The sequence below is a fragment of the uncultured Tenacibaculum sp. genome, assembly GCF_947498805.1.
Taxonomy (GTDB): Bacteria; Bacteroidota; Bacteroidia; order Flavobacteriales; family Flavobacteriaceae; genus Polaribacter.
Genome location: NZ_CANMLT010000001.1, coordinates 519,044 through 576,714, shown reverse-complemented (window position 1 = coordinate 576,714; position 57,671 = coordinate 519,044). Strand labels below are relative to the sequence as shown.

Sequence of the window (57,671 nt, the reverse complement as noted above, 5' to 3'; positions counted from 1 at the left end):
ACCAAATACATGAAAACCTGTATCGAATCTATCATTTGTTAATTCGTAACTTTTAGTAATCGCATTTCCTGCTGAATATCCTGGTCCATGAACACTTCCGTGTATTTTTGTAGGTTCTTGCCCTCTGAATTCCATGATGTCAATTTCTCCGCAATTAGGCCATGTAAAACCAGGTTCATTGCAATTGTTTCCTAATAGCCAAAATGCTGGCCACATACCTTGTCCGTAAGGCACTCTAATTCTTGCCTCGAACCTTCCATAGGCTTGTTCAAACAATCCTTCGGTTTTTATTCTTGCTGAGGTATAACCAGCCCCGTTAAATGATTCTTTTCTTGCCGTTATGATAAGTACTCCATTTTGTACCGTTACATTTTCTGGTCTATCTGTATAATATTGTAATTCATTATTTCCCCATCCATTTTGACCAATACCTATATCATAGGTCCAAAGAGAATTATTTAAAGCTCCATCTGTATCAAACTCATCACTCCAAACCAAATTAGAAAAAGTGGCTACTGTTTGTTCTTCACTTTTATTACATGCAAAACACACTAGTGTAATTGCTAACAATACATACTTAGACAAAACTTTCTTAACTACTAAATGATTTATATGACTCATATACTTAGTTTTTATTTGTTATTTAAAGAAGTAAATATTATCAACTGTAATATTCGAAATCGTACTCGAAACGAAAGTAACTTGTGCCAAATTGGTGGTACCAGTTAATCCAGTAAAACCAGCTCCTGTTCCTCCTGTAAAGCTATTTATAGGTATGTCTACGCTTAACCATTGTCCTTCAGTAAAACCTGTAATTGGTGTTGCTGATCCTGCTGAATCATCTGAACCTACTCCTCCAAAAACTCCATCTCCTCCAAAATCTCCAAGTTCTATTGTAATGGCATCTCCTCCTGCAACAGATTCGTCTACCTTGATGTCTAAATGAAGTGTTGTCATTTGAGATACATCTACTGTAGGATTGCTAAATTGTACCGTAACAAAATTTAAGTTGGTATATCTAATTACATTTTCTGCTCCTAAATCAACAGCTCCTCCTTCTGTAGTTTGCCCTCCAAAAAATCCATTATAGAAATCAATGTTTATGTTGTTGTAAGCATTGCTAAATACAGAGACAACATCTGCTGAATTTCTTGTTGGTGGTGTTGGTGCTGGAGTAAAATTCCCAGAAGAGTTGAGCGTTAAAGATCCTTTTGCAGCTACTCCTCCAAGTTTTGCAGTAATTAATGATGTTCCTTGGGTTAGTATGGTAACTTTACCTAACTCGTTTACTATGGCTACATCTGGATTTGATGATTCAAAACTAAAATATGACGGTGCTACATTTGTAGTTATATTTTCTCCTGAACCGGTATTAAAGGTTTGGGTTCCATTGATCTGAACTGTAGAGCCATTAAAGGTGTTCTGTACAACATCTACCCCATTTAAAATCTTTGGTTGCGGTTGTGCTACAGTACCCAATTTTTCAAACTGTAATTCGTCGATCCAAAATGTATATCCGCCTTCATCAAATTGATTCTCTGCTCCTTCAGCATACCAAAACATACCTCTTTCTTGATTCAATTTTGATGGATCTGGTATCGGAATAACATACTTCTTCCAAGCCGTTGATATTTGTAGATTTTGCAAAGTAACTTGGTATTTATTTCCTGTATCTCCATCTATACCAAACCCTATTTCGTTTATATCTGCTCCTTGAGATGCTTTTGCCCAGAAAGTTAAAGCGTCATAACCCGATAAATCTCGAGGACCTAAGCTTTGAAACGTGGCTCCTCCAAAACCAACTCCAAAAACAGGAATATCAAAACGCATTGAGGCAGTACCTAAATATTTTTCATTGGTATCTACTGAAAAAGCTTCCGCGAAAGATCCTCCGAAAGGAAAATAATCTAAACCTCCTACAAAGGCATCTAAAAAGATCCCTCCATTGGTTGGATAGGTTGCAAACTCAGCTTCTTCTGACAAACCTCTTTCACAACTTGTTATTGTTAATAAAATTACCCCTAAAACACAGGCAATCTTTGAATAAATATATTTCTTAGTCTTCATTATTTAGTTCTTTATTTTCCTATGTTGATATGTATATATGTTCTTATTTCCCACTCGGAACCATTACCAAATCCTACTGGACTAATAATTGGTGAATTTGCAAAAGGCAATGCCTCATTTGGTGAATATCTAGGAGAAAACTCGTCTAACGAACGCCATGTTCCTCTAATACCAATTTTTGTACTTGGTAGAATAAACCAATCTTGTTTTCCTACGGAAGTTGAAAAATCTAACATTAATTGAAGTGGGAACGTTAAGTTAAAGTCTCTGTGATAATCAAAAGGTCCCCAATCATTTACCTTCACGGCTCCAGTAATTTTCATCTTTTTATAGATTACTCTTACATCCGTTCCAAAGCGGTCTATGGTACGTTGACTATCTCCATTTGCTTGTCCGTTTCCTGCATAAATGTTGGCTACTAATCCAAAATCTGGACTAATTTTAGAAACCACTCTTGAATGTACTTCCCATAAATCTTCGGCTGGTGCCGAATTATTGAAAGCAAAAAACGATCGATCAGCTAAAAAGCCAATATGTGCATCTTGCGTAGTTGGTAAATGTCTGTATACAAAACCTAAGTTCATTGCAAACTTTGCATCTTCCTTTCTATCATTATCCCATTGATACATCCAGGTTCCTGGTGTTGGATCATAGGTAAATAATATTTCTCCTGCTGTAGTTTCTCTATTTGCTCTTACAACAAAAGGATCATCAATAACATTTCTTAATCTTCCTGGACCTGTTACATCATTCGGCATTGCATCTACAATTGGTTTTTGCCATAAAAAGTTGGGTGCAACTTGAAAGTCTCCAAAACTATAGGTAAACCCAGATAAAAAGTTGGTTTGATTTCCGCTTCCGTTATCTCTTAATTTCCAACCTGTAAACGTTTGTGTTTGATCTGCACCTCCATTAGCTACCAATCCCATAATACTTCCTTGAGCATACCAATTAAGGCGTCCTTTTTGATAAGTTACTTTTGCTTTACCTCCCCAATTATCATCTGAATTGATTTTATCGGTATAAACTATGTAGTTTCCTGAAGTTCCTCTAACATCTTGAAATGAGCTTCCATTTAAAGGACTACCTGCCCAAATTCCTCCTAAGGTTACTCCTATATTTCCAAACTTCTTTTCTACTACTAAAGTGGCTCTTTCTGTTGGCCAAGGTGGTATAACACCACTTCGAACCTGATTATTATTTAATACTCGTCTTCCCGTTTGATCAAATTCTAAATCGGTATTTACATCTCTATGATATATTCCCGTTACGTCAACGCCTGCTATATTCTTTGTGTATTTGAATAGCATTGTTGGATTTGCTCCCCACCATAATTGAGGACCAGCTGCTACCTTTAAACCTTTAAGTGCTCTTTTTCCATCAATTTCAACTCCTAAAATCTCTCCTCCATAAATATCTAAATTCGGTCCGTAGTTTGCTTCTGGGTATAATCCGAAAAAATCTCCTTCGTACCCCCAATGATAATGCCCTGTTCTATAAAATCCTCTTAAATTAAAATCTTGAGCATTCCATTCAAAAGATGCGTTGTATACATTTACTTTGTTTACATCACCCAAAGTGACGTTTCCATTTGCTGTATTAACATTTTCAACTGGTCTCGCTCTATTTTCATAGAAAATTTCATCTATAGGATTCTCTGCAACTTCTCCTATAACATTAAAGTTTACTTCTGCTCTCATATTATCTGAAGGCTTACCTTCAACACCTATAAAGTATGAGTGCATAAAATCAAATCCTGTTTGATTTGGATATCTATTCTGTGTTGGATCTGGAGTATCTGGTGTTGTTAACAAACTTCCACCAGTATAAAAAGTAGTAAACTCTGCCCTTAATTGGCTTATTTTTATTTTTCCTCCTTCTTGTGCTTTTAAAGCTGCTTGATCTCCTCTTGCTTTCAAAACAGCATTCATTACATTAATTCCTTCAAAATAATTGTTGAGGAAATCTAAAGTCATTCCTTTATCATACGGATTCAGTTTATGAACTTGTTGTAATGCATAGTAAGCAGCTCTCGGATATAATTGATATAATCCACGAGCATCGGTTGGTCCTTTTGCACAGATACCAAACCATTCTTCATTCATATTGTTATCTCCTGGTTTTGCCATATCTCTGGCATATCCTCCATTACTCCATGATGCATTATTATCATGAACATCTAAATTCTTAGTTTGACCAAATTTCCACCAACCATCACTAAATTGAAAGGTAAATCCTCCAAGGGAGTTCCCAGCTTTTCCTAAACCAGCAGCATTGGCATAAATATCTTTCCAATTTTCTACATCATAATAAGCTTGCATTGCCTGATCTTCTTTGCCATCTCTTGCGTTATATGCATCCGATCCGAATTCAGTCAGTAATACGGGAAGACCTAATTCTTTTTTAACTCTCTCAAAAGCATCTGTAAAAGTCTTACCTCTATACATGTTAGTTCCATAGATGTCAATATCAGTACATTCTTCTTTTACTATATCTAAAAATCCTAAATCTCCATTACAAATAGCAACTGGATGTGATTGATCTATTTTCTTTACTTCTTTAACCGCATTATTAAACGCTCTATATAGTGCTCTTGCAGCTACTCTAGTTTCTTCTCCTTTACTTTTTGGAATAGGAATATCTTCTGTCTCCGTTCCCTTCCATACTAAGTGATAGTTGTTCTCATTTCCAATCATATAAAGTAATAAACCGCGAGTGTTTTTATATTTATTTGCCATATCTACAGCCTCCTTCATTAACACCTTTTTAGTTGCTGAGTCTGCGTAATCTGTTTCTGGCACCCAAGCACCATTTATGGTTAAACCATATGCTCCAAAAGTGATGTTTAACATGGTGTAAATACCATACTTATCATAGATGTATGTAATCCACTTTGGCTGTAAATTATAGGTTCTAATTGCGTTGACTCCCATATTTTTTAGAAGTGACATTTCAGAGTCTAATGCAGCTTTAATAATGTCATCGGATTGATTCCAAATTCCAGGATCTGTAATGGTATTACCTATTGGCACATAATCCCAATTGACACCATTAACAATAAATGGCTTTCCATTTACTGTTAACATAATTCCTTCGTTGTTTTTTACAACAGTTACTTTTTGCGCCTGACTATAAAAGTTTAGTGTAAAAAGAAGTAATGTTAATTTTAAAATTACTTTCATTATATGTTGAGTTTTAATCTTTTCTGCGATCGTTACTAATGATACTGTGATAGCAATTGCGAAACAGAATGTTACACAATAAAAGTACAGTTATAATTTACAGAATTGATAAAAAATACCTCAACAAAAAATATACACACCAAAAAAAATATGCGTTTTTTAAATTTTCAACAACAAAACCCACATAAAAACAAGAAATAACCAAAAATCAAATCCCCTCTAAAAAACAAGAAAAAATGGCTTTGTATAGGTAATGTATAGGTAAAAACCGTGTTAAAAACGAATGTGTAAAGTTTCTATAGATTTAAAATATAATCAACTAAGTTGTTTTCGTGTTGAAGATTCATTTTTTTACGTAGTCTATAGCGTTTAATTTCAACACTTCTTACAGATATATTAAAAAGCGGAGCTATTTCTTTAGAAGATAAATTTAGACGTAAATAAGCACAGAGTTTTAAATCATTAGGAGATAAATTAGAATGTAATTTCTTTAGGCGCTGTAAAAACTCGCTATCTGCATTATTAAAGGCCTCTTGAAAGAACTCCCAATCATCATTGTCTTTTAAATTTTGGTCTATCAATTTAATTACAGGCTTTAGTTGCCCATTATCAACACTAACAATTTGATTCTTTATAGATGTTAATAGTTCGTTCTTTTTTACAACACTCATAATAGATGATGCCAATTCCTTACTCTTATCTTTAAAGTCTTTTCTTAATTTTTCATTTCTAATTTTAATGATTTCTTTTTCATTTTCTATTTGTGCTATTTTCAATTCTTTTTGATTTTCTTGTATAATTCTTCTTTGTTGCTTTTTATAATATCTCCTATACATCATATGCATTGCTATGGAAAATAACACAAAGGATATGACATAAATTACTAGCATAAAATTACTTGCATACCAAGGTTTTTTTATTTCAAATGAATAACTAGCTTCATTCTTAGATAACATACTACCTACTCTACCCCGTACTAAAAAAGTATAGTTTCCGTTTGGTAGACTTTCAAAAGTTTTTGAATAACTAGTAGACCATTTACTCCATTCTTTTTCCAATCCTTCTAAGCGATATTGATACTCCGGTAAAAAGAACTTATCAAATTCTGCAACATTATAGGTAAAGGTTAAGTTGTTTTGATGATTCTTAAAAACACCATTGACTTCATGGTCTATTTTGTTCCCTTTCAACGAAACTTTATTAAGCGTTACTTCAAATTCCTTCTGAGGTAATTTTGCTGTGTTTATAACAATATATCCAGAAGAGGAACATAACAAATATTGATTCTTAACAATTTTTAAAATATTCTCGTACCCAACAACACTGTTTCTTTTAATATTATCTAAAGGTATTTTCTTTACTTCAAACCCATTTGAAAGTTTACTTGGTGTTATTTGAGCTAAACTAGATTGTGTAAAAGCCCACATTTCATTATCCTGAATAACTAATTTCCCCGAAATAAAGTCGTCTTTATAAATATTACTTAAAGAAGTATCTCTTACAAAGGATGCATTTTCTTCGTTATATTCAAAAATGCCTTTTTTATAGGCTAAATAAATTTTGTTTTGAAATGAAGCAATACTTGAATGTACTCCTAAATTTACGGTATCTTTTTTTATTTTAAACGTGCTAGTAAAATCTTCATCAACCTTTAATTCATACACTCCTTTATATTCATGATTTACAAAAATCTTAGTGCTTTTAAAAATCTCAAACTGTTTTGATGAGATATTAAAACCTTCTATTTTGTTCCTCAAACTCCAGTTCTCGTCTTCTCTTTGTAAAACATAGAGCCCATCATAGTTTCCTTGTAATACTAAAGAATCATTTATCTTCTTAAAATCCCATGTTCCTTCAATAGTCGATACTAAAGTTACCTTACCACTATTTACCGTAAAGGTTCCTAAATTATGCCCACAAAAAAGTGTTTCATCAATTACTTTTAAGCTCCATACTTGACCTTTTGTTCCTTGAATCAGTTTAAAGTCATCTGACGAGTTCATTTTTTTAAAAAACAAACCTTGATTTGTACCTAAATATAAATACTCTTTAAAAATAGCTGAAGCGTAAATACTTCCTAAATCTCCAATAAAATCATTAAACAATGTAAATGGTGATTCTTCATTAACTAAGCTAATTCCGTTATCTAAACCTAACCAAATATCTTCATCAATATCTTCATACAAGGAAAGTACTGTGTTATTATTGAGCCCTTTTTCTCTATTTAATTGATATAACAAGTGACCTTTAGTATCTAAAAGAATAAATCCATTAGCTATTGTTCCCAATGCAAAATTTCCATTTTTCAACTGTATTGCATTGTATACATTTACCGTGTTTAGTTCCAAATTCAAAGAAGTTTGCCATTCTTTTAGTTCTTTATTTGAAAGTTTGAAAAACCCTTTATTTTCAATTAGAACCAATACATCTTCATTCTTCTGAAATACATTTATAACTCTATTTTCTTTAAGGATATTATCATCTGAAACTAGCAACTCTCTTCCTTCTTCTATCTTAAATAATCCTTGATTAGATTTTTGAAAATATATAGTGTTTTGAGTTTGATATGTTTTTGTGATTGATTCATTTGAGCCCAGTATATTAAAGCTCCTATTGGTTAAATCATAGATATAAATTCGATTTAACGATTGGAAAACAACCATATTTTCAAAAGATAAAATATTCCAAAATTGTTCATCTTCTATTAATTGGTCTCTGATTTCTTTAGATAGTGAGGTATATTCTAATTCATCTAGTTCATTTTTCTCCCAATAACCAAACTCCATATAACACCCTGTAAAAACTTTATCATCAATAACTTTTACAGATCTAATAATCGTTTCATTTGGAGAATCATATAGCCTCCAAGAAGCTCCATTATAGGTAAGTAAACCTCGATTGTTTGCTATGTATATAGTCTTTTCTTTGTCTTGAGATATAGCCCAATTCTGCTTTTCTCCTTTATACTCTTTAGGAAAAAAATTAGTTACAGGTGGGAATTCTTGAGCAAAAAGGCAAGAGGCACTTAAAAAACAAAGAAGAAATGAGAGTTTAAAAAATGATTTCAATTTGTAATTTAGAAATATGGTTATTGACTAAATGTACAAATTAAATCACTAATTCATAAAGTTTTAAAAAACGAATTATTCAAAAACTATAGCTACCTCTTCAGTTAAAGGAACACTTTGACAGCTTAAAATATAGCCATCCTTTACATCAGCATCAGATAAGGCAAGGTTCTTTTTCATGAAAACCTCTCCTTTATTCAACTTACACATACAGCTAGAGCACACTCCTCCTTCACATGAATATGGAGGATCATAGTTATTATCTAACATGGCTCGTAAGATAGTTTTACCCTTTGGAATATGTATGTTTATTTCTTCTCCATCTAAACTAGCAGTTAAATTAGCATTATCGATGACTTCTGTAGTTTCTTCAGATGTTCCTCCTCCAAAGCTTTCAATAAAAATTCGGGTATCTGGAACATCCATACTCTGTAATACTTTTTGAGTATTTTCTATCATGGTACCAGGCCCACAAATAAAATATTCTGCATTCTGTGCATAAGGAGGAAATTCATTTATAAACCATTCTATGGCCGTTTTATCTACTCTTCCTTTGCGATGATCCATTTTATTTTTAGAAGACCAAAAGCTACTTTTAGGCTTGCTTAAAGTATATACTAAGGCAAACCTTTCTGGAAATTCTTTTTTCAAGGCTTCTAGCTCTTCTTTAAACATGATGGTTTCTTGATTTCTATTTCCATAAATCATGTTCACATAGCTCTTCTCTTCTGTTAGTAGCACTGTTCTTAAAATAGAAAGTATTGGAGTAATACCACTTCCAGCAGCAAACAAATAATAAGTTTTATAGTTCTCTTTTTGAACATCTGCAAAAAAGCGTCCATCAGGAACCATCACCTCAACTATATCTCCTGATTTTAAATTATCATTAATGTAATTTGATACTAATCCTTTTTTTACACGTTTTACCCCTACTTTTAAAGGTTTTTCCAATACTGGACTGCTACAAAGAGAATAAGAACGTCTTGCTTCTTCTCCGTTTATTACAAATTTTAAGGTTACATATTGTCCTGCTTTGAAATTAAACGTTTCATACAGTTCATAAGGAACGTCAAAGGATACCGAAACGGAATCATTCGTTTCTTTTTTTACTTCTAGTACTTTTAATTTATGAAACTTAGACATCTTATTCTACTTTTAAAATTCGCTTAGCAAAGATTTGTACAGGATAGCTCTCAGCATATTCTCCAGCTATTCTTGCTTTATCTCCTACTTTTAATTGCACATAATTATCTTCTAGGTTTGGAATACTAATCGTACAGGTATACAATCCTCCTTTATTGTCTTTTAAAGTAGCCGTATAGCCATCTTTCCCATTTGCTATTTCAGTAACTTCTAACATTGGAAATTTTGCCAATTCTTCATCTGTAATTGGCTTTTCTTTTTTCAACACTTCTATTAATTTGTAAAAAATTGAAGAGGCATCTTGAGGTGCTTCTTTTAATGTTATCTTTTCCACTTGTAAATTGTATACAAACCCTGGACTGTAATTAAAACCCTCTATTCCTTCATATTGATTTTTCCAAGTACTATCTACCCCTAACTCTTTAATCTGTAAACATTTTTGTTTACCATGAGCTCCGTAACAATCTACTTTTTGAGCATTTACTTTTAATACAATTACTTCTTTGTTCTCTATATTCAAATTATCTTGTGAAGATTGTGAAGTGTCCTTTTTATTTTGTACGGTATTACAGGCTGCTAAAACAATCATTAACCCTAGTACAATTTTTCTCATCATATTTCTTTTATTTTTTATCAAAAGCCCCATGAGCTTCCATCCATTTTTTTACTTCTTCCTGAAATCGCATTATAGCATATTCTCCCCTAACTGCTCTGGCACCAACACTAAAATACGGAGAACTTAACGATTTTTGTTGTTGTTCACATGCATAAATATCTTCAGCCATAAAATCTCCAGAAGCCATTGGATCATCTTTTTCTCCTTCATACTTTCCTTTATTACCATAATGCTGCCAAACTTTACTCATAGCAGACTTTGCATATTGTTTGGTAAACTCCCATTCACTTTTATTTTCAACCTTAGATCTAATTACCACCAATGTTCTATCCGGAGCTAATGGAATTGCATGAAAAGTATTCCATTGTGCTTCTCCTTCGGTAATACCAATATTAGGGAATAACCATGGTACATAGGCTCCTATTTTCTCTCTAGGTACACTTTCAATTAGTGGAAATTGCGCAGCATTGTCTACATCTTTTAAGTAATCATCTACCAATGGCTCATAAAACCAATAGTGCGGACCTTTCCACCCAAACTCTGCTTTTGAATGGTCGTACATATTCAAGGTTCCTTCATGTAAATGTGCTAAATGATAATGATCAATATAATTTTCTACTACAATTTTCCAGTTAGATTTAATTTCTTTAGCATAAAAAGGTTCTCCATCTGTTTCACTCCATTCTACCAATTCTTCAACTACATGCGGACCTAAATAAGGTTCCACTTCACCAAAAAACTCCATAATACTTGGGGCATTCTTTTCTGGATGTACAAAAAGCATTCCTTTAAAAATATCTACTGAAGCTTCATGCAGGTTTAAATCACATTCATGTAATTCCTTACCGTTTAAATCTGGAAATTCTTGGTCTTTCTTCGGAATACTAACCAGTTTGCCTTCTAAATCATAGGTCCAATCGTGATAAGGACAAGTAATCGCTTTTTGATTTTTTCCTACTGCTCTTAACAATTGTGTTCCTCTATGACGACACATATTGTGGAAAGCTCTTAAACGATGATCTCTTCCTTTAACAATAAATATATTATTCAACCCTGCTTGAACAGAAATATAATCTCCAGGATTTGCTACGTCTTCAACCAAACCAGCATATTGCCAGGTAGTAGAAAAAAGATGCTTCATTTCTAAATCGAACCATTCCTGTGAAGTATATGCTTCAACTGGAAGCGCGTGCATCATTTTAGAAACTTCTGAATTATTATTGTTTGATGTTGAACTCATAATCTTTTATAAAGTTTTAATTTTCTCTTTTCCAAACTTCAGTATCCTTATACCCATAATAATCATAACTTAGTAGAAATGTATTATTATCTTTTAAATTAATTTTACATGGAATATCGTATTTTTTTTCTTCAAACTCTACCTTATAAATTCCTTTTCCTTTTTTACCATTGAAATATTTAATGATTAAGGTTTTTACTAAGGGAACTTTTTCTCCGTAACCATTTTCATCTTGAACTTCATAGGTAAAAGCATTGTATATTTTACCTTCTTTCTTCACATCATAAACCACGGCCCCATTTAAGCTCTTATATACCACTTTCCATTTTCCTATTAATGAAACTGTATTTTTACTTTTAACAGTTTTTGCGGTAGATGATACTTTTTGGGGCTTTTCTTCTGTTGTATCTTCAGTACTATACTGCTCTTCAACAGACGCTTCTTGTATATAATACTCCCATTCATCTTGTGATGGATACAAAGCAAAAACAATTAATGTTCCTAACCCTCCAAGAATAATTACATATCCTAAAACTTTAAATATACTATTTGCTATCTTCATTTTCTACTATTCATTTTGAGTTATACATTATTTATCTGATGCTTGTTGAGGCGGATACGTTTGGCCTTTAGGCATCCAATGTGGTCTTTTTACAAAAGATAGTAACTTGTTTCCAACCCCCTTAGTATGTTTCAATTTATCATAGAAACGGGTAATTCCATGAAAAAATACTTTAATCGGATTCACGCTGTTTAAAGGTTCTGAAATACCATACACTACCTTTTCCTCCTCTGGTTCAAAAGTTCCTAACATTCTATCCCAAATAATTAAAATTCCTGCATAGTTTTTATCCCAATACTGTCTGTTGGAACCATGGTGCACACGATGGTGCGATGGTGTATTAAAAATATACTCTATTGGTTTAAACAATTTACCTATAATTTCTGTATGCAATACTGCTTGAAATGTTTGTACAAATAGTTCAGCTGCTAACATTAAAAACGGATTGAATCCTAACATAACGGCTGGTACCGAAAAGAATAATGGGAAAAATCCATCTAATGGTCCAAACCTATACGCCACCGACATATTAAAATGGGGAGAACTGTGATGTACGGTATGCGTTACCCATCCTGCAGCTAATTCGTGCATTAATCGATGTTCCCAATAATATAAAAAATCAGCCAAAAGTATACAAGATGTAATGGTTACCCAAGTTAACGGTAGTTCATCAAAAAAACGATATTCCCAAGCCCATACGTATAGTTTTGTTGCAAATAAAAACCCTAAAATATAATTGATAACAGTAAAAAATCCTACGGTTAATACATTCGCCACTGAATCTAATGCTAAGTCTTTGTTTAATCTTTTCGTGACAAGATATCTAACAAGTTCAAGTACAAAAAATGGTACAATGATATACAGTACACTTAAATCGTTAAAAATATAAAAGAAACGATCAACGGTTTCATTGGTATATTCGGCTATATTAAAATTATCTGCCACATAATGTGGTATACCAACAATGGTTGCTATTATTACTATGCTATATATTATTAATCTTGTTTTGCTCATTTTTTAAATTTTTAATTAATACAAATATCCTTAGAGTAGTTTATTTTACTTTTGACACAGGTCAAAATCGCTTATAAGACTCCAAAATAATTATACCAAGAACCAATTTCTACTAATGATAATACAATTACCAAAATGATATAATCTGTCCATGAAAATGGTTTATCATAGGTAAAATAATCTATAACAGTCCATAGGATTATCAAAACAATCCAAATAACGAGTGAACTTGCTCCGTAATAGACCATTCCAAAATAGGCAAGAATCGAGAGTGTTAAGGTTAAAATCAGTTTCATCTTTGTATATTTTATTTACTGCAAAGTTCTGTACAATAGCCTATTTACACTTTGACCTAAGTCAAAATATTTAAATAATTTAAAATAGAAAATAACGCCAAAAACGACCAAATCGAAATCATTGTCCAGTACAACCTTGGGGTTTCTTCAAGAGATACCTCCTCTACAAAATGAATTGTTTTACTCTTTAAAACATTCAATAATCCCATCAAGATAAAAAATGCCCAAAACCAGTCCCATTCAAAAATTACAGCTAGCACTAACAATACCAGAGCCACAATTGTTTTCCACTTTTTCATTTATATTGTTTTTAATCTCGAACTTATTTCTTGTAATCTAATAATTTGTTGAAAAATAATAGGAAGCATAAACACACCTCCTGAAAATTCCAACACATACGTTAATACCGAAAAAATACTTCCTGCAGTTGCATTGACAGCACTTGCAGATGCATATAGCGCAAAAATGGCTAAAGCAAAAAGTACTATTTCGATGATTGAAAAATTTATAGTTTCTAAATCCGACATTTTCACCAACCATTTAGCAATATTTCTAAAATGGTTAAAAATTCCAGTATGCTCTCTTTTTTCCAATACGTTAATTCGATGTTCTAATTCATCATTTAAACCAATATTATAATTATAAATACGCTGTGTACTAAAAGTATAGATTAGTACAATGATTATAATGGCCAACAAACACCCACCAAAAATCCACCAATCAAACAAAGCCAACATTATCAATGCTCCTATTACACTAATGGCGGAGGTAAACGCTTGCGTAACATCATGTTCAAAAAAATCAACCAACTCTTTTACCAGAGCACTTCTGGCCGCAATAGCCGAAACCTCTATTTGTTTTTCGTTTTGCTTTTCGGCAATTTCAGTAGCTACATTTGTATAAATTGATGTATACGCTCTCGTATCATAATATCTTCTAATTGTACCAATCACAAAACCAATTCCGTATAAAATACAAAATAGCCATAGCCCGTCATTTTTCTTATTGATTAAATCGTTAATGGCTATTCCCAATACCAAAGGTTGTAGTACTTTGGCTATATTTTCTAATACTAGCAATAGAAAAGTAAGAGATATTTTCCATTTGTATTTTTTAAATATTGAAATAATAGAAAAGTCTTTCATTATTAATAATAAAATTGATTTACATCTATAAATAAAGTGGATAAAGAATATAATGCCATTAATAACCAGGAAATTACAATTACCCAGTATAAAATCGTATTCTTTTTTCTAAAAATAGGCTCAATAAAATAAGTAACCCCAGAAAATAAGTCAGGAATAATCCAAAACAAAAAAAGGATTCCCCATGCCCATTCCCAATTCATAAATATGGCAATGTACATTAATATCAATGCAATTATAGTTCTCCATTTAGTTGTACTCTTCATATCTTAAATATAGAGAGAAATATTAAATAGTGATTCCAAACCTCTTTAACATCTTCTTTTCCATATTCCAAAAAAAGTTGAATTGTCCAAAAACCCACCCATATATCACTAAAAATATTTGATAGAATATAAAGCTTGAAATAATAAATAATGGATAGTAAATGATAGGATGTATATACTCCAATGTTATTCCTAAAAACTTTAATATAGGTCTACCTATTAATACTGAAGAAGACCCTGTTATTGAAAACACAAAGAATATAATAATCAAATCTCTTGGTGTATCAACATTCCAACGTAACATTAATTTTTTCATCTTAAAAAGTTTTCTCCAAAACTACTGTTGGGTTGATAAAAACAAATTGACATAGGTCAAAAAAAGCGCTCAAGCATGATTTTGACATAGGTCAAAAAAACTTTCTAACATCCTTCACATTTTTGTCTCGGCTTTAAACTATAAATCATGAAACGTTTTTTATTAATAACCATAATTCTACTTCTAGGTTGTTCCAAATCTTTTGATCAAAGGATTATTGGCATTTGGAAAACCAATAACAAATTTTATGAAGCTACCTACAAATTTGAAAAGGTGAGCAAACATATAGTTGGTAAACTTCTTTACTATAATGATGGTACAACCATACTACATGAAACAGGTACTGATAAAGATATTTTCATCAAAAATTTACAGTATAAAGACCTCCTTTTTATAGATGCGGTATCTGGAGCTACTCAAACCAATACTCAAAACTATCAAATAGAAGTTAAGCATCAAGATACTTTAAAAGTTACCACTTATATAAGAAAGAAACCATTAATAGAAACTTGGACAAGAAAACAATAACAGAAACTAAATTATGAAAAAAAGACACTTTCTTTTAGGAACATTATTTGTTCTTTTTTTAATAGGTTGTGAAGACAACGTAAGAGATATTACTGGAGGAACCAACCTTATACCTCCCACAAATCCTGTTACAGAAGTAAACCCTTTAGATATTACTATTGATGGATTTGATTTTCTTGAAAAAATGCAAGGACATTGGGTTGGTACCAATAAAGTAATTGCCGATGAATATCCTTGGTTTGCTTGGGACTATAGAGCAATTTCAAAATCTCATATACACGGTATTCACGAAGGTGGATCATTAGGAAACCTATTTACTTCATTCTTTGTTACCAATTACAAAGGAAAAAGAACCATTATGGCTCGTAATGGAGGGCTATTAAATGGAATTTATCGTACAAGTTATTTTGTAATGGATAAAGTTGAAGATCGAAATTCCGAAGGAAAATATTACAGACTTGTAGATGCCGTTGGTGGAACAGGAATTATGTACATGGAACTTCGTTTTAAAGGAGATGAGCTTTTCTTTAATTCATATACAAGTAATTTAGGGAATCGTGTACCTTCTAGACACATGACTTTCAAAGGAAAGAAAATGCATATGGAATTAGCACAAGCTGCTCAAAATGCAACTGGTTTTCCTGAAAATACTATTGATAATGGTCTAGACTTTGCTAATGGATTTAATCCAGAACATTTATATACAGAGCAAGCAGGACAACCAGCAAAATCCGCAACTTTCTTAGCTTCCCAAACCAATAATGATGTTTATGAATTAGCTCCTCAATCTGGAGACCCATATATAATTACAGATCATCCAAGGTTGGGTACATTAACCACTAATATTACTAGAAATAGTGAAATTACAGATACTAATTTGTTGGTGTACTTATCAAGAGATCCTTTAACTGACACCAATGGATTTTTAACTTCTGATGTAGCTGCATTTGATACCATTTTACATTTCCCAGCCTTAGAAAATAAAGAAGATACTTTCTTATACACATACTTACACCCTGGAGAGTATTATCTCACTGTTGTTGCTGATAAAAGTGGAGATGGTGCTCCAGGAGAAGGAGATATTTTAAGTATTAGCAAGAAGCTCACAGTAGCTCCATTAGAAAATAAATTAGAAAATGTAACCAATGTTGATGTTCAAAATTAAGAGAATGAGAAGAATATTTTATTTAGCAATTGTTGTATTAAGTGTTAGTTGTACCACTGCAGAAATTCCTCTAGCCGGAGCTCCTGTAGATAGAACAGTCACCTATCAAAGAGACATTCAACCAATCATATTTAATAACTGCCTAACCTGTCATAGTTCGGTAAACCCAGCCAATGGATTAATTCTTGAAACCTATGATCAAGTGAAAAACTCGGCTCAAAATGGAAATTTAATAGCCCGTTTAAATGATGCTGCCAATCCAATGCCGCAAAACGGGCTTTTAACTGCCGATAGAAGAGCTTTATTCGATAAGTGGAAGACAGATGGATACATTGAATAATCTAAAAATATTACTAATGAAAAAATTAATCATATTAGCAGTACTATTGATTTCACAATCAATTGCCGCGCAAAAATACTTTACAAGAACTGGTACAACTCATTTCAAAGCTTCAGTAGAGGCTTTTGAACCAGTTGAAGCTACAAACCATAGTTCTACTTCTATTTTAAAAGTAGCTACTGGTGATATTGCTGTGCAACTTTTTGTAAATGCTTTTCAATTTAAAGTAGCCTTGATGCAAGAGCATTTTAATGAAAATTACATGGATTCTGATAAGTACTCAAAAGCTACCTTTAGAGGAAAACTAAGTGATTTTTCCATAGAAAGAATGAAAGATCAACAAGAATTTCCTTTAAATGGAATACTAACGGTAAGAGGAAAAAAGAAAGAAATTAACACTACCGCCAAGGTTCTTTTTCAAAACAATACCATTAAGCTTTCATGTAGCTTCACAGTTAAACCACAAGATTTTAATATTAAAATACCAAGCATTGTTCGAAAGAAAATTGCTGATAAAATAATTGTTACTATAAATTATGAATTGGTTGAAAAAAAATAAACTCATCCTCATAGGACTACTTCTTGTTGTCGCTATATACGGAGCATATACTTACGCGTATAAACCTCATAAAACAATTGAAGAGCTGGATTCAAACTATACTGGAGCATCTGCTGATTTTTTAGAAATCGCCAGTACCAATTTTAATGAATGGAATTCAAAAGTGGTAGAACTAAGAGGAGAAATTACAGGACTAGATAGTAAAGGGGTTACCTTAAATAACCAAATATTCTGTCAGTTTAAAACTCCTGATAAAATCACAACATTAAACTTAAATCAAAAAATAACAATAAAAGGTCGTGTCATTGGATACGATGATTTACTAGACGAAATAAAATTAAATCAATGCATACTAAAATAAACTTTTTATTCATCCTTCTTTTTTTATCACTAAGTATAAGTGCTCAAGATGATTTATTAGATGAACTAGACAATGAAACTAAGCATACAAAACAATTTGATTTACCTGCTTTTAAAGCAATGCAAATAGGAAATTTGCAATCAACAAAAATTGCCGACAAAGGTGACTTATATTTAGTTGTTGCACACCGATTCGGGTCTTTAAAAGATGGTATTGATGAATTTTTCGGATTAGATCAAGCCAATACAAAAATTCAATTACTATACAGTTTTTGGGATGGGATTCAATTAGGATTAAGTAGAGATAGTTTCGAAAAAACATACTCAGGAACAGCTAAGGTTAGGATTGCCAAACAATCAAATAAGTTTCCTTTAAACTTAGTGGGATATGCTAGTGCAGATATTAATTCAGAATTAAAAAAGAAGAACTATCCAAATTTAAGATTTGGTGACCGAATGAGTTATACTTTTCAACTTTTAGCTTCTCGTAGGGTTTCTAAGAATTTCTCATTAGAACTTGCTCCTTCTTTTGTTCGCCAAAACTTACAAGACTTAAATGCAACAAAAGCAAGAAATCACAATCAGTTTTTAATGGGAGTTGGAGGGCGTTTAAAGGTTAGTAAGCGTATGAGTATTAACCTAGATTACGCTTATAACTTTAATAAAAATAGCAACTCTGTTTATAACAACCCTCTTACGTTGGGTATTGATATTGAAACAGGTGGACATGTGTTTCAATTATTATTCTCAAACGCACGAGGAAGTAACGATAGTGCCTTTTTAACTAAAGCGCAGGGAGATTGGGGAAAGGGAGATATTTCCTTTGGATTTAACGTAGTAAGAGTTTTTTAAACCAAAGATTCTTTTCATGTGAATAATGAAGGGTAATAACCCCCACTCTTTTCACGCTAGGGCTTTTTCTTTAATGAAAAGGCCCTTTTATTTTACTCTAATTCTACTAAGTGTTTCTTGACTTATTCCTAGCATAGATGCAATATGTCCTAAGTTTGCAATCTGTGTAATTCGAGGATAAGCACTTATTAATAACTCATATTTCTCTTTGGCAGATAAAAAATAGTATCCTTTATAAAATTCATCAATGATTGCTAGCTCCTGCTCCATCATTAAACGTCCAAATCGTTCTAACTCCGGATGTTCTTTATATAATAATTGCCAATTATCATATGAAATCGCAATTACCTTACATTCATCTATGGCTTCTAAATATTCATTAGAAGGGTTTTGCATAACATAACTTCCCCAAGAAGTAAATAGAGATTTGTCTCCATAAACCCAGTGTGTTATGTCTTTTCCTTTTTGATACATAAAACTTCGAACACTTCCCTCTTTTAGAAAATACAAATGCTTACATGTTTTTCCAATGTTTAGAATTTGCCCTCCTTTTTCAAAAGATTCTTCCTTAGCTACACTTAAAATATGTTGAGCGGTTTCTTCTTTTAAATCGATAAATCCTTTTATATAATCTATAAATTCTTGCATGCTGCTAAGTTAAGCAAAATGCAGTTGCTCTTAAAAATGAAAAAGGTTTCATTTATACAATGAAACCCTTCTTAATTATAACTTAGATAAGTCTAAAACTTCTCCCTTTTCAATTTTTCTTTGATTTACTATGGGGTAATGTTCTTTCATTAATTCAAACATATAGTCCAATGGAACTTCATTAAATGTTCCATAGTCGTCTAAATATTCCATAAACTTATGCTTTTCATTACTATCGTATTCATGAAAAATAGAATCTACTTTTCCATCGAAATCTAAAACATTCACTCCTAAAAAATCACAAAGAGTTTTATTAAAAGCGGGAGTTGCCTTGACCCATTTACCATGTAAATAGACCTCAACATATCCATGAGGAACTAATTCATCACTTTGCAAAGTTTCAACAATCTTGTCTACAGCTAAATGGTTTTTAACCTTAGCCAATCCTAATCGACTTGGAATGTTTTTAGCTCTTAATAAAGCTATTAAAATTGTAGCCTTTTCTAGACAGTGTCCTGTCTTACGTTTTGCCAAACTCGATGCTTTCCAATCTTCTTCATTTAAGCTAAAATGATATGGATAATATTCCCAAGTATCTCTTACATACTCATAAGCTTTAATAGCGTATTCATTTGTATTTAGTACTCCATATTTTAGCCTAATTTCTTTTTGTATGTTTTGAATTACCTCGTGGGAATAATCAAAATAGAAATTCTCTTCAGTATACATATACCTTACTTGCTTAAATTATATACTCCTTTCGATTCTTTAATAAATGAACATATTGTTCTGCGCGCCTCTTTTACATTACTATGTGGTAAATGTGCATATTTTTCAAGTGCTTGTTTTATGATCGTAGCATCTTCCTCTTTATCAAAACAAGCTAATAAGTTTTTAATGGTATTTTCCATTGCATTGAAGCAATCAAAACCAATGGTTTTTAATAAAGAATCATGAATAATACTATCATATTTCCCTACTTCTTTTAATTTTTTAATACGAAGTACAACACTTTCCAAGGCGTAAATTGTAATTAACATATCTGAAATATGCATGGCTATTTCCTGCTCTTCAGCCAACTGCGTCATGTATTGTTGTGCACAAACTCCTGTAGTAATTACAGACAAGTTTCTTAAGTTAACAACCAATTGTTCATATCTTTCAATAGTATCTTCTGAAAAAGTAGCTACAGGTTCTGAAAGTTCAGACATCAATTGGGTATATGGTGTAAAGAAATCTATTTCTCCTTTCATTCCTTTTTTTAAGAATTCTTTGATAATAACTAATCTGTTAATTTCATTAGTTCCTTCAAAAATTCTACTAATACGAGCTCCTCTATACAATCTTTCTACAGGTGATTCTGCCGAGAATCCCATTCCTCCATATATTTGAACACTTTCATCTACAATATAATCTTGCGCTTCTGATCCGTAAACCTTGGCTATTGCACATTCTATACTAAACTCTTTTAGGGCTTCTATTTTTGCTTCAGAAAACGACATGGTTTGTGACAGTACTTCACAATTTTCATCAATAGCATTTGCCACCCTATAAACAATAGCCTCATTGGTAAATATCTTACTAGTCATTTTAGCTATCTTATCTTTCATAGCTCCAAACTCAAGAATTGATTTACCAAATTGTTCTCTTTCTATAGCGTAATCAACTGAATGTTCTAAAGCCAATTTACCAATTCCTATACAAGATGCCGCTAGCTTAATTCTACCTGTATTTAAAGTATTTAGCGCTATTTTAAGACCTTTGTTTCGTTCCCCTAGTAAATGTGTTGAAGGCACAATGGTATTTTCAAAAAACACTTGTCTTGTACTCCAACCAGACAATCCCATTTTCTTTTCTTCAGGACCAAAACTAATTCCTCCAAAAGTTCGATCGACTACAAATGCAGATAAATTCTTATCGTCTTCTATTTTAGCAAAAACAATGAACATATTCGCGATTCCTGCATTTGATATCCAAGCTTTTTGTCCGTTGATAACATAATTACCATCGTTATTTATTACCGCTTTTGTTTTACCTGCATTGGCATCACTTCCTGCATTTGGTTCTGTTAAGGCAAATGCTGAAATAAAGGTACCATCCGTCATTTTTGGAATATACTGTTCCTTTAGGAAATCACTTCCATATAACAAAACAGGTGCAATACCAATACTCGTTTGTACACCTAAAGCCCCGCCAAATGAATGTCCTTTACTCATCGATTCTACAAAATGAAGTACATCTTTTAATGATAGATTAACACCATTATACTCCTCAGAAACCTCTAAACTTAAAAAACCCAAATCTCCACACTTCTTAAGTAGTTCAGGTGTTTTATCTATTCCAGCTATCGATTCTAACACCTCTATATTAGGTTCAATTTCTGTTTCTAAAAATTGAGTTGCCGATTCTTGAATCATAATTGATTCTTCTGTTTTCAATTCGGTCGTATAAAAGTTATCTAAGGATTCATTTTTTACTAAAAACGAACCTCCAATATTCATGGTTATTGCTTCTGAGTTCATATTCTTTTTATTTAATTAGGCAAAAATGCCTAGACAAATATATAGATAAATTTCATACAATAGGCAAAAATGCCTAATTTTGATTTTATGAACACAAAAGATCGAATATTAGAGGCAGCCTTAAATCTCTTTAATAAAGAGGGCTACATGAATATTTCCAGCAAAACTATTAGTGAAGAAATGGGCATTAGTTATGGAAATTTATGTTACCACTTTCCAAAAAAAGATGATATTGTTCTTCGTCTTCATCAAAATTTCCTAGATGAAATGGATGAAAGTCTTGAAAATTTAGAGGGAGAAATTTTTGAGTTTGATTTTATGCTTCAAAGTTTAAAACAGTTAATGGACTTAACTTTTAAGTATCGTTTTTTTCTATTAAACAGTTATGATATTATTACCCGATACCCTAATATCAAAGCCAAAACTATTGAACGTTCTAAAGTGTATCATTCTGTTATATATAGAATAGCTATTTTCTTAATGGAAAATGAATACATGCATCCTACCAATGATGATAAGCTACTTAGAAAGAAAATTCACGGATTGTTAATCATTTTCAATTCTTGGATTATAGATTATGCTGTTTTTTATGAAGATGATTTAGATCAAAACACCGTAAAATCGACTTATTACATTAAATTACTTTTCTCTATGATTCAATCTTCTTTGACTAAAAAGGGAAAAGATTCTTTTGCTTCTGTATATCTATCTATGATTTCATAGTTAATAAAAGCGTAGAAATATTGTAATTTTGTCCTTTTATTCTAGAAATGACAATACAAGACTTAGTTGGTGAATATACTCTTATTGGAAGTAATCAAAATGAAAGTGATGTTGCTTACCGTGGTAAGTTGAGTTTAACGTTGGATTCAAATAACAGAATTCAAGCGAAATGGATTATTAATAACAACCAAGAACAGTATGGTCATGGCTTTTTCAAAAACAACATTTTGGTTATTAATTTTTTCTATACAGGAGAAGATGAGAAAACCTATAAAGGTGTTGTTGTTTATCAATGTTTAACTAAAGATATATTGGATGGCTTTTGGTCTGAAAAACATGGAAATCCACTTTATCTTGGAGAAGAACGATGCTATAGAATTAAAGAAAATATTGAACCTTTAAACTAATAATCATGCAATGTCCATGCAATCCAAATAAAAAGTATGCTGATTGTTGCAAAATAGCACATACCAACATCGACAATGTTCTAACAGCCGAACAATTAATGCGTTCAAGGTATAGTGCTTTTGTTCTTGCTAATATTGAGTATCTTCAAAAAAGTCATCACTCCTCTACTCGTCCTAAAAAGAGAGAGAAAAAAGAAATTTTAGCGTGGACTAAATCGGTACAATGGCTAAAATTAGAAGTTTTAAACGCTTCCAAAGGAAAGCCTTATGATACTATCGGAACAGTTGAATTCAAGGCTTATTTTATGGAAAATGGTCAGTTAGACATTATTCATGAAAACTCTTCATTCTCTCGAGAAAACAATCATTGGGTTTATTTAAAAGCCTATTAAGTATAATAAAATTCAAAGCTACTACTTAGGCGTTTTTGCATGATATAACTTTGCAAACCCTAATTCGATATAGATGGCAATCTCTGCTCTGGTTTTTCCTTCATTCAACATTTTAAAGATTGTGTTTAAATGTTGTTTTTTAAAAGTATGTAATAAACCTTCTTTTTGCTTTAAATGATCATACTTAAGTCCCTCTAACTCTTTTAACATAAACTTATTCGCCTCATAGGCTCTTTTTCTTTTAGCCAAAAATTGCTTCAACTTTATGTTTTCTTTTCTATCAGAATTGTTATAAATAGACACTGCTTTATTGTATTTGTTTTCTACATTCCACTCTATTCTTTTTGCATCTCTATATAGTTTCTTCAATCCTGCAAAAGCTAGTTCATAATAAGTATCTAAATAGTTTTGATTCTTATCTACAAACTCTAAGTATTTTAATGCTGTTTTTTTATACTTTGATTTTGATTTTAATTCTGCATCTTTTAACTCCTGTTCCATTGTATTTATTTCCTCAGCAACCTCGGCTACTTCTTTAATCTCAGCATACTTCTTCTGCTTCGTAACTATAAAAATCTCTGGAGTTATTTCATTTGGTTCACCTATAAAAGTATGCTCTTTATAGACTATTGTAAACTTGTCTTTCTTTGCTTTCTCTCTTTTATTCTTCTTAGCAGATAAATCAAATCCATAATTATACCCAAATGTTACTGTTAAATCTTGTGTATTTCGAGATGTATTACTTCTAAATAATTGGATTGCATTTAAATTAAAATTATGCTTTTCTTTATATACATAATTTGCATTGAATCTAAAATTTGTTGCACTTGCCTGTGTTTGTTCACTGTTATTTTGATTATAAGAAGTACTAAAAGTGGTATTCAATTTATCTTTAAAAAACTTCTTATTAACCGATACTGTAGGACCCCATGTATATGCTTCTTCTCTACCAATGGTATTGTATGTAGTATTGATTGCTGAAGTAATATTCATTTTTTTATTTGGTAGCCCTAAGGTATATGAGGTATTAAAGTTATGGAACGTAGATCCGTTTCCAATCCTTACGATTCCATTTTCTTCATTTGCCACAGTAGCCAATGCATAATTCACATTTAAATTTTGCCTTCTACTTTTACTACTTTCTAGTATATAAGCTACATTAACATTTGCATTTTGAGAAAGTTGCTTATAATCAAATAGTTCTGCTTGGTTATCTAGTAAGTTATCATCGTTGATATTGTCAAACTGATCTAATCTATTATTGGTAAACGTTGTGAAATTTGAATACCCCCCCGTTATATTCACTTTTTTACTTAATGTATATGTAGCATTTACACTCCCAACGGTTCTACTAGTACTCGTTTCCTTTTGATTTGCTAAATCGTCTCTTTGATACCCTATATTAAACGCTAAGTTTAACTTGTTATCAAACAATACAGTATTTGCATTTAAAGTAATATTTTCAAAATCGTTGTTAAAGAAATAAGCTCCAAGAGTCTGGTACCCTGGATCTATACGCTCATATCCCACCCCAAAACGATATTTATCAAAGCTATACTCCATTTCTGTCTTAAAAGCTTTGTAAAACTCCGTAGAGGCTCTATTATTAAATAATAAACCTGCTACTCCGCTACTATGTCCTACTTCTTGCGCTCTTAAATCTTGTGTAATTGCAGTGGATGCATATTCTCCTTTAAATCGTAATCCTTCCATTACGGTTACAGAACCAGACATACTAAGTACAAGGTTTTCTTTAGGTAAGATATTTTTGTCTTCAGGAATTGTATTTATTGAATTTATTTCATCTTTGGCATAAAAACCAATAACTTCAATATTATATTTCTCTTTTTTAAATCCAATCTTTGCTCCATATCCCATACGTTTAAAAGCAGGTTGCGTTCTATCATCACCCGTATCTTCAGTAGCTTTTAATAATCGACCATACATAGCTGAAAAGGTAATTGCTCCTTTTGGTGTTAAGTCTACTCCTGCTCCTGTAAACTGATGTCCTGCTAAGGTGTAAGGAGAAAAGCTCATATTTACATCTCCAATATGTGCTTGAACCCATTTGTATTTAGGATGTAAACTTAAACGGTTAAAACTAAATGGTAATTGATATTCTAGATCTTCTCCTTGATTTGAAAAACTATAACTTACTGGAATTGAAAATTCATATATACTAAAATTCAATCCTCCTTGTAAAAAATAGGTGAATGGTGCTCTAGCTGAATTTTGATTTGACGAATAAAATACCGAATTCGCAGCAATATTACCACTTACCTTAAATGGCTTTCCTCTTCCTATATTTTCAAAATCTATTTGTTGTCCAAAAACTCCTTGTACCAACAATATTCCCATGCTCAAAAGTACCTTTCGTACTTTACTCTTCAATTGTATCATTAACAATATTCTTTTTCTTTTACCTAGCAAAACACTCTTGTGAGTCCTTAACTTTTATTTTATATTTTCCTTTATTTAACTTACTTACCCTTGTGTTTTTCCCACTTGTAAAGGCAAACCAAGTCTCTGTATTTTCATTGCTTCCCGTATAATTTGCCCAGCTACTTCCATTAAAAAATTGCACAACTCCATCCTTTTCAAGTTGATATAAATAAGTTCTACCATCTTCACCATTTGCTTTAACATCAATATAACCATCGTTTACACTAAAACATTTTTGATCAGAAGCTCCAATAATAGAAAAACTAACTTTTTCTGGTGAACCAATTGTTAAATCCGTAGGAATTAAACTAGACCAAGAAATATCATTAGGGTCTATAGGCGTTCCTTTTTCTCCTGTTTGGTATTTTACTTTATACGTCCCTTTTGATAAAGTTTTAGTCCATTCATACTTATAACTTGTTTCACTAACTTTTTCTAAAGATTTAATATCTAAGTTTTGGGTCTTTATAATATCAAAATTACCAGAAAGTATATTTTGTTCATAAACGATAATTGCTAGTTTTTCGTTGGGGTACAAATCTCTTTTTAAATTTAAAACAAAACTACCATCAGAATTATAAAAGCATGATGTTTCTTTTGATTCTATAGCGTTCAATTCTGGTGATGCAGAAATAATATTAAAATTAAATATTTCGGTAGAAATAATTGGTAATCTAATCACTGGTGGATTAAAAGCTGGTTGTCTAAAAGAAATCAAATTGGTATTATCCAACACAGCTTTAATTTTTATACTCTTACCAACTTCTATCGTCTCATTCTTTAATATTTCTCCGATAGTAGATTTCATTGGAAAATTATGTCTTATTTCCTCAGGAAAATCAACAAATCCTTTATTGTTATAATTATATTTCCAAATAATTTCTGGAACTTTTATTATTGGATCTGCAAAACTATTCTGAGTTGTTTTAAACAATAAATCATTAATGGATCTTTTGGTATCCGTTGGTTGCACATAATGTGGTAATAAGATGGAAAAGAAAGAATATGTATTTAATTCTGATGGCGTTTTAGTCATGTTTTTAATACATAACTCAATAGTTGGACTATTATAACCGGCTGTTAGATATTCATATTTGTTAACCTCTTGAAATTCTGAAAATGAACAAATTAAAAAAACAAAACTTCCGGAGGTATATAAATTATCATTAACACTTATTTTCAAAGGTAATTTCGATACACCAAAGGGGTGTATTTTTGACTCTGGGTTCCTTGTTTGAACATTATCTTTGGTAGTATACGTAACTGTATATGTCTTACTTGAAGTACCTTGATAATCTCTTGTTGTATACCAAAGACTATACTCTTGTCCTAATGCAGAAAAACTGCTTAAAATTAATATGATTACAAACTTCTTTTTCATTTTAAACTTACCTAGCAAAACACTCTTGTGAGTCCTTAACTTTTATTTGATATTTTCCTTTATTTAACTTACTTACCCTAGTGTTTTTTCCATTTGTAAAAGCAAACCATGTTTCAGTTTTTTCATTACTCCCTGTATAATTTACCCAGCTAGTTCCATTAAAAAATTGGACTATTCCATCCTTTTTAAGTTGATATAAATAAGTTCTTCCATCTTCTCCATCTGCATGAATATCTATATATCCATTATTAGCTTTAAAACAACTTTCATTAGCTGTATTTACAATAGAAAAGGAAACATTTGTTGGCGTCCCTATAGTAAATGGATTTGAGAAAGCCAATTGTGTCCATGAAGGGTCATCTTTATCAATCATTCCTGTACCTAAATATCCTTGATATTTAACTTTATAATTTCCTGGTGCGAGATTTCCTTCATAATTATAGATAAAGTTACCCAATCCATCAGATTGTAAACTACTTGATTCTGCCTGTTTATAAAAAGAATAAATATTAGGAGCAGACTCAAAGAATATTGAAACTAAGAGTCGTTCATTATTTACCAAGTCTCTATCGACTTTTAAAGAAAACTTACCATCACTATCATAGTAACATGTTGTATTTTTTACGGAAGGATCTTCAACCAATTTTGGTGCACAAGCAATAATACTATAAGTAACAATATTGGTATATTGGTTATTAAACCCTGTTTGAAACTTTACTGTTTTTGCTGATAAATTATCTACATCTACCCCTGTTTTAGCTAATAAATCTTTAAAATTAAATGTTGTTATAATTCTATTATTATATTCCGCAGGGAAATCAGTCCAACTCCCTCCTTCCAATTTATATCTCCAGTGATATCCGAATTTTAATGTTACACTATTGTCCAAACAAACTCCATTATTCTTGGCATTCTCGTCATCATATGTATGCAAAGAATATAATTGTTGGGAAAAACTACACCCACTGAAATTCAAATACAAGTTCCCAAAATCTGCTCTATTTATTTCTCGTTTTCTTTCGTAAGTACAATCTGGAAATGTTCTTAATCTGATAGCATAATTATTAACATTAATAGTTACCTTGTTAAAATCATCTTGTAAATAAAAAAAATCGTAATACGTTTTGCCTTGTGTAGAAAAAGTAGCCATATAATTGGTTCCTCCAACACTTCCTTTATCAGTACCAATACTTAAAGAATTATTATTCGCATGTAAATAGCCCGTTATTTTGGTTTCGACCATATATGCATATTCTTTTTGCCCCAATACCCAACCCGTATAAAAAAACACTGCTAGGGATAATAGTACTTTAAATCGTTTCTTTCTCATTTTAAATTTATCTAGCAAAACACCCTTTCGAATCTCTTACTTTTACTCTATACTTTCCTTTATTCAATTTTCTAATTCTAGTGTCTTTTCCACTAGTAAAGCCAAACCATGTTTCAGTATTTTCATTACTTCCCGTATAATTTGTCCAGTTACTTCCATTAAAGTATTGTAAAACTCCATTTCTTCTCAATTGATATAAATACGTTCTTCCATTTTCTCCATCTGCATTTAAGTCTATGTATCCATCTTTTTCTGAGAAACAGGTTTGATCAGACATTCCTGTTACAGAATAGCTCACGTTTTTAGGACTACCTATTACGATATTTTCATAGAAATCTAAGCTATTCCATGAAGGATCCGTACTAGCAATCCCTTCATTTTTATTATGTGTTTGAAATTTTATTTTATAACTCCCATTGTCTAAGGCTGCTTGCCAAGTATACCTATAAGTTCCATTTCCATTATTTATAATCGTATTTGTATGTTCTTGTCCATATAATTTACTCTCATCATTTTGGTCATATAGTGTGATAACTATTGTTTCGTTTGCATATAAATCTCTATCAAAGTTTAGGGTAAAGCCTCCATCACTAGAATAATTACAATTGGTACTTTTCTCTACCACGTTATCTATTCCTGGTGAACAACCAATCATAACATAACTAATTTGGTTTGTTATTTTACCAGTACAATAACGTTGCATCCTAAATTGAATTGACTTGCGGTAATATAAATTAGCTCTATTTCCAAACAATTCTTCTAATCCGAATGTTATTGTATCTACCCCTTGAAAGCCGTTTGGAAAATCTGTCCATTTATCAACTGCTGTGCTTAAAACATCATAGTACTGCCATCGATAGACCTCAGGAGCAAAACCCTTTACATCAACGTTTAAGGTGATTTTACACAATGCATTATCTGCTGGTTGTGGGTTAATTTCTGTATAAGGTTCAATATCAACTTTTATGGTGTTATTAAACTTAGATAATCTAGTAGATTTAGAATCACAATGATCAAAATTTACAGGAACCCTTTGGTATTCATTTATAACAACATCCCCTCTAGTATTCTCTGCATATAATCTTTCTGAAATTGCATTTGGTAAAAAGTTTACATACGCTACAAAATTTACTCTATCATCTATCAAATCATTACAATGTGCAAACGCCAAAACAGCTGCTTGATTGGTATTTGTATTTTCCAATAAAATTCTATCATACGAATTTCTGATTGGGTCTGGATCACAAGGTTCTGCTTGTGCAAAAGCCGTATAGGTAATTTTATACTTTTGAGCATAGCAATAAACTCCACTCAAAAACAAAATCACGCAAAATAATACCTTTTTAATATCCATAACTATTCTTAACCCTATTTGTTCTTTCTAAACCATTTCATTAAAAACTTTAACCCTTCTTTTTTAGTCTCAACAGTATTTGGTAAGTCAGGTAATTTTTCTGTTCTCATAAAAATCATCACATTTTTGTATAACATTATTAATGTTACCAATAAACTCGACATACCTAAAAGAAAAATTACACTTCCTAAGAAATAAATAAACCATATTCTCGCAGTAGAGGGTTTCGTACCTATAATATATTTATTATCAATAATTAACTTTTCTACGCTCCTATCTTCATTATTGAATTTTACTTTTATTAACCCAAAATTACTTAACTGTTGAGATGTTAAACTAAAGGGCAATTTCCCTTTCAAATCTCTCTTATCAATTATTCCTCTACTAAATAAAACCTCTAAAAGGTTATTGTAAGAAGGGTTTTGTGATACTTCATAAATGTTAGTAAACCTTTTTCCTTTAGAGAGTTCTCCTCTTAATCTTATATCCTCATAATCATTTGGTATAAAACTCTCTAGTGACAAAAAATGCAATTTATCTTCCTCAAATATTTCATCTTTTAATTCTTTAGCTTTATTAAAAAGTATAGGACTTACTTTAAAAATAATTACTAAACCAAGAGCTATTCCGAAACCAAATTTTAGCATGTAATCAAAAAACTTCATCTCTATAATTAACTAATTTAAATTATTACAAGTTTACTTAACTATTAAACTAATTCACTCTTCTTCGTGTCCAGATGGCCAAACTCCATACCTTCTTTTAAATTCTTCAGGTGTTTCTGGCTGTCCCATATTTCCATGAAAACTATTACTATCAATATCACTGTACCATAGCTGCCACTTTTTATCTTCTTTCATTTTTTCTTCTTCTGTCATTTTTAACAACCTCTCTTCTTCCTCTCTTTCTCTTAACTCTCCACGCTTACGATAAACTAAACTCTTTTGGTCTTCATTAAGTTTTTTAGAACACTCAATCCATTCGTTTGAAACAGGTATTTCATTTGCCATTTTTGCTAAAATCTCTAACTGCTCCTCGCTTAAATTTTCTGAAATTTCGTTAGGTTTAATACGTTTCATGCTTTTAAATTTGTTTAAAATCAACATAATAGACTTTCATTGTCTTCTCAACACCATTTTCGTTAAAATGAATTAACTTTTGCTGTCCATTTTCCATTACAGGAATTGGTTCTCCTGTTTGTTCTAACTTACTAGGACTTAATAATACTTCATCCTGAACTTGTATACTAATAGGTTCATTAGCATGTCTACTTGGTCCTAAATTTGCTCCCCAATCAGATAAATCGTCTATATAAACTCCATCTTTAGTAACAATACGTTGAATAATAGCTACCTTTTCTCCTTCTCCTGCCCATTTAACTGTTAATTTCGTAAAACCTTCTGCTACAGATTGTTTCGTAGTAGTTGATATAAAACTTTCATAAGTGATATCCTTTCCTGTACCATTTACAAATTTACTTTCAAAGTCAGATTTAGTAAAAGTTTTTCCACTTACTACTGTCTTTCCTTTATAATTTCTTGACGAAATTTTTCTTAGTTCTTCTAAACATTCTTTCACATGTATAAATCCTTTTTCTGCATATTCCCCTAAATAAGATTTATTATATCTCATAGGAACATTAATAAAATCTCCTTTTCTAGTAAAAGCCTGAATAGATGCTAATTGAATATCTGTTGCTTTACCTGTAGGAAGTAATAAACCGGCATTTTTCAGATCTTCAATAGTAGTCAAGGAATACTTCATACCTGGAGTCAATTTCCAATAACTAAACCAACCATATTTGCCTGAAAAATCTTCAATATTACTTATTGCTTTATCAAAAGTTCCTAATTTTTCATTTCTCTTCAAATCTCTATACCCCCTAACAACTTCCGCAAAATCAAATTCATCTAATTTATTCATAAATTCAAGAACTTTTGGGTTACTTCTTTTAATTGTTTTTTCAAATATCCTTAATTCCTTATTTTTCAGATATTGCTTAATTCTTGAATTCCCTAAATGATTTCTTAATTTCGTATAGTTTGCCAAATTAGACTCTTCTGCTATTCTTCTATAACCAAGCTCATCACCTTTCCTCAGCAAATCTTCATCAGGAGTCTCTCCTTCCTTTACTATTTTTACCTCATCTCCATCTGGTATTACTTTCTTCTTTTGTAATATTCCATCTACATATCTGGCTAATTCTTCTCCTCTACCATATCTATCAACAATTTTAGCATCATAATTAACAGTAACATTCCCTCTTTTTATAGCACTAAACTTAACAGGTAAATTAGTTTCAAACAACTTATTAACCTCTTTTAATCCGTCCAATAACTTTTGCTTACTTGCTACTTCGCTACCTTCGTTAAAAAGTTTATTTAAACCTTTAAATGACTCTTCATTATTATACTGAAACCTTTTATGAATTTTAGCCAAAACTTCAACATTTCCTTCTTTTACTCTAATTTTTGGAAATCTCTTTAAAACCCTCCAAGCTTTTACTAAATCAGTATCTCCTATAAATTTATTAGCTATTGTAGTACTACCAAAGTCAAAATCTTTAGCAAACTGTTCTAAATCTGCAACATCTAACTCATCTAAATTCTTAATAAGTTCTGGGTTATCATCTAATTTTTTCACCCATTCTCTAAATACTTCATTTGATTCTTGGAATTTATCAATTTTAGATAAAACACTTTGTTTAAATACATCAAAATTATCTAGATTTTTCAATGCATTTTGATATTCATCCTTTATCTCTTTGGTTCCTTCTTTTTGAATTTTCTTTTCTGCTTCCTCAATGAAATCTTCGATATCATCATCACTTAAATCTTCTCCTTTCTTTTTAACTCCTAACTCATCTACAATTTCTTTTCTCTTACTTCGTGAAGATTTTTTCAAATAGGCCAGTCCTTTTAACCCTCCTTGTTGCAATAGATCATAACTTGTTTTAGCTGCAAATAAATACCCCACATACCCCCATTCTTTAGGCATATCTACATTTGCTACCTTTAAGCTTAAATCTGTTACTGTATAAGTAAAATCAAGAAGAGTATACCAGTGCTTACCTGCTACTGCTAATCTTGTCCCTGCCTGAGCGCTTCTTATTGCAGAAATTGCAGCTGCTCCTTCTCCGAAAGTAGAAACTGTTATAATTACATTAAATGTATTCCAACCAAAGTTTTTCCACCTTTGTGTATCTACTTTTTTATCTAGGTAATCTATAAAAATTGCAGGTATTACCAGCATTTCCCCACATATCTCCCCTTGTCCTTTACCATCTTTACAATTCCCTGTAAATGGAGATACATCATTCATAATGGTAATACCTATTAACTCAAAAGGTGAACTTCCCGCCTCTAACAATTGTTCCCATCCATCACATGTTTTGCTATAATTACCTGTCTTATTATTTAAAGAATAAGAATAATTTTTACATTTTTTTATCCCAACAGTATGTTTACTTTTATCGTAGCTATAAATAAAATCATTTTTATTTGATACAAATGATACTAGTACATAGTCTTTCTGTTCTACATCCCATTTTAAATTAACCTTAGGTATAAATTTTCCAACTATATCTATTTTATTCTTAGCATCGGACAACCTTTTAATTTCTTTAAAGAACTCTGTATATGGGGTTTTAGAATTAAAAAAATCTGATAATTTTTTCTTCAAATTATACAAAAGAGGCGCATTATCTATACTATAATTTTCTGAGGTTTCCAATTGATTAAAAAATTCTGAAGCTTCAGAACCTTTAACTGACTTTACAACTTTCGTTATTATTGCATCCTGATTATTTCCAAAAAAGTTTGTCAAATTACCATCAAGTAGAACTTCTAATAATTCCAACTTTGTAAAGACATCCATACTTCCCAACTTTACTAAATCGGAAGCATATGCTATTTCAAACAAAGCGTTTCTCTTACTTTTACCAAAAACTGTATTTGACTTATTATCAATTATGTATTTAATAAGTTTTTTATAATCTTCAGTTTCAAAACCTGATAATATTTTTCTAAAAAGTGTAGCATCGCTTCTTTTACTGTCAAAAACACTCTCAGTGATAAAATGGTTATGCTCAAATATTCCCGATACTAAATCTCTCTTTTGATCGTAAGATAAAGATGTTATAAACTTATCATTTAAGTAGTATAAAGCCGAATAATACTCTCTTTTAGAAGCATTAACATTTAAATCTTTATTAAACTTTTCAATATTTTCTTTAACTCTTTTTAGAGCTTCATAATACAATACAAAAGCATCTTCTCTTTCCCAAAACTTATTTCTAGCCTTTCTATAAATTGCTTTATCTGATAGCCAAAAAATATTGTCTAAGTTTTCAGAAAAATCTTTTTGCATTTGAGCTAAAAGCACTTCATAAAAAGCTGGGTTCTCACATAATAATTTTGCAGTTTTTATTAATGCTTGTTTTGCTACATCATTTTTAGCTAGGTAGCTATAATCATTATAAAACTTTTCTCCTTTCGTACATAAATCACAAGCTTCCGGTGATTTAATCTTCTTCTTCAATAGTTTCTTGTTTGCTATACTTGAAAAAGCAATGTAAGAATTAGATATTACAAGCCCGTTTCCTCCACTATTCCATTCATTCTTATCTACATTGTTTTTAAATGTTCCTTCATATAAATCTATCCCACAAGAATCCTTTGTTTTTACTAATTTTCCCGTATAAACTTTTAAGTTAACACCTACTCCCAAGGTATTTGAAATTTTGTCTTTATAAACTCTTTTTTTCCAATCTATTTTACTATCAAGAGACTTTACAAAACCTCTAAATTTTTCCCCCTTTCGAGCAGCCACATACCTTTCTAACTTTCCGTTTTCTGGTAATGTGAATGCCGCAAGTTCTCCATTTCCACCAAAAGTAACATCTTTTACATTTTTAGGTATTGTAATAAACTTTCCAGCTTTAGACACAAAAGAATACCCTGATTTATCAGTAATAATATAGTTTGAAAAAGCATCAGGAATTACATTATATCCAATCATAAACTCAGAAGGAGAGAATTCACCTGCCTCATCTCCTTGGAACCAATACAATTGAATTCCTGGTGCATGTAATTTTTGCCAATCCATATGGCTAAAATCAGTACCCGTATTTCCGCTATCCATCAAATAGGTACTCGCTCCTCTTTTTGTTTCGTACTGATCCCAAGGGTGCTTTAAACCAAAAATACCATGTCCAATTTCATGCGCTGCTATGCGCCCAGCGTCGTCTTCTTTAAATACAAATCCGAATTGACGTTTTAATGGCATAAATCCATTAATATCATTCGTCAGCTTTACGCTATTCTTTAAAAAGAAAATATAATATTGATCTTTTTTAACCGAAATTTCTGGTGCTTTTTTAAAGGCTTCAATAATCTTCTTTTCTCCTTCTGTATAGTGTGAAAGTATATCACTATCTCCAACATCTAAATCTTTTAAATCTAGTTTTATCGCTTCTTTAGAAATGTTAAAATCAATTCCTGCTTTGTTGTAAATTTGTTTAATCCTTTTCTCAATATTATCAATAGGCGCTCCATCAACAGAAACTAGTGTTAAGTTAATATTTCTTTGTTGCGCATGCCATAGGTTTAATTTACCTGCAACCGTGTATTTACCTGTTGAGTCTTTTGGTTTTACTGTTGCTACAATCTCCTCTTTACCAAAAACAAACTTTCGTTTTAACTTTAAGATTGCAGTATTATCATTAGCCCAAGAGGTTTCTACTTTTGCTCCTTGTAATGTTTTAAAAACAACGTCTTTTTTACTTTTTCCATTTGCAAAAGTTACATTCGCCTTTATTTCATCTTCTTCATGCTCTGGTATATCGCTTATTAACTTGTATAAAACCGGATATTCGCTGTCATCATGCTTTTTTATAAACTCATATTGCTTTTTATATTTACTAGAGCTTATACTTTCATTATGCAAATCAGTACTATAATATCCAGACCTTGCAAAGGTTACTTCTACATCTTTAGATGATATTTGTTTTACACTGTTATTTGTACCACTTCCATTAATTCCTTCCGTATTGTTCTTATCTGGAACTCCCCCATCGGCTTGCTTTGTTGGACCTGAAACCTTTCCATCTTCATCCACTGTCCATTGCTGTCCTTCACTGTCTGTAATTACAGTTGGTACTTGCACATCTATTGGGAATGGCTCGCCATTTTCTGGATGAACTATAATGGTTCCGTTATCATCAACTGTGATATCTTTAATATCTGTATTAGAACCATCAAATCCTTGAATGCCTCCATCATCTCCAAAAACATCATCTAGTAAATTATCTACATCTAATATATTAGACCATTCTGCATCATATTCTGTAACTACTACCCCTTGTGTAAGCTGATAACTACTATTAACACTAACATTATTAAATTTTACTTTAATCCGGGTGTACTTACCAATATCTGTTAATTTGAATCCTTTTTTATCCTTATCTTCTTCTTCATTATTATTTCCTAAATATTGAGATGCAATATTTACTGCATCTATAATTTCTTTAATATTTTCTAAAAAAGGTAACGTAATATATCCCCATCCACTAAATGTCCCATTACTTCCTGTTACCTCTCTTGTTACTACAGGAAAATCTCCAGCAGTAAACGTTTCGTTTACTCCTAGCTTTGGTAATGGCTCTTGATTTGTAATGTTTATTTCTGGGGTTAGTCCACAATTATAATAAGCTGCCTCATCATTTGTTGGCGTAGTAAACTCCTGAATATTCGAATAAGCAAATCCTGACAATTGTGTACATTCTCCTCCTACTCTAAATTCATAGGTTGTGTCTGCTTCTAAGTTGTATATTTTTCCTTCATTCGTATAGCTATTAACTTCAAACCAATCGTCATCTCCATATCCCTTTTTACGATACTGAATACGATAGCGTAAATGTTCTGAAATTTGCCAATTTATTTGAACAGATTCTGCGGTTAGCGCTTGAGAAATTACAAAAGTAGGCGCAGCACAATCTTGTAAATATTTGAACCAAAATATCTCACTTCTTCCATCATTTTTAAATACCGAAGTTTCATCTATTCCATCACTTACAAATGCTCGTACTTGCCATCCATATATCTTACCTGATAACAATTGTGGTGCATCTGGACCTACTAATAATGTAGGGTTATACGTGGTTGTTTGATAAAATGGTACTGAAGCTAAAAAGTTTGCTTGTGGATTTTGAACATCCCATATTTCTTTTAATGTAAACTCATATTGTACATTGCTTACATTACTATGACGTGGCGTCCAAGTAAATAAAATATTTTGCGGATTACTTGCCGTTACTATATTATCTCTAAATGGTAAGTTTAGAATTGGTGGGTCGTTTTGTAATAAGAATACTGTTGTACAATTCTTTGCTGATAGTAATCTATTGGTAAAATAGTCATATACTTCAAAACAAAAATTATATCCTCCATTTGGTAAAGGATTATTGTATTGTTGGGGTGTTATTCCGAGAAGGTTATTTAACTCAAAATATGGCTGTAAATCAAGATTTGACAATCTTAAATTAATTCCCCCATCAACAAAAATAGGAGCCGCTCCTCTAACCATATCATGGCTTGAAATTGATAAACCTTGCCCTTCAATATACATTTTTAACCGAACCCTTCTTCCAATTTCATTTACGTCAGTTAATAATATGTTTACATATAATTTCTCATTGGTAAGCGTAGCATAATCTGAAATCTTTAGACTATACGGAGGTATCAATTGCGGAGTTACCTGAACTGGATATGTCTGGGCATTGATTAGTGTGGTAAAAAATATACCTATAATCAACATTACTCTTTGTAACATGCTTGATTTGTTTGGGGTAGTTTTCATGTACTTTTTCTTCTTAATTAGCTTCTTTTTGAACTTTTATGTCAACAACAATATGTGAGTTTGCTCCATCCTTTACAAACTCTTTTATCTTTATAGCTCCTTTACGTTTATCGTTAGTTTCAAAAACAATTATTCTAGGCTTAACCGCATTGTCAAATTCCTTTAAACCTTCACTAGTTTCTGTAACTACTAAGTTTTTTAAAATTGAATCATTGGTGATACTATCAAACTCATTTACAGACAGCGAGGTAGCACAACTACATGTTTCTTGTTTATTTACCAGTTTTGTTACCCTTGCATTTGGGATAGCATCAAAGGATACGCTTGTCGCTTTGTCTGGACTTACAAACTGATTAAAAGTGAAGCTCTCATTCAGTCCAAAAAACACCAAATCTATTTTACTTCCAATATCATCTGTAATTTGATTATCGGTATACACTTGTCTTGTAATTGTTGAAAAATAAGCTCCTATTTGATTATTCTTATGAGAAGTATTAATCCCTAGTTTTATATTTTCAAATGTTCTAATATTCGTATTTTCAACAACAGTAATGGTCTTAGTAACCACTTTTTCATCTTTACTATTAGATGCTTTTAGTTGGATCGTAAAAGTTCCAGGTGTTCTAAATTCTATTTCTGGATTTTCTTCCGTACTATTTGTAATGGTAGCTCCTTGGAATGTCCAATCATACTTTGTTGCACTGATACTTTTGTTTCTTAATGATACTTTTACAGGTACTTGGTAATCATCATCTTCAAAAGGAACTGAAAAATCGAAACTAGCCACTAATAATGGAAGTACTTCTATTTTCTTTTCTAAGGTATATTCCTCTTCTCCATTACTAACTTTTAATCTAATTTTATGCTCTCCCGGATTGGTAAATACCACATTTGAAGGATGCTCTTCATTAGAAGTATTTGGGTTTCCTCCTTCAAAAAACCAATCAAAAGAGATAGCTCCTGAACTTTTATTAATCAGTTTTACCTCTACTGGAGAATAATTATCATTTACCAACTCTACGTCAAAGGCAATACTCACAGCAGGCTTTACTATTATTTTTTCTTCTTTTACATCTGTGCTTCCATCTCTATTAGATGCTTCTAGCTTTATAGTATATTCTCCTTCTTTCTCATAAGTTATAATACCTGGATTTCTACTAGAAGACTCATTTGGTGTGGCTCCTTGAAAAGTCCATTTATATGTATCTGCTCCTTCTGTATCATTATTTATTTTAACCTTTACTGGAACTGTTTTATCATTATTAACAATTTCAGTACTAAAATCTACCACAACAGGTAATGCAACTTCATTCACACATGAAAAAAAGCTAACTACTACAAGTATATATAATACAATCTTCTTCATTATTCTATAATTACTTTTCTTATTCTTTTTGCTTTTGGTGTTTCTAATAATAATACATAGATCCCTACAGATACGTTCATATCATAATCTACCTGATACTCCTTAGCTCCTTTGAACTGCTTGTCTTTTACAACAGAGCTAGCTCCTAAACCAAACAATCGTAATGATATTTCAGCTTCTTTCTCTAATTCTACTGCTACTTTGAACTTTCCTTTGTTTGGGTTTGAATACACTTCAAACTCCTTTATAAAAGGTGTTTCCGCATCTCCTACATCGGATAAATCTCTAGCTTTTAAAACATTTACTGTTTTTGTTGCTGTCTTCTTACAATTACCTTCTGTAGCAACCAATGAAATATTATAATCTCCTGGTGCCGGAAAACGCAATACCAAACCTTCATCTGTTTTTTGTTTTACTTCCACATTTGAAGGAATAATCCATTCTACATTAGAACTGATAGGATTTGACACGTTTATAATAGCAATATCCTCCCCTACAAAGGCCTGTGATGATAGTATCAATTGTGCGTCAATATCTACATCCGACTTAAAAATTTCTACTTCTCTTGATACAGAACATCCGTCATTTGTTACTACTGTTAATTGATATTTACCAGCTTCAGATAATTCAACAATACTTCTAGTACTTCTAAAACCGTTATTCGAAGTCCATGAGTACGAGGTAACTCCGTTCATTGTAACATCATATTCTATTGTTTCTCCTTTACACAGCGTTACTTCATCAGGAACTAAGTCAAAAATAAATTCTTCTGCATTCTTTATTTCTACTGTTTTTACGATAACACATCCTTTTTGGTCAGTAATTGTTGCAACATACTCTCCATGACATGCGTTAGTAATAGTATTTCCAGTTGCTCCAGTATTCCAAGTTATATTATATGGTGCAATTCCTCCTGTTACTTGTAAATCAATTGCTCCTGTACATTCATTATAACAAACTGTATTTGTAACGTCTACTGTTACCTCTAATGGAGAACCATTTTCTAATACAATATTTTGTGTTACCTGACATCCATTTGCATCAGTTACAACAACAAAGTATCCTCCTAATGATACATTCGTTAAATCTTGTGTTGTTTCTCCCGAACTCCATTCAAAAGAATAAGGTGCAGTTCCTCCTGTTACATTTGCTGAAATACTCCAATCATTATTCCCTCCACAAGTAGTACTTGTTCCATTCAAGGTTACTGCTAAAGTTTCTGGTTCCTTGATTATAATATCTGTACTTCTTGTTACGTTGTTATTTGCATCAGTTATCACTACATGATAGGTTCCAATTCCTATATTATTTAATGATTCTCTGTTGGAAATAACTGTATTTGTTCCAGACTGATACCACTCATATGTATACGGAGCAACACCTCCAGTAACTGTTGAGTTTATACTTGCACTAGCGAATCCTTTACAAAGCACAATATTATTTTGTACCAGCGCTACTGTTAACGCTTCTGGCTGGGTAATTATGAATGTCTTAGATAAGGTACAGTTTTGAGCATCCTTAACTGTTAATGTATATACTCCGCTAACCTCGTTTGATAAATCTTCTGTTGTAGCTACGATTGTACCCGATTGATTTTTCCATTCTAATGTATACGCTTTGGTTCCTCCAATTACGGTAGCATCTATTGCTCCGTTTGATAATCCAAACCCTGAGACATTCGTTACTACTCCCGTAATATTTAAAACATCTGGTTGTGTTATATCAAAGGTAAAAGTCTTTTCTACTCCTCCTTCTTTCAACAAACAATCATTACCATCTTTGATTTGTACATCATACTTTCCGATAGCCAAGTTATCTATCACTAAACTTGAAGTTGTTGTTATCCATGCTCCATAAGCGTTGCTATCTTTTCTTAATCTATAAGAATAGTTACCTACTCCTCCATTGATGTTGATTGCTATCTTTCCGTCATTATTCTCAAAACAACTTAAGTTTGTATGTGAACTTGTGGCTGTTATTAAAGTAGGTTGTGTGATTTCATATACACTACTTGTTGCCTCATTTCCGTTGGCATCTACAACTTTTACTTGATATGAACCTGCTGGTAAATTCCCCACTATTTCTGAGTTTCCTATAACAGCTCCACTTGTTGCATTTGTCCATGTATATACATTTCCTCCTGCTCCTCCTGTACTTGTTAATTCTAAAGTCCCAGTTGCTTCTCCATTACAGTTTATTACATCTGTTTGTTTTACTGAAATAGTTAATAGATCTGGTTGGGTAATGGTGAATGTTTTAGATAAGGTACAGTTTTGAGCATCCGTTACCACTAACGTATACACTCCGCTAACCACGTTTGATAAATCTTCTGTTGTAGCTACGATTGTACCCGATTGATTTTTCCATTCTAATGCATACGCTTTGGTTCCTCCAATTACGGTAGCATCTATTGCTCCGTTTGATAATCCAAACCCTGAAACATTCGTTACTACTCCTGTAATATTTAAAACATCTGGTTGTGTTACATCAAAGGTAAAAGTCTTTTCTACTCCTCCTTCTTTCAACAAACAATCATTACCATCTTTGATTTGTACATCATACTTTCCAATAGTTAAGTTATCTATCGCTAAACTTGAAGTTGTTGTTATCCAAGCTCCGTAAGCGTTGCTATCTTTTCTTAATCTATAAGAATAGTTACCTACGCCACCATTGATGTTGATTGCTATCTTTCCGTCATTACTCTCAAAACAACTTAAGTTTGTATGTGAACTTGTTGCTGTTATTAAAGTAGGTTGTGTGATTTCATATACACTACTTGTTGCCTCATTTCCATTGGCATCCACAACTTTTACTTGATATGAACCTGCTGGTAAATTCCCTACTATTTCTGAGTTTCCTATAACAGCTCCACTTGTTGCATTTGTCCATGTATATACATTTCCTCCTGCTCCTCCTGTACTTGTTAATTCTAAAGTCCCAGTTGCTTCTCCATTACAGTTTATTACATCTGTTTGTTTTACTGAAATAGTTAATAGATCTGGCTGGGTAATGGTGAATGTTTTAGATAAGGTACAGTTTTGAGCATCCGTTACCACTAACGTATACACTCCGCTAACCACGTTTGATAAATCTTCTGTTGTAGCTACGATTGTACCTGATTCATTTTTCCATTCTAATGTATACGCTTTGGTTCCTCCAATTACGGTAGCATCTATTGCTCCATTTGATAATCCAAAACCTGAAACATTCGTTACTATTCCTGTGATATTTAAAACATCTGGTTGTGTTACATCAAAGGTAAAAGTCTTTTCTACTCCTCCTTCTTTCAACAAACAATCATTACCATCTTTGATTTGTACATCATACTTTCCGATAGCCAAGTTATCTATCACTAAACTTGAAGTTGTTGTTACCCATGCTCCATAAGCGTTGCTGTCTTTTCTTAATCTATAAGAATAGTTACCTACGCCGCCATTAATGTTGATTGCTATCTTTCCATCATTACTCTCAAAACAACTTAAGTTTGTATGTGAACTTGTTGCTGTTATTAAAGTAGGTTGTGTAATTTCATATACACTACTTGTTGCCTCATTTCCGTTGGCATCCACAACTTTTACTTGATATGAGCCTGCTGGTAAATTCCCTATTATTTCTGAATTCCCTATAACAGCTCCATTTGTTGCATTTGTCCAAGTATATACATTTCCTCCTGCTCCTCCTGTACTCGTTAACTCTAATGTTCCTGTTGCTTCTCCATTACAGTTTATTACATCTGTTTGTTTTACTGAAATAGTTAATAAATCTGGCTGGGTAATGGTGAATGTTTTAGATAAGGTACAGTTTTGAGCATCCGTTACCGCTAATATATACACTCCGCTAACCACGTTTGATAAATCTTCTGTTGTAGCTACGATTGTACCCGATTCATTTTTCCATTGCAACGTATACGCTTTGGTTCCTCCAATTACGGTAGCATCTATTGCTCCGTTTGATAATCCAAACCCTGAGACATTCGTTACTACTCCCGTAATATTTAAAACATCTGGTTGAGTTATATCAAAGGTAAAAGTCTTTTCTACTCCTCCTTCTTTTAACAAACAATCATTACCATCTTTGATTTGTACATCATACTTTCCGATAATCAAATTGTCTATTGCTAAATTTGAAACCGTTGTTATCCATGCTCCATAAGCGTTACCATCTTTTCTTAATCTATAAGAATAGTTACCTACGCCGCCATTGATGTTGATTGCTATCTTTCCGTCATTACTCTCAAAACAGCTTAAGTTTGTATGTGAACTTGTTGCTGTTATTAAGCTAGGTTGTGTGATTTCATATACACTACTTGTTGCCTCATTTCCATTGGCATCCACTACTTTTACTTGATATGAACCTGCTGGTAAATTCCCTACTATTTCTGAATTTCCTATAACAGCACCGCTTGTAGCATCTGTCCACGTATAATTGTTTCCACCGACTCCTCCTGTACTTGTTAATTCTAACGTTCCTGTTGCTTCTCCATTACAATTTATTACACCTGTTTGTTTTACTGAAATAGTTAAAGGTTTTGGCTCTCCCAATACAAAAGTATCTGATAATACACATACATTCCCATCGGTAACTGTGAACGTATAATCTCCAGCTGGTATTCCTGAAATTGTTTTTGTTGTGCTTTTTTCTATTCCATTACTATCTGTCCATTTATAAACAAATGGTGCAGTTCCTCCTAGTACATCTAACGAAATTGATCCATCACTTTTCCCTGCTCCTGTAGGTTGATTGTAAACCACATTAGCTATTTCATATTGAGCTGGCTCCGTAATTGTAATAGTACGTTCTATTGCTGGATTCGGACAATTATTATCATCAGTAATCTTTACTAAATATTCTCCAGCAAATTGATTCTCTAATCTAGGTACAGTAGTATTGGCTATTGGGTTTGTTGGGTTTGATGTTTTAAACCATGCAAACTTATAAAATCCTGTTCCGCCACTAACATCTAAAGAAATTGCTCCAGTTTGTTCTCCTCTACATCCTACATGAGTAATACTCATCTTAGCATCATCAACTACAACTTCTGATGGATTTACTAAAGTCTCATTAGCTTCTTTTACATTTCCATTTGAATCTGTTACTCGTAATTTATACGTTCCAAATCCTGTTGTTAAACTTGTTCCTGTTCCTACTACTTTGGTTAAATCACTTACATTATACCATTGATATGTATACGATGCTCCACCTGATAAAAATCCGCCTGATACTGTAGATCCAATTGTTCCTTGACCATTATAACATGCTATGGTTGATGTTACAGATAAGCTTAAAGTTAAGGCTGTTGGTTGTTTTACAGTATATTCCGCTTTTGTACTACAGCCATTGGCATCAATCACGGTCATCTCATAAACTATTCCTGATACTGAACCTGCTAAGCCTGTTGCTGGATTCGATGTAGATAAAATTGCTGAAGTTCCTTTTTCACGTAATTCGTATCGGTAAGGTGTTGTTCCGCCTGATACAGTTACTGAAACTTCTCCATTACTTACTCCAAAGGTTTTTGCATCTTTCGAACTTCCTGAGGTTATTGCTAAATCTGCAGCTGGCTCCGTAATTATAATGGTACGTTCTATTGCTGGATTAGGACAATTATTATCATCAGTAATCTTTACTAAATATTCTCCAGCAAATTGATTCTCTAATCTAGGTACTGTAGTATTGGCTATTGGGTTTGTTGGGTTTGATGTTTTAAACCATGCAAACTTATAAGATCCTGTTCCGCCACTAACATCTAAAGAAATTGCTCCAGTTTGTTCTCCTCTACATCCTACATGAGTAATACTCATCTTAGCATCATCAACTACAACTTCTGATGGGTTTACTAAAGTCTCATCAGCTTCTTTTACATTTCCATTTGAATCTGTTACTCGTAATCTATACGTTCCAAATCCTGTTGTTAAGCTTGTTGCTGTTCCTACTACTTTGGTTAAATCACTTACATTATACCATTGATATGTATACGATGCTCCACCTGATAAAAATCCGCCTGATACTGTAGATCCAATTGTTCCTTGACCATTATAACATGCTATGGTTGATGTTACAGATAAGCTTAAAGTTAAGGCTGTTGGTTGTTTTACAGTATATTCCGCTTTTGTACTACACCCATTGGCATCAATCACTGTCATCTCATAAACAATTCCTGATACTGAACCTGCTAAGCCTGTTGCCGGATTTGATGTCGATAAAATTGCGGTAGTTCCTTTTTCTCGTAATTCGTATCGGTAAGGTGTTGTTCCGCCTGATACAGTTACTGAAACTTCTCCATTACTTACTCCAAAGGTTTTTGCATCTTTAGAACTTCCTGAGGTTATTGTTAAATCTGCAGCTGGTTCTGTAATTGTAATGGTACGCTCTATTGCCGGATTTGGACAATTATTATCATCGGTAATCTTTACTAAATATTCTCCAGCAAATTGATTCTCTAATCTAGGTACAGTGGTATTAGCTATTGGATTCGTTGGATTAGATGTCTTAAACCATGCAAACTTATAAGATCCTGTTCCACCACTAACATCTAAAGAAATTGCTCCTGTTTGTTCTCCTCGACATCCTACATGAGTAATACTCGTCTTAGCATCATCAACCACAACTTCTAATGGGTTTACTAAAGTCTCATCAGCTTCTTTTATATTTCCATTTGAATCTGTTACTCGTAATCTATACGTTCCAAATCCAGTTGTTAAACTTGTTCCTGTTCCTACTACTTTGGTTAAATCACTTACATTATACCATTGATATGTATATGATGCTCCACCTGATAAAAATCCGCCTGATACTGTAGATCCAATTGTTCCTTGACCATTATAACATGCTATTGCTGATGTTATTGATAAACTCAAGGTTAAGGCCGTTGGTTGCTTTACAGTATACTCTGCTTTTGTACTACATCCATTGGCATCAATTACTGTCATCTCATAAACAATTCCTGATACTGAACCTGCTAAGCCTGTTGCCGGATTTGATGTTGATAAAATTGCTGAAGTTCCTTTTTCTCGTAATTCGTATCGGTAAGGTGTTGTTCCGCCTGATACAGTTACTGAAACTTCTCCATTACTTACTCCAAAGGTTTTTGCATCTTTAGAACTTCCTGAGGTTATTGTTAAATCTACAGCTGGTTCTGTAATTGTAATGGTACGCTCTATTGCTGGATTAGGACAATTATTATCATCGGTAATCTTTACTAAATATTCTCCAGCAAATTGATTCTCTAATCTCGGTACTGTCGTATTGGCTACTGGATTCGTTGGGTTTGATGTTCTAAACCATGCAAACTTATAGGCTCCTGTTCCGCCACTAACATCTAAAGCAATTGCTCCTGTTTGTTCACCTCTACAATTTATATTTGTAACACTCGTCTTAGCATCATCAACCACAACTTCTGATGGATTTACTAAAGTCTCATCAGCTTCCTTTACATTTCCATTTGAATCTGTTACTCGTAATCTATACGTTCCAAATCCGGTTGTCAAGCTTGTTCCTGTTCCTATTACTTTGGTTAAATCAGTTACATTATACCATTGATATGTATATGATGCTCCTCCTGATAAAAATCCGCCTGATACTGTAGATCCAATTGTTCCTTGACCATTATAACATGCTATTGCTGATGTTACTGATAAACTTAAAGTTAAGGCTGTTGGTTGCTTTACAGTATACTCTGCTTTTGTACTACAACCATTAGCATCAATCACGGTCATCTCATAAACTATTCCTGATACTGAACCTGCTAAGCCTGTTGCCGGATTTGATGTCGATAAAATTGCTGAAGTTCCTTTTTCTCGTAATTCGTATCGGTAAGGTGTTGTTCCGCCTGATACAGTTACTGAAACTTCTCCATTACTTACTCCAAAGGTTTTTGCATCTTTAGAACTTCCTGAGGTTATTGTTAAATCTGCAGCTGGTTCTGTAATTGTAATGGTACGCTCTATTGCTGGATTAGGACAATTATTATCATCGGTAATCTTTACTAAATATTCTCCAGCAAATTGATTCTCTAATCTCGGTACTGTCGTATTGGCTATTGGATTCGTTGGGTTTGATGTTCTAAACCATGCAAACTTATAGGCTCCTGTTCCGCCACTAACATCTAAAGCAATTGCTCCTGTTTGTTCACCTCTACAATTTATATTTGTAACACTCGTCTTAGCATCATCAACCACAACTTCTGATGGATTTACTAAAGTCTCATCAGCTTCCTTTACATTTCCATTTGAATCTGTTACTCGTAATCTATACGTTCCAAATCCGGTTGTCAGGCTTGTTCCTGTTCCTATTACTTTGGTTAAATCAGTTACATTATACCATTGATATGTATATGATGCTCCTCCTGATAAAAATCCGCCTGATACTGTAGATCCTATTGTTCCTTGACCATTATAACATGCTATTGCTGATGTTACTGATAAACTCAAGGTCAATGCTGTTGGTTGTTTTACAGTATACTCGGCTTTTGTACTACAGCCATTGGCATCAATCACTGTCATCTCATAAACTATTCCTGATACTGAACCTGCTAAGCCTGTTGCTGGATTCGATGTAGATAAAATTGCTGAAGTTCCTTTTTCACGTAATTCGTATCGGTAAGGTGTTGTTCCGCCTGATACAGTTACTGAAACTTCTCCATTACTTACTCCAAAGGTTTTTGCATCTTTCGAACTTCCTGAGGTTATTGTTAAATCTGCTGCTGGCTCTGTAATTGTAATGGTACGCTCTATTGCCGGATTTGGACAATTATTATCATCGGTAATCTTTACTAAATATTCTCCAGCAAATTGATTCTCTAATCTAGGTACAGTGGTATTAGCTATTGGATTTGTTGGGTTTGATGTTTTAAACCATGCAAACTTAAAGGCCCCTGTTCCACCACTAACATCTAAAGAAATTGCTCCTGTTTGTGCTCCTCTACATTTTATATTTGTAACACTCGTCTTAGCATCATCAATAATTACTTTAGGTGGATTTACCAAGGTTACTATACTTGAATATTTTGTAATTCCGCTTCCATTTCTATCTTTTACCTCAATACCATATTTTCCAGCACTAAGCCCTTGAACGGTTAAATTTGTTTTCCCTGCAAGAAATGATTTAGAATTGTCAGACAATACTTCAAACCAATGGTATCTATATCCGCTTATTCCTCCTGAAACGGTAGCGTTAATTTTCCCGTCAGAATCATTATTACAAAATAATATTCCATCCGAAGGAATTTCTACATTTATAGTTAAAACTGTTGGTTCATCTATTTTTTGATCAAACTCTTCTTTACATCCTTTTGCATCTGTTACTTCAACTGTATAGTCTCCTCCTTTTAAGTTAGAAATTGTAGCATTGTTAACTCCCAAATTAGTCCCAGAACTATTAAACCATTTATAAGAATATGGACTAGTTCCTCCCGTAACTTTTACGGTAATACTTCCATCTGGCGTTAATCCTAATGCATCAATATCAGCCGTATTTGCTGTTGCATTTTGAACTGAATCACGTTCAACAGTAAGGTCTTTTGTCGGTTCAGCAACATGAATGCTTTTTTCTAAAATACAATTCTTACTATCTTTAACTGTAACTGTATAATTTCCAGCAATAACATTTGTTGTTAAGTTTTGTGTTGTTGCTATTTCTGTTCCACTTGAATTTTTCCATTTATAGGTATAAGGAGCTGTTCCTCCCGTAACATTTATTGCTATTTGTCCATTGTTACCTCCTTTACATGAAATATTTGTCACAACCTCTGTTATTTTTAATGGTAAAGAGGGCTGATTTACAGTTATGGTTCTTTCAGTATTTTCAACTGGATTTCCAGACAACAAAACACTAACTCTTAATTTGTAATCCCCTGCAGAAACATTAATCTGTGGTGTATTTGGGGTTGTTATAGTTGAAATTAAATTGAATGTTACTCCATTCTTTTTAAACCATTCGTAACGATATATACTACTAGCTCCTCCTTCGGCACTTCCAGTAAGAACTCCATCAGTTCCTCCGTAACAATTAACATCGGTTTTATTTAAACCGATAACTAAAGGTGCAGGGTCTTCTATTTTTGCCGTTGTATTCTCTGTACATACAGTTGTATTGTCAATTACAGTAAATGTATAGGTATCATCTTTTAAGTTTTCAAATTTAAATGTACCTCCACTTGATGTTATGGTTCCAGAAAGATTAACTCCTGTTTTTGCGGTTCCTTTAAATGTGTAAGAGTAACTAGGTGTTCCTCCTGTAACTCTAAATTCTACAAACCCATCTGATCCATTTGCAGACCTAGTATTTCTATGATCTATCTGAGAAATAGCAATTGGATTTGCAGGACCTCCTACTGTAACTCCTGTTTCTATCGAAGTCTTACAACCATTTTTATCTTCTATTTGTAATGTATAATTATTTGCTGCGGTTCGTCCTGAAATGGTTTTAGAGGTTGTAAACGTTCCTGAAATTTCACTTCCGTTTAAAAACACCTTATATGGTGAAGTCCCTCCCGTAGGAGTTACCGTTATAGTTCCATTATTGTCTCCATAACAAGTTACTGATGTTGTAGATATATTTCCAACAGGTAAATTTAAGGCTGCTGGCTGTGGTAAATTTTGAGAAGCCGTCTTACTAATAAATTTATCACGTACTTTTATAGAGTAATTTCCAACTGATAAACCGCTAAAAAACACCTCTTGATAAGTGCTTGTATGAAATCCTAAAGACTTTGTAGCTGTTGGTGTTGAACTTCCATTTTTAAATAACTCAACTGTATAATTACCACTGTTTGGATTTACCCCTCCTCTAATATTAGCTTTTATTGTTCCAGTTTCTCCATTACATTTAATTATTGAACTTATAGATGCATTTATTTGTAACAATGGTGGGTTAGATAATGTAACATTCCCACTTCTTTTACTATTACAATTGTTAGTGTCAAAAGCACTTGCAGTAGTACTTCCTGTATATTTTGCATCATAAATGTCTACGCGATATGTACCCGAAGACAAACCTCCCTCATTTACACTACCTCCAGCTGATATCGTTCCGCTTCTAAGTGCTGAACTAGCATTATCCTTGTATAAAAAATATCGATAATTTGCTGTACCTCCAGTAGGTTTTATTTGTAATTTTCCTGTTGAAGCACCGTTATATTGTATTGCTCCATCAGAAGTTTGTATAAGCGTAACACCAAGATCTGCGGTTGGACCATCAATATCTATCTCATAATAAATGTTATTATCATCACTCGTATCTGGTATTGGCCCAGTTACCTGAGCATATACATTCCCTTGCACTATTAACCATAATAATGATAGGAGAATTAGAAATTTATTCTTAAACAGTAATTTCATTTTCATAGGAATTATGGGTTTCTTGCAAAACAGTTTTTATTGTCTTGAACTTTAATTCTGTACTTATTCTTTTCTAAATTTTCAATAGTAGTATTGATGCCTACAAAATTTGTCCAATTTCTATAAACAGTTTCTACACCATCTTTAACTTTGTATATAATATATCTGTAACTTCTTCCTCTTTCTCCACCATTCACTTCCAATTCCATTCTTCCATTCCCAGCAGAAAAACAACTTGAATCATTTAACCATACTATCTCAAACTCAATATATTCTGCTGGATTAACCATAAAAGTATTGGATTCATTTAAAGTTGCCCAGCTAGGGTCAGTTCCCGAAATGTTTCCGTTTCCTACTAAGGTTTGAAGCTTTATATAATATTTATCTGGCGGTAAATTGGCTTGCCAAGTATAACTATAAGTATTATCTCCATTATCTTGTAATACTGTTGTATCTTCTTGAGAGTAAAAACTAAACCCATCAGGATGTGTATCGTCTTTTTTGTATAAAGAAACAATCAACTTTTCATTGTCATCTAAATCTCTATCTACTGTCATCATAAATCCTCCATCATTTGTGTAACTACATAGTGTAGAAGTCGCTACTGGAGGGTTTATCGCAAGATCAGGGGAACAACCTGTTAGCTGTATTGTAAAAATGCTACGGGAATACACTACCTCATCTATATAGGGTCTTGATATTTTAAATCTAAGTTGAAGATTTCCATCAAACTCTTCTCTCCAATCAACTCCAAAAATATCTAGTAAACTAACATTTAAAGGATATCGATTTTCATAGCTTGGAAGTTCCGACCATACATTTGATCGATCTAAATATTCCCAAGTTAAACTAGCTACATTATGATTAACACCATCAACATACTGAGGAAATAATTCTTCCTTTTCACACTTTCTGTCTGTTGGAATAGCCAATTGTGGCAATGAAATAGCATAAAACTTAACCGTTAAACAAGTAAAGCAGATAACAGGTTCTGTAATTTCAGTATTTAATAACATTTCTTCGTAATGTGCTAACCATTTTTCTTCCGAACATATATCTGTATAAGGATATTGTTCTCCTAAAATATTATCTCTTTCATACTTAATACTTCCGTTAACACTAATATTATGTATTTCTTTTGTAGGATCTGTATCTACAGGTGTTGTAGCATATTGCCAATCTGTATGGATTCTTATATTTCCTCTTTCTAAAACTCTTTGGCAGTTCCCATCAGTAGTATGGTCTCTTATCTCAAGACCTTTTGAAATCCAATATAACTCTGTTTGAGAAAAACAGCAATAGGCTAACAACAAAAATGGAATTAATATTTTCTTTTTCATAAGCTATAATTTTGCAAAACAACATTTACTATCTTGTAATTTAACTCGGTATTTATCTCTCTCTAAACTTTTAGTGATCAAATTAATCCCTGCAGTCCAGTTTGTGTAAATACCATGTCTGCTTTTTACATACGCAATACTATCAAGTTCATAATCCCTAGTTTTAATTGGACAATGACTATCTAAAGAGGTTTCATTTTCTGTACTTTTCAACAATACACATAGCTTAGATTGCGAAAAACCAGAAAAACATATTAATAAGAAAAATAAGAAGGGTATTTTTATTCTCATTCGCAACAATTAATATTTAACTTCTAATCTCATAATCTGCCCTAGACTTCCATCTACAAAGACCGGTCTTAAAATGTAGATATATACATTGTTTGGTTTTATATCTTCATCTACAATTCTTCTAATAGCTGGCGGTACATTTCTTAACAATGATAATTTACCTTCTTTTACTCCTTTATAAATCATTACCTCTGCAATAGCATCTTCTTGTACTACTTTCCAAAACAATTCTATAAAAGCGTTGGTTTTATCTACATAGGTATTAAAGTTCTTTATTCCTTTTAATAGCTCAGTTCTTGGTACCTCTATGGTAATAGATTTGGTATTTATTGAGCTTAAATTATCATCATCTACTGCTTTAATCAAGTATTCGTAATTTGTACCTCCTTCTACATTAGCGTCTTGCCAATCTGTATACTCAATATTTAAAGAATCTTTGGGTAAAGAAGTAATCAAATTCCATTGTATACTATCTCTTACACGTCTGTAAACTTCATGCTTAGCTACATCATCACTTTGGCTATTAGCCCAAGTCAAATATACTTTCTCCTTCTTTACTTTAAAAGAAGTAATAGAAGGTGGTTCTGGTGGTATAAAATCTGGTTTTTTCAACGTTAAAATTTCTGAATAGTCAGACATATTAAATCGTTGATCTACTGCTACAACTTTATAATATATTTTTTCATTTAAATTTTTAACCGGAATACTATCATAGAAAGTTGTTGCTTTATGTGGATTTACCGTTAGTTGGCTATATTCCTCTTCTTTAAAATTCCCTCTAAAAACTCGATATCCTAACATATCTGACTCTGTATTAGGTGTCCATTTTAAAGTAACTACTCCCAAACTATCCACCTTTCCTTCTAAACCAATTGGTTTAACTGGTGGAACAGAATCAATAGGTTGTACTAATACTGGATACGATATTCTATTACTTCCGTTTTTTCCTAATGCAGTAATCGTAAAATAATTAGAAGGATCTAAGCCATCATATTGTATTTTTCTTGTATTAGGTGAGATATTTTTAACTACGGTTTTATAAATACCGTTCGCTTTATTACTTTTATTTAGTTCAAACCCTTTAATAAGTTCAACTCCTTCATCCATAAAGTCCCATTTCAAAATCACACTTTTATTTTCATTTATGATTTTTTTTGATGAGATTTTTGGTACATAGGCTAATACTTTTAATCCTTTTCCTGAGATGGCTTCTGAAGCTGGACCTATCTCTCCAAAAGGAGTTCTACCTTTTACTCTATAATAGTATGTTTTGTTATTTGATATAGAATCTGTGTAAAAGATTCTTTTAGTATCTACTCTTCCTCCACTATTTAAGGTTGTATACGGTAATTTATTCAATCTCGTAAAACTGCTACCATCTTCAGAACGTTCTATAAAATAGCTGTTATACTCTTTGCTATGAATAGCATAATTCCAGTTTAACATTACCTTACCATCATCGAATATTGCTCCTAAATCTAAGGGTTTTGGTAACTCTTGATAATCCTGAAGTCCTGTAAAGACACCTCCATCTTTAATTTTCATTTCGTTCTCAGGAACCATTGAATACACTTTGTATACGTATTTTTCTGAATACTTTACTTCATAATCTACAAAGCCTAAACCTGCTAGTTTTGCTACTTCATAATCCTGATCAGCAACATATAATCCCCAAGTAAAACGTTGTTCTTGTTCTTGAGACATGTTTATAATTCCTTGTAATGTTCCGACTCCTTGAACATCAAAATTATCTCCAAAAATAGCCTGTGCCATTACAGCCGCATTATTATTCTTCTGAACGATATCCATCCATTTTTCAGCCGCTGCAGGTCTAAAGACTCCCAAATCCTTTTCTACAGGTTTTGATAAAGTTTGACCGCTTATACTAATGGTATACCTTTTTACTTTATACCCGTATTTATTTAGTTTTCTAAATGCTATTGGAGTGTCTGGTGCCCAACGTAACAATATTTTATTATTCTGTTGCACTCTAGACAATACTCTAATTTCAGCAACTTTCTTTGCATTTTGAGACAATAACCCTTGCGTTGTAAAAACAATCGCAAAGAACATAACAAATCTGTACATCATATTTCTTTCAACTACCAACATTAAAACGGATTTTTATATTTAAAGGTCGTACTTGATCCTAATTTATTTCCAGGCATTACATATTGCATTTTTACCTTATACTTTCCTGATCTTATTGCAGGGAATACACCATTTATGATATAATCATACTTTACAATTTCAGTACTATATTTTGTAGGATCTCCCAGATATTTATTTACTACTTTATATTGAATATCTATAAAGTCTTTCTTATAGTAATATGGTAAATGATATCTAAATGGAATTCTAATATCTAATAACGAATACGTAGGTCTTTGTTTTAAATATGGTACATACCATGTTAAAATATCTACTCCTTTTCTTGGTGGTAAACCTAATAATTCTGTATCTCTATTAACAGTAAATTCAGGTTCTAATGGATAGTTCTTATAAATTAACTGATAAATCCTGTTTTTATAATAAGAATCATCTAAAGTTGCCTCTACAACAACCATTGGTTTGTACCCTGAATATTCTCCTCCTTCTAACTCTAAAGCATCGAGTCTCTCAGATTTTTCTACATCGGTTTGAATTGCATGAACATCTGAATAAATTGGTTCTAAGAAATGCTGAACAACATCTTTATCATCAATTTTATCAGCAAAAGTGTTGTATTTACTAGTCGTAAAACTATACTTTAATACAATTGTTTCTGCATCATTATTAACAACATTTTGCACATTCTTATTTTTCACTTGAACAGTGTTTCCTTCTTGACCAGTTTCTACATCTGTATAGGTTACTGAATTATCAGCACTTTCTTGTCCTGGAGGAAAACTAACAATATTTAGTTCATATTTCTTCTCTTTAATTAATTCACTAAACTTAAAATTAACTTGTCTTGCTCCTTTGTCATAAGAAACCGTATTAGAAACAACATGTCCTTCTTCATTAAGGTATCTTACTTTCTGAGTCCATTCAGAATCTGGAGAAAATAAATACGGTTGTCCTCTTTTCAATTTAACATATCCAGTTGTGGTTTCTTTTTGATAAAAATAAGTTTGATCTAATACAGGATATGAATAGGTAATATTTTTAACAGGTATATAATCTGGCGCTTCTCCTGTAGTAAATGTTCTTTCTTCAATTTCCTTCGCTCTTTTTCCTTTATGCATGATATCAACCCATGTTCCAGATTTTAACTCTTGAAAGGTCACAGCAACTTTAACATTGATCGTTGAATTAGGTGGTAACACATCTAAAGAAACAAAATTCGCAATATCATTTTGTTCATTCCATTCTAATTCTCCCTCAATTGTATTTCCTTCTTTAACCACCGTATATTCATCTAACAAAATTCTATAGGTTTTTACACCTTCATCATCTTCCAATTCAAATGGTTCGTTTATCCTCATATTAAATGCCGCTTGCGGTGTAGTAAAGACATCTATATTGGCAGCATCATTATCGGGTGTAACTCCTGAGATTATCTTAAGACCTCCTAATGGAGCTCCATTAATAATCTCACATTCATCCCCTAATTCTATCTTAAACCTAAAACGTCCTCTTATTAAACCTCCTAACACACTAAAATGTCCTCCTACATATCCTCTAAACCAAGCCGGATTAGGTAATTTAGCTTGAAGTAAAACCGCAGCTCCAGCTTTAATAATTGGAATTTTTTTCTTTACAAACCATAAGTTGATCTTAATACCTAGCTCTCCTTCTAAATAAGCGTACGCTTGTCCGTTTGCATACCATCCATCAATTCCTATTTGACCACTTCCTTTACAAGCTGTTTCCCCATAGTCCTTTACCATGATGTCAAACCCAAGTCCAGCTCTAAATCGTGCATAAAATATTAGGAAATTCATTTCTCCTGTATCTACGCTCAAATCCATTCCAATAGCAAAACCTCTACCTGTTCCCAGTGCGTTTAAATCACGCATATAGTCTAAACTATCCATGCTTACTCCTAAAATATCGGCTACTGCTTGCGGTGGTGGTGGACTTCCTGGTATTTCATCTCCAATCATTAAATAAGTTGTAGCTTTAATACTAAATCCTCCAATTCCTACTCGTAGTCCTATACGATCTTTTGGAGTTCCCATATGCAAGTACCAGCCATCAGGTCCTGTATGGAAAACAGCCCAACCAGCTCTTCCTCTTGGTCCTACACCGCTAAAGAAATTCCCTGGTGTATTAACATATACCTCCATTTCACTATGAAAGGTACTATTTACAAAGTCCATTTCCATAGAAAAGTGAGCGTCTATTCCTGCATCAAAAGTAAGTCCATCTTGAGGGAATGCTACCTTACTATATTCTACTAAATTCTCTTCTTTTAATGCTTGAATTGTCTTATTATTCTCTCCGAAACTATTAATCTTCTCCTGCATGCCCGTAAGTTTTTTCTTAAACTTTTCTCCGAACTTAAAATCAATAGTTTTCATGATGTGCGCCTCTCCGAAAAACAAAATTCTATTCATTCCTCCATGCGCGTTAAACGCCATTTCAAAACCAATTTTTCCATTAAAGGCTCTTGCATTTCCTAATTCAAAACCTATCATAGCTCTAAACCCTAAACCTGAATCAGCATCTGGCACATAATCCATTCCCGATGGAGGACCAGGTGTTTTTACATGAATCGGATTACCATCTTTATCTACTTGTCCTTGATAAACTAATTTTGGTGGATTTGATTTCTTTGTCATGTGATAATATGCTCCTCCTCCAAAGCCATTTATCGAAACAGGACCAATTGTAGGTTTTGTACGCATACTCGACATATCAACGTATGCATCTACGTACCAATAGCGTACATCAGTTTTCCCGAACCAAGCCGTAGCTTTTACGTTTATATCATTAAAATCGGCTTCCAATTCTCCATAGAATCCATTTCCATATACAGGATCGTTGTCTTTAATCTCAGCAAATCCTTTAAACTTAACTTTTCCAAGATTTGCTTCTACATCTATTTTGTATACCTTTATTTGATGTAGCTTCCAAGTGTGCAGTTCTTCTTTATTCTCGAATTTACCAACTATTTCTAGTTTCGTTGCTCCTCGAAATCCTTTCTTCATCATATTTACATCTAAATCAAAAGCTAAAGAAGCTTTATTGTTATTAGAAGTAACCTTTAAATCTGAAATAGTTGCTGGAAAATATAATAAATCTACAGGACCTTTATACCCCATATAGTCCACAGAAAAATAAGGTACTTCAGTTTGTAATTGTAGATTCTGAAAGGTAATTCCTTTAAAATTCACTAATTCTGCACTTCCACCATTTCCTCCTTTGATGGTAAGACTCCCATATAAATTTGCACGGGGTCTAAACTTACCTTCTTTAACTCTTAAAGTTATCGTTGAATTAGATTTTAAATGTGCTTTTGCAACAAAAACTGGAAAATCCAACCCTTCTTCAGCAAAAGGTTCCAAAGTCAAACTATAATCTTCATTACCTACATCAATTATAGCTGTATATTTTATAGCTTTTCTTATTCCTTTTA

General features: G+C 32.4%; 38 protein-coding genes (2 of these 38 running past the window's edge). 9 read left to right on the top strand and 29 right to left on the bottom strand.

The window, feature by feature from the left end; translation table 11 throughout:
• From Q0873_RS02855 to Q0873_RS02790, 14 genes are all read right to left on the bottom strand, one after another.
• Positions 1-621, bottom strand: partial view of a glycoside hydrolase family 16 protein gene (locus Q0873_RS02855; protein ID WP_299104267.1) — the 5' portion only. It extends 216 nt beyond the left edge of the window; the window shows 621 of its 837 coding nt (coding positions 1-621); its start codon is at positions 619-621; the stop codon falls past the left edge of the window.
• An 18-nt stretch (positions 622-639) separates the two neighbouring features.
• Positions 640-2,067 carry a carbohydrate binding domain-containing protein gene (locus Q0873_RS02850; RefSeq protein ID WP_299104266.1) on the bottom strand — a complete coding sequence of 476 codons (1,428 nt, stop codon included), beginning with the start codon at positions 2,065-2,067 and terminating at the stop codon, positions 640-642.
• An 11-nt stretch (positions 2,068-2,078) separates the two neighbouring features.
• The gene (locus tag Q0873_RS02845) at positions 2,079-5,249 is read right to left on the bottom strand and encodes a glycoside hydrolase family 2 TIM barrel-domain containing protein (protein ID WP_299104265.1); all 3,171 of its coding nucleotides are present in this window, start codon (positions 5,247-5,249) and stop codon (positions 2,079-2,081) included.
• Positions 5,250-5,545: 296 nt separating this feature from the next.
• Positions 5,546-8,317, bottom strand: coding sequence for a triple tyrosine motif-containing protein (locus Q0873_RS02840; RefSeq protein WP_299104264.1), 2,772 nt, complete (start codon positions 8,315-8,317; stop codon positions 5,546-5,548).
• A 75-nt stretch (positions 8,318-8,392) separates the two neighbouring features.
• On the bottom strand, positions 8,393-9,460 hold the full coding sequence (locus Q0873_RS02835; protein WP_299104263.1) for a ferredoxin--NADP reductase: 1,068 nt from the start codon (positions 9,458-9,460) through the stop codon (positions 8,393-8,395).
• A gap of 1 nt (position 9,461) precedes the next feature.
• Positions 9,462-10,076, bottom strand: a complete 615-nt coding sequence (locus tag Q0873_RS02830) for a DUF4377 domain-containing protein (protein ID WP_299104262.1) — start codon at positions 10,074-10,076, stop codon at positions 9,462-9,464.
• Positions 10,077-10,083: 7 nt separating this feature from the next.
• Entirely contained in the window at positions 10,084-11,316 is a 1,233-nt protein-coding gene (locus Q0873_RS02825) for an aromatic ring-hydroxylating dioxygenase subunit alpha (RefSeq protein WP_299104261.1), read from the bottom strand.
• Positions 11,317-11,332: 16 nt separating this feature from the next.
• Positions 11,333-11,878 carry a hypothetical protein gene (locus tag Q0873_RS02820; protein WP_299104260.1) on the bottom strand — a complete coding sequence of 182 codons (546 nt, stop codon included), beginning with the start codon at positions 11,876-11,878 and terminating at the stop codon, positions 11,333-11,335.
• Positions 11,879-11,905: 27 nt separating this feature from the next.
• Positions 11,906-12,892: a sterol desaturase family protein gene (locus tag Q0873_RS02815; protein WP_299104259.1), complete on the bottom strand. Its 987-nt coding sequence runs from the start codon at positions 12,890-12,892 to the stop codon at positions 11,906-11,908.
• A 71-nt stretch (positions 12,893-12,963) separates the two neighbouring features.
• Positions 12,964-13,188: a hypothetical protein gene (locus tag Q0873_RS02810; protein ID WP_299104258.1), complete on the bottom strand. Its 225-nt coding sequence runs from the start codon at positions 13,186-13,188 to the stop codon at positions 12,964-12,966.
• 56 nt (positions 13,189-13,244) lie between these two features.
• The gene (locus tag Q0873_RS02805; RefSeq protein ID WP_299104257.1) at positions 13,245-13,487 is read right to left on the bottom strand and encodes a hypothetical protein; all 243 of its coding nucleotides are present in this window, start codon (positions 13,485-13,487) and stop codon (positions 13,245-13,247) included.
• On the bottom strand, positions 13,488-14,333 hold the full coding sequence (locus Q0873_RS02800) for an ABC transporter six-transmembrane domain-containing protein (RefSeq protein WP_299104256.1): 846 nt from the start codon (positions 14,331-14,333) through the stop codon (positions 13,488-13,490). It abuts the gene before it with no gap.
• Positions 14,334-14,335: 2 nt separating this feature from the next.
• The gene (locus Q0873_RS02795; protein WP_299104255.1) at positions 14,336-14,599 is read right to left on the bottom strand and encodes a hypothetical protein; all 264 of its coding nucleotides are present in this window, start codon (positions 14,597-14,599) and stop codon (positions 14,336-14,338) included.
• 22 nt (positions 14,600-14,621) lie between these two features.
• A complete protein-coding gene (locus Q0873_RS02790) occupies positions 14,622-14,915 on the bottom strand; it encodes a DUF6787 family protein (RefSeq protein ID WP_299104254.1) in 294 nt (97 codons plus the stop codon).
• Positions 14,916-15,062: 147 nt separating this feature from the next.
• Between Q0873_RS02790 and Q0873_RS02785 the strand changes: the two genes are divergently transcribed.
• Genes Q0873_RS02785 through Q0873_RS02760 form a run of 6 tightly spaced genes read left to right on the top strand, consistent with a single transcriptional unit; the run spans position 15,063 to position 18,719 of the window.
• A complete protein-coding gene (locus Q0873_RS02785; RefSeq protein ID WP_299104253.1) occupies positions 15,063-15,443 on the top strand; it encodes a hypothetical protein in 381 nt (126 codons plus the stop codon).
• 13 nt (positions 15,444-15,456) lie between these two features.
• Complete coding sequence (locus Q0873_RS02780) at positions 15,457-16,608, top strand: hypothetical protein (protein ID WP_299104252.1); 1,152 nt, start codon at positions 15,457-15,459, stop codon at positions 16,606-16,608.
• A 4-nt stretch (positions 16,609-16,612) separates the two neighbouring features.
• On the top strand, positions 16,613-16,948 hold the full coding sequence (locus tag Q0873_RS02775) for a hypothetical protein (protein ID WP_299104251.1): 336 nt from the start codon (positions 16,613-16,615) through the stop codon (positions 16,946-16,948).
• Positions 16,949-16,964: 16 nt separating this feature from the next.
• Positions 16,965-17,507: a YceI family protein gene (locus Q0873_RS02770; protein ID WP_299104250.1), complete on the top strand. Its 543-nt coding sequence runs from the start codon at positions 16,965-16,967 to the stop codon at positions 17,505-17,507.
• Positions 17,485-17,868 (top strand): hypothetical protein, encoded by a 384-nt coding sequence (locus Q0873_RS02765; protein WP_299104249.1) that lies wholly within the window; start codon positions 17,485-17,487, stop codon positions 17,866-17,868. Before Q0873_RS02770 ends, Q0873_RS02765 begins: the two co-directional genes overlap by 23 nt.
• On the top strand, positions 17,853-18,719 hold the full coding sequence (locus Q0873_RS02760) for a DUF5777 family beta-barrel protein (RefSeq protein WP_299104248.1): 867 nt from the start codon (positions 17,853-17,855) through the stop codon (positions 18,717-18,719). Before Q0873_RS02765 ends, Q0873_RS02760 begins: the two co-directional genes overlap by 16 nt.
• A gap of 87 nt (positions 18,720-18,806) precedes the next feature.
• On the opposite strand, the gene Q0873_RS02755 is transcribed toward Q0873_RS02760, so the two are convergent.
• From Q0873_RS02755 to Q0873_RS02745, 3 genes are all read right to left on the bottom strand, one after another.
• Entirely contained in the window at positions 18,807-19,367 is a 561-nt protein-coding gene (locus tag Q0873_RS02755) for a Crp/Fnr family transcriptional regulator (protein ID WP_299104247.1), read from the bottom strand.
• 75 nt (positions 19,368-19,442) lie between these two features.
• On the bottom strand, positions 19,443-20,096 hold the full coding sequence (locus tag Q0873_RS02750; RefSeq protein WP_299104246.1) for a transglutaminase family protein: 654 nt from the start codon (positions 20,094-20,096) through the stop codon (positions 19,443-19,445).
• A gap of 5 nt (positions 20,097-20,101) precedes the next feature.
• Entirely contained in the window at positions 20,102-21,889 is a 1,788-nt protein-coding gene (locus Q0873_RS02745; RefSeq protein WP_299104245.1) for an acyl-CoA dehydrogenase family protein, read from the bottom strand.
• Positions 21,890-21,976: 87 nt separating this feature from the next.
• On the opposite strand from Q0873_RS02745, the gene Q0873_RS02740 reads away from it, so the two are divergent.
• The 3 genes from Q0873_RS02740 to Q0873_RS02730 are packed head-to-tail and all read left to right on the top strand — an operon-like array spanning position 21,977 to position 23,411.
• Complete coding sequence (locus Q0873_RS02740) at positions 21,977-22,612, top strand: TetR/AcrR family transcriptional regulator (protein ID WP_299104244.1); 636 nt, start codon at positions 21,977-21,979, stop codon at positions 22,610-22,612.
• Between the two features lie 47 nt (positions 22,613-22,659).
• On the top strand, positions 22,660-23,019 hold the full coding sequence (locus Q0873_RS02735; protein WP_299104243.1) for a hypothetical protein: 360 nt from the start codon (positions 22,660-22,662) through the stop codon (positions 23,017-23,019).
• 5 nt (positions 23,020-23,024) lie between these two features.
• Positions 23,025-23,411, top strand: a complete 387-nt coding sequence (locus Q0873_RS02730; protein WP_299104242.1) for a YchJ family metal-binding protein — start codon at positions 23,025-23,027, stop codon at positions 23,409-23,411.
• A 21-nt stretch (positions 23,412-23,432) separates the two neighbouring features.
• Here the strand turns inward: Q0873_RS02730 and Q0873_RS02725 are convergent, their stop codons facing one another.
• From Q0873_RS02725 to Q0873_RS02670, 12 genes are all read right to left on the bottom strand, one after another.
• Positions 23,433-25,811, bottom strand: a complete 2,379-nt coding sequence (locus tag Q0873_RS02725; RefSeq protein WP_299104241.1) for a hypothetical protein — start codon at positions 25,809-25,811, stop codon at positions 23,433-23,435.
• A gap of 19 nt (positions 25,812-25,830) precedes the next feature.
• Positions 25,831-27,234, bottom strand: a complete 1,404-nt coding sequence (locus tag Q0873_RS02720; RefSeq protein WP_299104240.1) for a hypothetical protein — start codon at positions 27,232-27,234, stop codon at positions 25,831-25,833.
• Positions 27,235-27,241: 7 nt separating this feature from the next.
• Positions 27,242-28,564, bottom strand: a complete 1,323-nt coding sequence (locus Q0873_RS02715) for a hypothetical protein (protein ID WP_299104238.1) — start codon at positions 28,562-28,564, stop codon at positions 27,242-27,244.
• Positions 28,565-28,571: 7 nt separating this feature from the next.
• Entirely contained in the window at positions 28,572-29,918 is a 1,347-nt protein-coding gene (locus tag Q0873_RS02710) for a hypothetical protein (protein ID WP_299104237.1), read from the bottom strand.
• Between the two features lie 14 nt (positions 29,919-29,932).
• Complete coding sequence (locus Q0873_RS02705; protein WP_299104236.1) at positions 29,933-30,583, bottom strand: hypothetical protein; 651 nt, start codon at positions 30,581-30,583, stop codon at positions 29,933-29,935.
• Positions 30,584-30,637: 54 nt separating this feature from the next.
• Positions 30,638-30,997 (bottom strand): hypothetical protein, encoded by a 360-nt coding sequence (locus Q0873_RS02700; protein ID WP_299104235.1) that lies wholly within the window; start codon positions 30,995-30,997, stop codon positions 30,638-30,640.
• A 4-nt stretch (positions 30,998-31,001) separates the two neighbouring features.
• Positions 31,002-37,748: a fibronectin type III domain-containing protein gene (locus Q0873_RS02695; protein WP_299104234.1), complete on the bottom strand. Its 6,747-nt coding sequence runs from the start codon at positions 37,746-37,748 to the stop codon at positions 31,002-31,004.
• 40 nt (positions 37,749-37,788) lie between these two features.
• The gene (locus tag Q0873_RS02690) at positions 37,789-39,141 is read right to left on the bottom strand and encodes a PKD domain-containing protein (protein ID WP_299104233.1); all 1,353 of its coding nucleotides are present in this window, start codon (positions 39,139-39,141) and stop codon (positions 37,789-37,791) included.
• Positions 39,141-50,483: a SprB repeat-containing protein gene (locus Q0873_RS02685; RefSeq protein WP_299104232.1), complete on the bottom strand. Its 11,343-nt coding sequence runs from the start codon at positions 50,481-50,483 to the stop codon at positions 39,141-39,143. The genes Q0873_RS02690 and Q0873_RS02685 overlap by 1 nt, the downstream gene beginning before the upstream one ends.
• 5 nt (positions 50,484-50,488) lie before the next feature.
• Positions 50,489-51,817, bottom strand: coding sequence for a hypothetical protein (locus tag Q0873_RS02680; protein WP_299104230.1), 1,329 nt, complete (start codon positions 51,815-51,817; stop codon positions 50,489-50,491).
• A 300-nt stretch (positions 51,818-52,117) separates the two neighbouring features.
• Positions 52,118-54,220, bottom strand: a complete 2,103-nt coding sequence (locus Q0873_RS02675; protein ID WP_299104229.1) for a hypothetical protein — start codon at positions 54,218-54,220, stop codon at positions 52,118-52,120.
• On the bottom strand, positions 54,220-57,671 hold the 3' portion of the coding sequence (locus Q0873_RS02670) for a hypothetical protein (RefSeq protein WP_299104227.1). The gene runs 1,291 nt beyond the window's last position; the window shows 3,452 of its 4,743 coding nt (coding positions 1,292-4,743); its start codon lies beyond the right edge, outside the window; the stop codon is at positions 54,220-54,222. Before Q0873_RS02670 ends, Q0873_RS02675 begins: the two co-directional genes overlap by 1 nt.

Coding starts and splice junctions, on each gene's coding strand:
- Q0873_RS02850 (WP_299104266.1), bottom strand. CDS start 2,067: ATGAAGACTAAGAAATATATTTATTCAAAGATTGCCTGTGTTTTAGGG.
- Q0873_RS02845 (WP_299104265.1), bottom strand. CDS start 5,249: ATGAAAGTAATTTTAAAATTAACATTACTTCTTTTTACACTAAACTTT.
- Q0873_RS02835 (WP_299104263.1), bottom strand. CDS start 9,460: ATGTCTAAGTTTCATAAATTAAAAGTACTAGAAGTAAAAAAAGAAACG.
- Q0873_RS02830 (WP_299104262.1), bottom strand. CDS start 10,076: ATGATGAGAAAAATTGTACTAGGGTTAATGATTGTTTTAGCAGCCTGT.
- Q0873_RS02825 (WP_299104261.1), bottom strand. CDS start 11,316: ATGAGTTCAACATCAAACAATAATAATTCAGAAGTTTCTAAAATGATG.
- Q0873_RS02820 (WP_299104260.1), bottom strand. CDS start 11,878: ATGAAGATAGCAAATAGTATATTTAAAGTTTTAGGATATGTAATTATT.
- Q0873_RS02815 (WP_299104259.1), bottom strand. CDS start 12,892: ATGAGCAAAACAAGATTAATAATATATAGCATAGTAATAATAGCAACC.
- Q0873_RS02810 (WP_299104258.1), bottom strand. CDS start 13,188: ATGAAACTGATTTTAACCTTAACACTCTCGATTCTTGCCTATTTTGGA.
- Q0873_RS02805 (WP_299104257.1), bottom strand. CDS start 13,487: ATGAAAAAGTGGAAAACAATTGTGGCTCTGGTATTGTTAGTGCTAGCT.
- Q0873_RS02800 (WP_299104256.1), bottom strand. CDS start 14,333: ATGAAAGACTTTTCTATTATTTCAATATTTAAAAAATACAAATGGAAA.
- Q0873_RS02795 (WP_299104255.1), bottom strand. CDS start 14,599: ATGAAGAGTACAACTAAATGGAGAACTATAATTGCATTGATATTAATG.
- Q0873_RS02790 (WP_299104254.1), bottom strand. CDS start 14,915: ATGAAAAAATTAATGTTACGTTGGAATGTTGATACACCAAGAGATTTG.
- Q0873_RS02785 (WP_299104253.1), top strand. CDS start 15,063: ATGAAACGTTTTTTATTAATAACCATAATTCTACTTCTAGGTTGTTCC.
- Q0873_RS02780 (WP_299104252.1), top strand. CDS start 15,457: ATGAAAAAAAGACACTTTCTTTTAGGAACATTATTTGTTCTTTTTTTA.
- Q0873_RS02775 (WP_299104251.1), top strand. CDS start 16,613: ATGAGAAGAATATTTTATTTAGCAATTGTTGTATTAAGTGTTAGTTGT.
- Q0873_RS02770 (WP_299104250.1), top strand. CDS start 16,965: ATGAAAAAATTAATCATATTAGCAGTACTATTGATTTCACAATCAATT.
- Q0873_RS02765 (WP_299104249.1), top strand. CDS start 17,485: ATGAATTGGTTGAAAAAAAATAAACTCATCCTCATAGGACTACTTCTT.
- Q0873_RS02760 (WP_299104248.1), top strand. CDS start 17,853: ATGCATACTAAAATAAACTTTTTATTCATCCTTCTTTTTTTATCACTA.
- Q0873_RS02755 (WP_299104247.1), bottom strand. CDS start 19,367: ATGCAAGAATTTATAGATTATATAAAAGGATTTATCGATTTAAAAGAA.
- Q0873_RS02750 (WP_299104246.1), bottom strand. CDS start 20,096: ATGTATACTGAAGAGAATTTCTATTTTGATTATTCCCACGAGGTAATT.
- Q0873_RS02745 (WP_299104245.1), bottom strand. CDS start 21,889: ATGAACTCAGAAGCAATAACCATGAATATTGGAGGTTCGTTTTTAGTA.
- Q0873_RS02740 (WP_299104244.1), top strand. CDS start 21,977: ATGAACACAAAAGATCGAATATTAGAGGCAGCCTTAAATCTCTTTAAT.
- Q0873_RS02735 (WP_299104243.1), top strand. CDS start 22,660: ATGACAATACAAGACTTAGTTGGTGAATATACTCTTATTGGAAGTAAT.
- Q0873_RS02730 (WP_299104242.1), top strand. CDS start 23,025: ATGCAATGTCCATGCAATCCAAATAAAAAGTATGCTGATTGTTGCAAA.
- Q0873_RS02725 (WP_299104241.1), bottom strand. CDS start 25,811: ATGATACAATTGAAGAGTAAAGTACGAAAGGTACTTTTGAGCATGGGA.
- Q0873_RS02720 (WP_299104240.1), bottom strand. CDS start 27,234: ATGAAAAAGAAGTTTGTAATCATATTAATTTTAAGCAGTTTTTCTGCA.
- Q0873_RS02715 (WP_299104238.1), bottom strand. CDS start 28,564: ATGAGAAAGAAACGATTTAAAGTACTATTATCCCTAGCAGTGTTTTTT.
- Q0873_RS02710 (WP_299104237.1), bottom strand. CDS start 29,918: ATGGATATTAAAAAGGTATTATTTTGCGTGATTTTGTTTTTGAGTGGA.
- Q0873_RS02705 (WP_299104236.1), bottom strand. CDS start 30,583: ATGAAGTTTTTTGATTACATGCTAAAATTTGGTTTCGGAATAGCTCTT.
- Q0873_RS02700 (WP_299104235.1), bottom strand. CDS start 30,997: ATGAAACGTATTAAACCTAACGAAATTTCAGAAAATTTAAGCGAGGAG.
- Q0873_RS02695 (WP_299104234.1), bottom strand. CDS start 37,748: ATGTTACAAAGAGTAATGTTGATTATAGGTATATTTTTTACCACACTA.
- Q0873_RS02690 (WP_299104233.1), bottom strand. CDS start 39,141: ATGAAGAAGATTGTATTATATATACTTGTAGTAGTTAGCTTTTTTTCA.
- Q0873_RS02685 (WP_299104232.1), bottom strand. CDS start 50,483: ATGAAAATGAAATTACTGTTTAAGAATAAATTTCTAATTCTCCTATCA.
- Q0873_RS02680 (WP_299104230.1), bottom strand. CDS start 51,817: ATGAAAAAGAAAATATTAATTCCATTTTTGTTGTTAGCCTATTGCTGT.
- Q0873_RS02675 (WP_299104229.1), bottom strand. CDS start 54,220: ATGTTGGTAGTTGAAAGAAATATGATGTACAGATTTGTTATGTTCTTT.